The sequence below is a fragment of the Candidatus Diapherotrites archaeon genome (genome assembly GCA_040755695.1).
Classification (GTDB): domain Archaea; phylum Iainarchaeota; class Iainarchaeia; order Iainarchaeales; family 1-14-0-10-31-34; genus JBFMAK01.
The window spans coordinates 219,629-269,766 of the sequence record JBFMAK010000002.1 but is presented as its reverse complement, the minus strand read 5'-3'; the positions used below and the strand labels follow the sequence as shown (position 1 = coordinate 269,766).

The 50,138-nt window shown below is 38.3% G+C and carries 54 protein-coding genes, 3 tRNA genes, 1 other RNA gene and 1 pseudogene (1 of these 59 cut by a window edge); 28 read left to right on the top strand and 31 right to left on the bottom strand.

Annotation, left to right across the window (positions count from 1 at the left end):
• The first annotated feature begins 43 nt into the window (after positions 1 to 43).
• Together AB1467_05050 and AB1467_05045 are read left to right on the top strand one after the other, a co-directional pair.
• Positions 44 to 3,502: a hypothetical protein gene (locus AB1467_05050; GenBank protein MEW6295630.1), complete on the top strand. Its 3,459-nt coding sequence runs from the start codon at positions 44 to 46 to the stop codon at positions 3,500 to 3,502.
• 4 nt (positions 3,503 to 3,506) lie between these two features.
• Positions 3,507 to 3,731 carry a hypothetical protein gene (locus AB1467_05045; protein MEW6295629.1) on the top strand — a complete coding sequence of 75 codons (225 nt, stop codon included), beginning with the start codon at positions 3,507 to 3,509 and terminating at the stop codon, positions 3,729 to 3,731.
• A gap of 71 nt (positions 3,732 to 3,802) precedes the next feature.
• Here AB1467_05045 and rtcA read toward each other — a convergent pair whose 3' ends face one another.
• A complete protein-coding gene (gene rtcA, locus AB1467_05040; protein ID MEW6295628.1) occupies positions 3,803 to 4,861 on the bottom strand; it encodes an RNA 3'-terminal phosphate cyclase in 1,059 nt (352 codons plus the stop codon).
• A 128-nt stretch (positions 4,862 to 4,989) separates the two neighbouring features.
• Between rtcA and AB1467_05035 the strand changes: the two genes are divergently transcribed.
• From AB1467_05035 to AB1467_05025, 3 genes are read left to right on the top strand one after another with little or no spacing between them, the layout of a single operon-like run.
• A complete protein-coding gene (locus AB1467_05035) occupies positions 4,990 to 5,895 on the top strand; it encodes an NAD(P)-dependent oxidoreductase (protein ID MEW6295627.1) in 906 nt (301 codons plus the stop codon).
• A 43-nt stretch (positions 5,896 to 5,938) separates the two neighbouring features.
• Entirely contained in the window at positions 5,939 to 6,217 is a 279-nt protein-coding gene (locus AB1467_05030) for a hypothetical protein (GenBank protein ID MEW6295626.1), read from the top strand.
• Positions 6,204 to 6,605, top strand: coding sequence for a PIN domain-containing protein (locus AB1467_05025; GenBank protein MEW6295625.1), 402 nt, complete (start codon positions 6,204 to 6,206; stop codon positions 6,603 to 6,605). Before AB1467_05030 ends, AB1467_05025 begins: the two co-directional genes overlap by 14 nt.
• A 4-nt stretch (positions 6,606 to 6,609) precedes the next feature.
• Here the strand turns inward: AB1467_05025 and AB1467_05020 are convergent, their stop codons facing one another.
• From AB1467_05020 to AB1467_05010, 3 genes are read right to left on the bottom strand one after another with little or no spacing between them, the layout of a single operon-like run.
• Positions 6,610 to 7,401: a geranylgeranylglyceryl/heptaprenylglyceryl phosphate synthase gene (locus AB1467_05020; protein MEW6295624.1), complete on the bottom strand. Its 792-nt coding sequence runs from the start codon at positions 7,399 to 7,401 to the stop codon at positions 6,610 to 6,612.
• 57 nt (positions 7,402 to 7,458) lie between these two features.
• Positions 7,459 to 8,118, bottom strand: a complete 660-nt coding sequence (locus AB1467_05015; GenBank protein MEW6295623.1) for an MBL fold metallo-hydrolase — start codon at positions 8,116 to 8,118, stop codon at positions 7,459 to 7,461.
• A 10-nt stretch (positions 8,119 to 8,128) separates the two neighbouring features.
• Positions 8,129 to 9,082, bottom strand: a complete 954-nt coding sequence (locus tag AB1467_05010; protein MEW6295622.1) for a hypothetical protein — start codon at positions 9,080 to 9,082, stop codon at positions 8,129 to 8,131.
• Between the two features lie 103 nt (positions 9,083 to 9,185).
• On the opposite strand from AB1467_05010, the gene AB1467_05005 reads away from it, so the two are divergent.
• From AB1467_05005 to AB1467_04995, 3 genes are all read left to right on the top strand, one after another.
• Positions 9,186 to 9,827 carry a pyrimidine 5'-nucleotidase gene (locus AB1467_05005; protein MEW6295621.1) on the top strand — a complete coding sequence of 214 codons (642 nt, stop codon included), beginning with the start codon at positions 9,186 to 9,188 and terminating at the stop codon, positions 9,825 to 9,827.
• Between the two features lie 60 nt (positions 9,828 to 9,887).
• Positions 9,888 to 11,237 (top strand): DUF2240 family protein, encoded by a 1,350-nt coding sequence (locus AB1467_05000; GenBank protein ID MEW6295620.1) that lies wholly within the window; start codon positions 9,888 to 9,890, stop codon positions 11,235 to 11,237.
• A gap of 79 nt (positions 11,238 to 11,316) precedes the next feature.
• A complete protein-coding gene (locus tag AB1467_04995; GenBank protein ID MEW6295619.1) occupies positions 11,317 to 11,601 on the top strand; it encodes a DUF4389 domain-containing protein in 285 nt (94 codons plus the stop codon).
• 42 nt (positions 11,602 to 11,643) lie between these two features.
• Here AB1467_04995 and tdh read toward each other — a convergent pair whose 3' ends face one another.
• The gene (gene tdh / locus AB1467_04990) at positions 11,644 to 12,693 is read right to left on the bottom strand and encodes an L-threonine 3-dehydrogenase (GenBank protein MEW6295618.1); all 1,050 of its coding nucleotides are present in this window, start codon (positions 12,691 to 12,693) and stop codon (positions 11,644 to 11,646) included.
• A 144-nt stretch (positions 12,694 to 12,837) separates the two neighbouring features.
• On the opposite strand from tdh, the gene AB1467_04985 reads away from it, so the two are divergent.
• The 3 genes from AB1467_04985 to radA all read left to right on the top strand — a co-directional run bounded on the left by AB1467_04985 (position 12,838) and on the right by radA (position 18,573).
• On the top strand, positions 12,838 to 14,025 hold the full coding sequence (locus AB1467_04985; GenBank protein ID MEW6295617.1) for a glycine C-acetyltransferase: 1,188 nt from the start codon (positions 12,838 to 12,840) through the stop codon (positions 14,023 to 14,025).
• Positions 14,026 to 14,120: 95 nt separating this feature from the next.
• On the top strand, positions 14,121 to 15,302 hold the full coding sequence (locus AB1467_04980; protein ID MEW6295616.1) for a S8 family serine peptidase: 1,182 nt from the start codon (positions 14,121 to 14,123) through the stop codon (positions 15,300 to 15,302).
• A gap of 91 nt (positions 15,303 to 15,393) precedes the next feature.
• Positions 15,394 to 18,573, top strand: a complete 3,180-nt coding sequence (gene radA / locus AB1467_04975) for a DNA repair and recombination protein RadA (protein MEW6295615.1) — start codon at positions 15,394 to 15,396, stop codon at positions 18,571 to 18,573.
• On the opposite strand, the gene AB1467_04970 is transcribed toward radA, so the two are convergent.
• The 3 genes from AB1467_04970 to AB1467_04960 are packed head-to-tail and all read right to left on the bottom strand — an operon-like array spanning position 18,539 to position 21,120.
• Positions 18,539 to 19,324: a rhomboid family intramembrane serine protease gene (locus AB1467_04970; protein MEW6295614.1), complete on the bottom strand. Its 786-nt coding sequence runs from the start codon at positions 19,322 to 19,324 to the stop codon at positions 18,539 to 18,541. The two genes, radA and AB1467_04970, sit on opposite strands and share 35 nt — an antisense overlap.
• A 41-nt stretch (positions 19,325 to 19,365) precedes the next feature.
• Positions 19,366 to 20,469 carry a tRNA guanosine(34) transglycosylase Tgt gene (gene tgt / locus AB1467_04965; protein MEW6295613.1) on the bottom strand — a complete coding sequence of 368 codons (1,104 nt, stop codon included), beginning with the start codon at positions 20,467 to 20,469 and terminating at the stop codon, positions 19,366 to 19,368.
• 6 nt (positions 20,470 to 20,475) lie between these two features.
• Complete coding sequence (locus AB1467_04960; protein ID MEW6295612.1) at positions 20,476 to 21,120, bottom strand: thioredoxin domain-containing protein; 645 nt, start codon at positions 21,118 to 21,120, stop codon at positions 20,476 to 20,478.
• A 138-nt stretch (positions 21,121 to 21,258) separates the two neighbouring features.
• Here AB1467_04960 and AB1467_04955 point away from each other — a divergent pair, with 138 nt between their 5' ends.
• The 5 genes from AB1467_04955 to AB1467_04935 all read left to right on the top strand — a co-directional run bounded on the left by AB1467_04955 (position 21,259) and on the right by AB1467_04935 (position 24,297).
• Positions 21,259 to 22,470, top strand: a complete 1,212-nt coding sequence (locus AB1467_04955) for a hypothetical protein (protein MEW6295611.1) — start codon at positions 21,259 to 21,261, stop codon at positions 22,468 to 22,470.
• Entirely contained in the window at positions 22,467 to 22,976 is a 510-nt protein-coding gene (locus AB1467_04950) for a hypothetical protein (GenBank protein ID MEW6295610.1), read from the top strand. Before AB1467_04955 ends, AB1467_04950 begins: the two co-directional genes overlap by 4 nt.
• Positions 22,977 to 22,999: 23 nt before the next feature.
• Positions 23,000 to 23,274: signal recognition particle sRNA (gene ffs / locus AB1467_04945), an RNA gene on the top strand.
• 134 nt (positions 23,275 to 23,408) lie between these two features.
• Positions 23,409 to 23,762: a hypothetical protein gene (locus tag AB1467_04940; GenBank protein MEW6295609.1), complete on the top strand. Its 354-nt coding sequence runs from the start codon at positions 23,409 to 23,411 to the stop codon at positions 23,760 to 23,762.
• Positions 23,763 to 23,904: 142 nt separating this feature from the next.
• Positions 23,905 to 24,297: a DUF296 domain-containing protein gene (locus AB1467_04935; protein MEW6295608.1), complete on the top strand. Its 393-nt coding sequence runs from the start codon at positions 23,905 to 23,907 to the stop codon at positions 24,295 to 24,297.
• Positions 24,298 to 24,313: 16 nt separating this feature from the next.
• Here AB1467_04935 and AB1467_04930 read toward each other — a convergent pair whose 3' ends face one another.
• Together AB1467_04930 and tpiA are read right to left on the bottom strand one after the other, a co-directional pair.
• Positions 24,314 to 25,510: a bifunctional 3,4-dihydroxy-2-butanone-4-phosphate synthase/GTP cyclohydrolase II gene (locus tag AB1467_04930; GenBank protein MEW6295607.1), complete on the bottom strand. Its 1,197-nt coding sequence runs from the start codon at positions 25,508 to 25,510 to the stop codon at positions 24,314 to 24,316.
• A gap of 26 nt (positions 25,511 to 25,536) precedes the next feature.
• Positions 25,537 to 26,205, bottom strand: a complete 669-nt coding sequence (gene tpiA, locus AB1467_04925) for a triose-phosphate isomerase (protein MEW6295606.1) — start codon at positions 26,203 to 26,205, stop codon at positions 25,537 to 25,539.
• Between the two features lie 65 nt (positions 26,206 to 26,270).
• Between tpiA and AB1467_04920 the strand changes: the two genes are divergently transcribed.
• The 3 genes from AB1467_04920 to lysS all read left to right on the top strand — a co-directional run bounded on the left by AB1467_04920 (position 26,271) and on the right by lysS (position 30,492).
• A complete protein-coding gene (locus AB1467_04920) occupies positions 26,271 to 28,163 on the top strand; it encodes a RelA/SpoT family protein (protein MEW6295605.1) in 1,893 nt (630 codons plus the stop codon).
• Positions 28,164 to 28,234: 71 nt separating this feature from the next.
• Complete coding sequence (locus AB1467_04915; GenBank protein ID MEW6295604.1) at positions 28,235 to 28,978, top strand: ATPase domain-containing protein; 744 nt, start codon at positions 28,235 to 28,237, stop codon at positions 28,976 to 28,978.
• A gap of 32 nt (positions 28,979 to 29,010) precedes the next feature.
• Complete coding sequence (lysS, locus tag AB1467_04910; GenBank protein MEW6295603.1) at positions 29,011 to 30,492, top strand: lysine--tRNA ligase; 1,482 nt, start codon at positions 29,011 to 29,013, stop codon at positions 30,490 to 30,492.
• Position 30,493: 1 nt separating this feature from the next.
• On the opposite strand, the gene AB1467_04905 is transcribed toward lysS, so the two are convergent.
• From AB1467_04905 to AB1467_04880, 6 genes are read right to left on the bottom strand one after another with little or no spacing between them, the layout of a single operon-like run.
• Positions 30,494 to 30,781 carry a hypothetical protein gene (locus tag AB1467_04905; protein MEW6295602.1) on the bottom strand — a complete coding sequence of 96 codons (288 nt, stop codon included), beginning with the start codon at positions 30,779 to 30,781 and terminating at the stop codon, positions 30,494 to 30,496.
• A 44-nt stretch (positions 30,782 to 30,825) separates the two neighbouring features.
• A complete protein-coding gene (gene guaA / locus AB1467_04900; protein MEW6295601.1) occupies positions 30,826 to 32,361 on the bottom strand; it encodes a glutamine-hydrolyzing GMP synthase in 1,536 nt (511 codons plus the stop codon).
• Between the two features lie 11 nt (positions 32,362 to 32,372).
• Positions 32,373 to 32,822, bottom strand: coding sequence for a phosphoribosyltransferase (locus AB1467_04895; GenBank protein ID MEW6295600.1), 450 nt, complete (start codon positions 32,820 to 32,822; stop codon positions 32,373 to 32,375).
• Between the two features lie 7 nt (positions 32,823 to 32,829).
• Positions 32,830 to 34,101, bottom strand: coding sequence for a phosphoribosylamine--glycine ligase (gene purD, locus AB1467_04890; protein MEW6295599.1), 1,272 nt, complete (start codon positions 34,099 to 34,101; stop codon positions 32,830 to 32,832).
• Positions 34,098 to 35,537 (bottom strand): amidophosphoribosyltransferase, encoded by a 1,440-nt coding sequence (purF, locus tag AB1467_04885; GenBank protein ID MEW6295598.1) that lies wholly within the window; start codon positions 35,535 to 35,537, stop codon positions 34,098 to 34,100. Before purF ends, purD begins: the two co-directional genes overlap by 4 nt.
• A 49-nt stretch (positions 35,538 to 35,586) precedes the next feature.
• Positions 35,587 to 36,870 (bottom strand): adenylosuccinate synthase, encoded by a 1,284-nt coding sequence (locus tag AB1467_04880; GenBank protein MEW6295597.1) that lies wholly within the window; start codon positions 36,868 to 36,870, stop codon positions 35,587 to 35,589.
• A gap of 59 nt (positions 36,871 to 36,929) precedes the next feature.
• On the opposite strand from AB1467_04880, the gene AB1467_04875 reads away from it, so the two are divergent.
• A complete protein-coding gene (locus AB1467_04875; protein ID MEW6295596.1) occupies positions 36,930 to 37,403 on the top strand; it encodes a GNAT family N-acetyltransferase in 474 nt (157 codons plus the stop codon).
• A 2-nt stretch (positions 37,404 to 37,405) separates the two neighbouring features.
• On the opposite strand, the gene AB1467_04870 is transcribed toward AB1467_04875, so the two are convergent.
• From AB1467_04870 to serS, 7 genes and pseudogenes are all read right to left on the bottom strand, one after another.
• Positions 37,406 to 37,537: transfer RNA gene (locus AB1467_04870), tRNA-Phe, on the bottom strand.
• A 45-nt stretch (positions 37,538 to 37,582) separates the two neighbouring features.
• On the bottom strand, positions 37,583 to 38,215 hold the full coding sequence (locus AB1467_04865; GenBank protein MEW6295595.1) for an LAGLIDADG family homing endonuclease: 633 nt from the start codon (positions 38,213 to 38,215) through the stop codon (positions 37,583 to 37,585).
• Positions 38,216 to 38,280: 65 nt separating this feature from the next.
• A complete protein-coding gene (locus tag AB1467_04860; GenBank protein ID MEW6295594.1) occupies positions 38,281 to 38,403 on the bottom strand; it encodes a hypothetical protein in 123 nt (40 codons plus the stop codon).
• A 15-nt stretch (positions 38,404 to 38,418) separates the two neighbouring features.
• A complete protein-coding gene (locus AB1467_04855) occupies positions 38,419 to 38,727 on the bottom strand; it encodes an NUDIX domain-containing protein (protein MEW6295593.1) in 309 nt (102 codons plus the stop codon).
• A 22-nt stretch (positions 38,728 to 38,749) separates the two neighbouring features.
• Positions 38,750 to 38,860, bottom strand: a tRNA-Lys gene (locus tag AB1467_04850).
• A gap of 742 nt (positions 38,861 to 39,602) precedes the next feature.
• A pseudogene (locus tag AB1467_04845) lies at positions 39,603 to 39,710 on the bottom strand (helix-turn-helix domain-containing protein).
• Between the two features lie 59 nt (positions 39,711 to 39,769).
• Positions 39,770 to 41,104, bottom strand: coding sequence for a serine--tRNA ligase (gene serS / locus AB1467_04840; protein MEW6295592.1), 1,335 nt, complete (start codon positions 41,102 to 41,104; stop codon positions 39,770 to 39,772).
• Between the two features lie 49 nt (positions 41,105 to 41,153).
• On the opposite strand from serS, the gene AB1467_04835 reads away from it, so the two are divergent.
• The 4 genes from AB1467_04835 to AB1467_04820 all read left to right on the top strand — a co-directional run bounded on the left by AB1467_04835 (position 41,154) and on the right by AB1467_04820 (position 43,470).
• Positions 41,154 to 41,690: a tRNA (cytidine(56)-2'-O)-methyltransferase gene (locus tag AB1467_04835; protein MEW6295591.1), complete on the top strand. Its 537-nt coding sequence runs from the start codon at positions 41,154 to 41,156 to the stop codon at positions 41,688 to 41,690.
• A 53-nt stretch (positions 41,691 to 41,743) separates the two neighbouring features.
• Entirely contained in the window at positions 41,744 to 42,277 is a 534-nt protein-coding gene (locus AB1467_04830) for a hypothetical protein (protein MEW6295590.1), read from the top strand.
• A 160-nt stretch (positions 42,278 to 42,437) separates the two neighbouring features.
• A tRNA-Met gene (locus tag AB1467_04825) sits at positions 42,438 to 42,532 on the top strand.
• 512 nt (positions 42,533 to 43,044) lie between these two features.
• Positions 43,045 to 43,470, top strand: coding sequence for a hypothetical protein (locus AB1467_04820; GenBank protein MEW6295589.1), 426 nt, complete (start codon positions 43,045 to 43,047; stop codon positions 43,468 to 43,470).
• Here the strand turns inward: AB1467_04820 and AB1467_04815 are convergent.
• The 3 genes from AB1467_04815 to xerA all read right to left on the bottom strand — a co-directional run bounded on the left by AB1467_04815 (position 43,445) and on the right by xerA (position 45,539).
• The gene (locus AB1467_04815; protein ID MEW6295588.1) at positions 43,445 to 44,038 is read right to left on the bottom strand and encodes a hypothetical protein; all 594 of its coding nucleotides are present in this window, start codon (positions 44,036 to 44,038) and stop codon (positions 43,445 to 43,447) included. The two genes, AB1467_04820 and AB1467_04815, sit on opposite strands and share 26 nt — an antisense overlap.
• A 105-nt stretch (positions 44,039 to 44,143) precedes the next feature.
• The gene (locus AB1467_04810) at positions 44,144 to 44,461 is read right to left on the bottom strand and encodes a PRC-barrel domain-containing protein (protein ID MEW6295587.1); all 318 of its coding nucleotides are present in this window, start codon (positions 44,459 to 44,461) and stop codon (positions 44,144 to 44,146) included.
• Between the two features lie 229 nt (positions 44,462 to 44,690).
• A complete protein-coding gene (gene xerA / locus AB1467_04805; GenBank protein ID MEW6295586.1) occupies positions 44,691 to 45,539 on the bottom strand; it encodes a site-specific tyrosine recombinase/integron integrase in 849 nt (282 codons plus the stop codon).
• Between the two features lie 95 nt (positions 45,540 to 45,634).
• On the opposite strand from xerA, the gene AB1467_04800 reads away from it, so the two are divergent.
• Positions 45,635 to 46,006, top strand: a complete 372-nt coding sequence (locus AB1467_04800) for a DUF296 domain-containing protein (GenBank protein MEW6295585.1) — start codon at positions 45,635 to 45,637, stop codon at positions 46,004 to 46,006.
• A 231-nt stretch (positions 46,007 to 46,237) separates the two neighbouring features.
• Here the strand turns inward: AB1467_04800 and AB1467_04795 are convergent, their stop codons facing one another.
• The 3 genes from AB1467_04795 to AB1467_04785 form a co-directional block, all read right to left on the bottom strand.
• Positions 46,238 to 46,666: a hypothetical protein gene (locus AB1467_04795; protein ID MEW6295584.1), complete on the bottom strand. Its 429-nt coding sequence runs from the start codon at positions 46,664 to 46,666 to the stop codon at positions 46,238 to 46,240.
• A gap of 28 nt (positions 46,667 to 46,694) precedes the next feature.
• Entirely contained in the window at positions 46,695 to 46,949 is a 255-nt protein-coding gene (locus AB1467_04790) for a DUF131 domain-containing protein (GenBank protein ID MEW6295583.1), read from the bottom strand.
• A gap of 97 nt (positions 46,950 to 47,046) precedes the next feature.
• Complete coding sequence (locus AB1467_04785; protein ID MEW6295582.1) at positions 47,047 to 47,211, bottom strand: hypothetical protein; 165 nt, start codon at positions 47,209 to 47,211, stop codon at positions 47,047 to 47,049.
• Positions 47,212 to 47,365: 154 nt separating this feature from the next.
• Here AB1467_04785 and AB1467_04780 point away from each other — a divergent pair, with 154 nt between their 5' ends.
• Positions 47,366 to 47,557: a hypothetical protein gene (locus AB1467_04780; protein ID MEW6295581.1), complete on the top strand. Its 192-nt coding sequence runs from the start codon at positions 47,366 to 47,368 to the stop codon at positions 47,555 to 47,557.
• A 13-nt stretch (positions 47,558 to 47,570) separates the two neighbouring features.
• On the opposite strand, the gene AB1467_04775 is transcribed toward AB1467_04780, so the two are convergent.
• Positions 47,571 to 47,936 carry a hypothetical protein gene (locus tag AB1467_04775; protein MEW6295580.1) on the bottom strand — a complete coding sequence of 122 codons (366 nt, stop codon included), beginning with the start codon at positions 47,934 to 47,936 and terminating at the stop codon, positions 47,571 to 47,573.
• A gap of 108 nt (positions 47,937 to 48,044) precedes the next feature.
• Here AB1467_04775 and AB1467_04770 point away from each other — a divergent pair, with 108 nt between their 5' ends.
• Together AB1467_04770 and AB1467_04765 are read left to right on the top strand one after the other, a co-directional pair.
• Entirely contained in the window at positions 48,045 to 48,524 is a 480-nt protein-coding gene (locus AB1467_04770) for a hypothetical protein (GenBank protein MEW6295579.1), read from the top strand.
• A 3-nt stretch (positions 48,525 to 48,527) separates the two neighbouring features.
• Positions 48,528 to 49,349, top strand: a complete 822-nt coding sequence (locus AB1467_04765; GenBank protein ID MEW6295578.1) for a D-aminoacyl-tRNA deacylase — start codon at positions 48,528 to 48,530, stop codon at positions 49,347 to 49,349.
• A gap of 21 nt (positions 49,350 to 49,370) precedes the next feature.
• On the opposite strand, the gene AB1467_04760 is transcribed toward AB1467_04765, so the two are convergent.
• Positions 49,371 to 50,138, bottom strand: the 3' portion of a protein-coding gene (locus AB1467_04760) for a Fic family protein (protein MEW6295577.1). The gene runs 72 nt beyond the window's last position; only the last 768 of its 840 coding nucleotides appear in the window; the start codon falls outside the window, past its right edge; it ends in the stop codon at positions 49,371 to 49,373.

The window sequence follows — 50,138 nt, the reverse complement described above, 5'->3', positions numbered from 1 at the left end:
ATTGTTAGGAAAAATATTTATATAAGTAATGCATTCTATTTAATTGGTTGAATTAAAAATGTTATTTTCAGGAAGGGCATGGGGGTTAATAGCTTCTGTTTTCTTTTTAATTTTTTTAATTAATTATGTTTCAGCTGAAGATGTATGCGGAGACGGAAGTTGTACTGGGGCTGAAACATGCAGCACGTGCTCTCAAGACTGCGGGCAATGCGCGCCCATATGTGGTAATGGTCAGTGCGAGTCAGGTGAAACTTCTTTAACATGTCTTACAGACTGCCCTGCTCCAGCTTGTGCTCAAGGATATATTCCGCCTGCAGGATGTAATTGTGGTGGCAGCATATATAGTTCTGGATACTGCTGCAATGGAATATGGCAGTCAAATGACTGCTCACAACCTTGTGCAGAAGGAGGAATCCCTTCAAGCGGTTGCATGTGCGGAGGAGCAATGTACTACTCAGGATGGTGCTGCAGTGGAGTTTACAAGAGCACAGACTGCAGTCAACAGACATACTGCCCTTACAATTCACCAATAACCTACTCATGCACTTGCGGAAGCGGAACATATAGTTCTGGATACTGCTGCAATGGAATATGGCAGTCAAATGATTGTACAACACAAAACTACTGCCCTCAAGGACCAATAATATATTCCTGTTCGTGCGGTGGATCAACTTACAGTACAGGATACTGCTGCAATAACGTATGGCAGTCAACAGCATGCACAATGCAGTGCAGTTCCAATCAATTATGGAACTGCTATAATCAAACAGACTGCAAAAACGCAGGAGGAAACTGGTGCAACAACTACTGCCAAACTTCAACGTGTCCAACGTGTAGTAAAGAACAGCCATGGAACTGTTATACTCAAACAGAGTGTACTAACGCTGGAGGCTATTGGTGTAATACCTGGTGCCAAAGTACAACCTGTCCTCCCTCTGGTTATTGTGGCAATGGGGTTTGCGAGGGAACAGAAACAGCGCAAGACTGTCCTAACGACTGCGGTCAAAAACAGTCTTGTAGTGCTTTAGGGGGAATTATTTGCCCTGAAAACATGACGTGTCCTGGAACAGTTCTGCCTGCTTATGATTCAAGTAAATGCTGTAATACTCAATGTGCTACATACCAAAAAGCGTGCGCTTATGGTTCAGTTCCACCAGAAGGCTGTAATTGCAGTGGAGCAATGTATTATTCAGGATACTGCTGTAATAATATTTATCAGACAACGCCTTGCGGGGAAGTTTCTAAATGCGGTAACTGGACATGTGAGAGCTGGTATGGCGAAACCTATCAGTCATGCCCTTCGGACTGTAAGCCTGCTGCCTGCGGTGACGGAAGATGCGATTACATGTACGGAGAATATGAGGTGTCCTGCCCTCAAGACTGCGGCTCAAAATGCCCCAACGGAATATGTGAGGGAGCAGAGACTTATATTACCTGCCATGATGACTGTAAGCCTCCAATTCAAGTAAAGTGTGGGGATGGAGTCTGCGATTATGGTATGTGGGAAAATTCTACAAGCTGCCCGCAGGATTGTTTTAGCCAGACAAGGTGTGGTAACGGAATATGCGAGTATCCTGAAACAAGCACTAGCTGTCATGATGATTGTAAGCCTATTACTTACTGCGGTGACGCAAGATGCGATTATGGTTTTGGGGAGAATGAATTTAATTGCGAAAAAGACTGCCCTAAAAATTTTATTTCTGTTTGTGGTAATAAAATGTGTGAATATGGAGAAGATCCAACGAAATGTTCTGTTGACTGCATACAAGGAAAGTGCGGCGATAATTACTGCAATTTTGGGGAGGACCCTAACACTTGTGCTAGCGATTGCGGTGCAATAATAAGGCTGCCTGTGCTGCCAGTGTGCCCTCCACAGGAAGTAATAAATCAAGTCTTAGAAAAATGCAAATTGTATGGAATGCAGTCATACACGAGGATGACTCCTGATGGATGCAATATTGCTGAATGTGCTCCTTCTTCTGGGCCTGTTCCAGTTACCCCGGCTGAATGCAAGAGCTATACAGACCCTGTTACTGGAATGGAAAGAACTGAATGCTGGGCTCAAACGCAATGCGGGCCTGAGCCACCTGAAATAAAACAGCACTGCATTGAACAGAATGGAACTCCAAGGCTTTCAAGAGATTCTAGGGGCTGCGAAATAACAATTTGTGAGTATGGGGCTTTCGGCAAAGAAACTCAGCCAAGGTTAATTTCTGAAGAAAGCTGTCTTGCGCCTATGGAAATAGACAAGTTTGCAAGAGAATGCAGGGGGAAAGTTTTAATTGAGGTCGCAGGTAATGGCTGCAGATATCCTAGATGCGAGGGAGAACGCGTTGGAATAACTGAAACCCTTTGCCCTGCATTTAATTTGGATTCAATAAGGAAGATTGAAGGAGACTGTGCTGCAAGAGGGGGCAGAATGTACAAAATGTTTGACGAAAAGCTTTGCCCTACGCCTAAATGCGTTGAACCAGGGCAAGAGGAAACAATGTGCGAGGATGTGCCAGAAGAAGCCCACGCTAAATGTTCAAATGATGGGGGGCAATTGGTTGTAAAGAAAGATGAGAAAAATTGCGTTGTATTTGTTGACTGCGTCACGCAACAAAAAGAAAAATATGAATATGATAGAATTGAGGAATTGCCTGAAACAACAGAATTAATTGCTATGGCATTCAACCTTGAAAAATTGATGGTGGAATTTGATAAATTGCAGAAGAAAGCAGAAAAAATAGCAGAATATTATAATTCTGTGGGAGACAGTGCTGCTGCAGAAAAATTCACTAAGGTTGCTTCAATGTTTGGCTCAGCAAAGGATAGAATAGAAGAAATAAAGGATAAAATGAGGGAAATTGCAGGAAAAGAGGAAGAGCCAACAAAGAAAGATATTATAGAATTAAAACTTGATATAAAAGAAATTAAGAAAATATTAAAGAACGTACTATTTGTAATGCTTGGGGTCTCCAAAAAAGAAAAGACAGAAGAAGGAAAGCTTGCAAAAGGTGAAGACTGCGGGGGAGACAGTGCCTGTTTCATGAAAAATTTCAAGGTCTGCAATAAAGCACAAATAGTTAGCAGTGAAGGCGGAGGAAATAAAATTATTGGAGAAATCAAGGGATTGGATAACGAGGCTTGTTCTTATCAGATAAGGCTTGAACTTGAAGACAAAAAATACGTAATGAACTGCAAAGAAAAAGACTATGCCTTTGCTGAATTCACGCCTCAAAGATTCAGGGATACTTGCACTGGAGATGTAGAAGAATTCCTTGGAGTAATGGAAACTAAAGAAACTAAGCCCCAAGCACAAATAGGCCCAACAGAGGAACCAATAGAAAAAGTTGAGCCAATAGAACCTGAAGTGGCTTCAACAATGGGTTGCAGGTCAACCACAATGGACGGGCAGCCGGTTTATACCTGCCCGCAAAATAATATTATTAAAGTTGAGGTTAAGAAGAAGAATCCGTGGGTTGGGATGATTGTTGGTGTAAGGCAATGGAGGAAGTGATTAAATGAATAAGACAACATTAATTTTGCTTGTTTCAGCGATAGCACTTTTAATTGTGTTGGCTGGATGCACTCAACAGCAAGGAGGGGCTCCATCAACAGGAGAGGCTGCTGAAAAGATTACCTCAAAAGAAGGAGCAACAGATGCCTTAGTTGAAATTGGAACTGACACTCAAGCAATTGGAGATAGCTTAAAAGAATTAGATGACCAATTATCAGGCAAGAGCTAGTGGAAGCCTTACTCCCTTTTTTATTTTTCTATTTTATTTTTTGCGCCACTGCTTTTTTTAAAAGCGATGTTTTAATTTCTCTTCATTCCTGTTCCTTGCACGCAGATTTCTGCGGGCTCATTCAATTTTCCTTTTACCTCGAATTTTACGTCCAAGAATTTTTGTGTTACATGAATGTTTGTGAGGCAGTGTTGTGTTAGCTTTGAGCATTCTATTGTGCTGAATCCTTCTGCTAAGGCCATAAAGGGAATTAATTGGTCTGCTAAGAATTGGTCTACTGGCTTCTTTGATTCAATTTCTTGGAGAAGGGATTGCGCTGCTTGCCCTCCAATTTTTTCTGCTGGCTTGTTTTTTTCGCTTAAGGAGCAGGCGCCCATTCTGGCTCCATCGGAAAAAACTACAATTAGTGTTATCCCTGAGCCTTCGCTTTCGCCTGTCTCCCTAAAGTCTATTACCTCCTCTATATCACAGTCCAGTTTTTCTGAAAGCAATTTTTTTGCTGAGCTCGCTTGTGTTAAGGCAGCCTCCTTTGGAAGATTTGAGGAATGGGAAACAATTTTAATGTACTGCAATTCTTTCTGTTCGGCCAAGTACAATGGCTTTAAAGGAAGCTTTGATTTGAGTGAAGAAAAGGTTACAAGGCCCCTGCCTTTGGGGTAATAGCCCCTCTTCTTTAATTCCAAATTGAATTTTGCCCCCATCTGGTTCAGTGTGGGCAGTAAAACTTCCTTCATGTAATCAAAAGGGGGGCTCCATGCAACATCTGTGCCTCCGAAAATTCTGAGGTTTAATGGGGTTTTAGAGAAAAGAGAGGGAAGCATTATTCCCTGAAGGAGCAGTGTGATAGAGCCTGCTGTGCCAATGTTCACGCTGTAATTGCCTCCAATAATTTTTTTGGGGTAAAATATGATTTTTGTTGACTTGAGTTCAAGGCCTCTTGTTTTTGCATTGCAGATTTTTGCAAGGGTTTGCACGCCCGTAAGGTGCTGCGCCTGGAGACCAGGATTAGGCCTGTTCTTTCTTATATTGAATATAGAGCAAGGCTTCTGTGTTACAGCAGAGAGCGCCAAGGCTGTCCTTAAAACCTGGCCTCCTGCCCTTCCGTCAAGTTCAGTAACTTTTAATGGCATGAAAATAATTCTAATGCAATAGAATTAAAATTAAATTATTAAATTAACAAAAATTGACAATTAAAAACAATTAAATGAAATAAAATTATTAAGAAGGATGCACTTCAATTTAATTGAGGTTCAAAAAAATGAAAATTTTGGTGACTGGAAGCCAAGGCTTCATAGGAAAAGAATTGGTTAAGGAATTAAAGCAAAGGAATTACGAGGTTAAGGAATTTGATCTGGGGTCGGGGCAGGACTTATTGAACGAAAAGCAGGTGAGGGAAGCAGTGAAAGGCAGTGGGGTGGTAATCCATTTGGCTGCAATTATTTCGGATGAATTCCCTAAAGATAAATTCTTTTCTGTGAATGTTAAAGGAACAGAGAACCTGCTTGAGGCAAGCGCAAAAGAGAACATAAGAAAGTTCATATTCGTAAGCAGTGTTGGAGTTTATGGGCCAGTAAAAGAAAGGGCAGATGAGAAAAGCGAATTAAGGCCCCAGACCAATTACGAGAAATCAAAACTCGAAGCAGAAGCCCTTGTGAACAGTTATCAGGAAATCTTTCCTGTCACAATTTTAAGGCCAGCACTTGTTCTAGGCCCTAATGTCTACTGGAAGCAGATAATTCATTTCATTAAAAAGGAATTCCCTTTAATCGGTGAAGGAAAGAATAAGTTCCAGGTAATCTACTACAGGGATTTAGTGCAGGCAATAGTATTCTGCCTCAGGGAAGAAAGAACAGAAAATGAGGTGTTCAATGTAGCAGAAGAAAACCCCAAGACATTAAGGGAAATAATTGAATTAATCAGAAAGGAGCTTGAAATGAAGGGAAAAATAAAAACAATCCCTGAATGGCTTGGAACAATAATGGCTTGCTTCTACATAACCACTAATTTGTTTAGCAAAAAAAAGGGCTTGCTCATCCCTGCGCACATCAGGCGGCTCACAAAAGAAAGGTTTTATGATTCAGGCAAACTCATGAAATTAGGCTGGAAGCCAAAGTACGGAACAGAAGAGGCTTTAAGGGAGACAATAAAAGAATTGCAAGCATAAGGTTTTTTAAAGACTTTTGGCTATAAGTACATATGGTATTATTATGGAGACTTTGAAGGTTCAATTGGATAGAAAAAAGGCTGAGTTGTTCAGGATGAATGCAATGAAGACTTATGGTTATTCTAAAGGGGCCATAAGCAGGGCTTTGAATGATGCTATTGATAAATGGCTCGAAAGATTACAATTTAAAGGTACAAAAAAAAGAAAATATAAAGTAGATGAACTTGTTGGATTGATTAAGGATATTAAAATGGATTCTGTTGAAGCCCAACATGAAGCTCTAAAAATTCTTTTGAAGAGTGGAAGAAATGTACATAATTGATTCAAATATTTTCTTTGAAGTTTTGCTTAAAAGAGAACACTGGAGTGAAAGTAAGGCTTTGCTTGAAAAAATCTATTCAAAGGAATTGAAAGCGGCCATTACATCCTTTTCCATTCATTCAATAGAAATTTTTATGATTTACAACAAAAAATTCAAAGAAGCAATAGAATTTATAAAAAAACTGAGTTTGTTTGAATTAATTGTTTATAACACTTCTTTTGAAGATGAGATTGAAGCAATAAAGCTTGTTGAAAAAGGCATTCTTGATTTTGATGATGCACTTCAATATGTAACTGCAAAAAAATTAAAAACAAAAGCAATTGTTAGCTATAACAAACATTTTGATTCAACAGACTTGAAAAGAATTACTCCTAAAGAACTTATTTGACTTATTATTTTCTTTCTCTTCCGCCTTTGAGGGCTGCCTGGGCTATTGAAGTAAAAATCTTTTTTGCTTTTGCTCCGTCGCCTTTTGTTCTCTCAAGTGCTGCGCCCACGTGCACTATTGAAGCTCCAGCTTTGATTGTATCGTAAGCGAATTTTGGTGTACGAACACCGCCTGCAACTATTAGGGGAACGTCAATTAATTCTGCTGTATACTTCACCATCTCTTTTGGTGCTGGAGCAGGAGCGCCGCCTCCTGACTCAAGGATTATTGCATGTGCCCCCATGTACTGGCCTGCCAGTGCAGTAATGCCTGCAAGGTAAGGCATGTTTCTTGGGACAAGTTTTGCCCTTCCAACCCATCCTACTGCCCTTCCAGGCTCTACTATAATGTAGGAAGTAGGAATTGGCTCTACACCAATCTTTTTTAATGGAAGAGAGGAAGCTGTCTGGGCCCCGGAAATATAGTACGGGTCAAGGGAATTAAGCATTGACATAAAGTATATTGCGTCAGCGTGCTTTGAGATTGTGGCAATGTTTCCTGGAAAGAGTATTACTGGCAGACCTGAGTCCTCTTTAATTGAAATAATTGTCTTGTCAAGAATTTCCCCTTGCGCTCCAACAGAGCCTCCTACTGCTACTGCTGCTATGCCGCAGTCTGCGCCAATTCTTGAAAGTTTTCCTGCTATCTCAGGGCTCTGGTTTGGAGGGTCAATAACAAGGAACACTAAACCCTTTTTTTCCTCTATCAATGAAAGTATTTTTCTATAAGTTTTTCCGAAATGCTTTTCTTCCTTCAATTTGTTTCCCCCCATAATTTTTTGGATTGTAAAGGCTTAAAAAGCATGAGCGAAAAATCAAATTAATAAATTAATTGCATTCTCTAAGTTCTTTTTGTTTTCTTCTGCTCCTTCAAGGATTTCTCCGTGCCCGGGAAGAAGGAATTCTATTTTCAGCTTGGACAATTTTTTGAGTGACTCAACCAATTCCTCTTTATTTCCCCCAATCAAATCACTCCTCCCTACAGCGCCATTGAATACTGTGTCGCCTGAAAAGAGGGCCTTGAGTCCAGGCTCATAAAAGCATAAGCCCCCCTTTGTGTGGCCAGGAGTTGAAATCACCTTGAGCTTGAAGGGCTTTAATTTTATTTCTTGGCCGCCCTTCAAAAAAGAGGAAACCTCGGGAAAATAATTGCTTGCAAAAAGCTCTGACGCAGTATAATAGTAATCTTTTCCGTTCAATTTCTCTGCTTCCTCTTTGCTCGCTAGAATTTCTGCTTTGGGAAAAAGCATATCTGCTTGAAAGTGGTCGCAGTGTGCGTGAGTGTGGAATATGAAGTTAATGTCTTCAAGCTGCAGCCCTGCCTGTAAAATGAAGTCTTTTATTGCAATGGAATTCTTCTCCAGACCTGAATCAACCAAAGCATTCTTTTCTCCTTTCAAGAGAAAGCAGTTGCTGCTCTCTCCTGTTGAAATCAAAGCGTAAAGGCCTTTGGCAATTTGGTTTGTTTCGCTCAATCAAAGCACCTTATTTTTTTAATTTTAATTTCCTCTCAATATCTTTTTTTATTCCTTCTTCTGTCATTATCAGGTCTACTGGAATAAATTTAACGCCTGCCCTGTCATACATTCTTGCTCTTTTATATGCCGTGTCCATCTTCAAACCTAATAAGTTAATCGTATTGTAAATTTCCTTTCTTTCAAAGTATTCTTTTGGGGTTTCTATGCGGAAAGTTTTTCCTGATTTCATGCTGGTGATTAATGCTTGGGCGTTTCCTCGGCTTATGCCTGGTGTCAAATAGAGTGTTTCTTCAAGCAGGCCTGAATCACTTATTTTTTTTAGGGCTGCATCGGGCCATATCTTAATTCCTTGTTTTGCTGCCTCAGTGCTGAACTGCGTTGGAGTCAAGACATCCTTTTTCCATTCAATCAGGAATTCTGCTGTCTGCATTGGCAGCAGGATCATTTTTTTCCCTTTAACTTGTTTTTCAATGAAAGGAATTCTTTTCTCTTTAATCAATTTTCTGACTGTGCCAAGGTTTATTCTTGATGCCTTAATTTGTTCAAATAATTCTTTTTGTTTTTCAGAGTAGATTTTAACTGTCGGTATTTTGCGCCTCTCAAAAAACTTTAATGGAATGAATTCTCTTCTGAGGTTAAATTCATTCAATTTTTTCTTTAGTTGGATTGCAGTAATTTTTCTGAATCTTTTTTCCCCGAATCCTTCACTTTTCAAGAATTTTACTGCTGTGCCTTTTGTTATTGAGCCCCCGAGTTCTCGAAAAGCTTCTATTGTTTTTTTAGTAGAAAATAATGGAGTTCCTAAAAATTCTTTTCCCTCCTGCTGCCACCATTCTTTTACTGGTGTGCCGCGCCTTTGCTTTATTCTCTCTTCTGGCGGGAGCTTGAAGTAATCCAGTGCTTTTCTTCTTAATTGCCTTTGCCTTTCAAGTACGGCTTTGGGGGTTCTTCTTGAATGCATACATTATAATTGGGCAAGTGAAGCGTTTAAAATACTTTCAATCCAGTGGATTGAAAATTTTCAAGCATAGCTTGAAATATTTTTTTGTTTAAGAATTGTTTTCATGCAGTCAATTGTTTTTGACTTGGATGAAACCCTTTACCCTAAAGGCATAGGACTCCTGGGAAAGATTAATGAAAGGATTGTGGTTTACATTCAAGGGAAGCTTAATTGCCCCAAGGAAGAAGCTGAAAAGGCCAGAGTACAGTTATACCAAGAGTACGGCAGCACTGTAACCGGGTTGATGAAAAAGAATTTGGTTGACCCTCTAGATTACTTTTCTTTTATAACCAATATTGACATTGATGTGAATAAATTACTGCATGAAAACCTTGAACTTAAAAGAATTCTTGATTCAATTGAGTGCAGGAAATACATTTTCACTAATGCAATTGAAAGCCATGCATTCAATGTGATCAATGCCTTGGGGCTTAAAGGCTGTTTTGATGGCGTTTACGGGCAGGAGTTCCTTGAGTTTGGGGGAAAACAGAACCATTCCTCCTTCAAAAAATTCATTTCTGCTACAGGAATTGAGCCTGAAAAGAGTGCTATGGTTGATGACGAAAAGAAAAGCCTTGTTATAGCAAAAGATTTTGGAATGAAGACAGTTTTTGTTGGGGGCAAAGCAGAAGAATTTGATTTCTGCATTAATAGAATTGAGGGAATTAAAGAAGTGTGGGGCAAACTCAATGGAATGAATACATAACTTGCCTTTGCATTAAAAATTTTTTGGTTATTTTCTTTTTTTGTGAGAGGAAAGTGAAGTATGGCTGACTCAACTGCATCAAAGCAAAGCTTAGTTGAAAGGATTGTTTCTTCTACTAGGAAGAGCGAAAATGAAGTAATTGAATTGATTGAGAAGAAAAAGGAAAAGTTTTCAGGTCTGCTTTCAGATGAAGGAGCAGCATTCATTGTTGCAAAGGAGTTGGGATTGCAGGTTGGAGTGCCTTCTTTTTCGCCTGAGAAGCTCAGGGTTTCAGAGCTTGAAACAGGAATGAGTAATTTTGAGCTTGTTGTGAGAGTGCTTAATGTTTTCTGCCCGAGGGAATTCACCAAAGACAGCAGGAAAGGCTTTATGTGCAATCTGCTTGTAGCAGATGATTCAGGCAGCATAAGGCTTACTTTATGGCATGATTTTGTGAAGAAGCTGGAGGAATTGAATATTAAGAGGAACAGTGCGCTGAGATTGAAGGGCTGCTATGTAACTGAATTCAATAATTTCAAGCAATTGAATTTGGGTTCAAATGGTTCAATCGAGTTAGTGCAGGAGAAAGAATTGAAAGAGGGGTTGCCTGAAGAGAAGCATTTGCATTTGAAGGTCTCGGAATTAAAGGAAGGATTGAATGAAGTGGACGTAATTGCAAGGATTACAAAAATTTTTCCCGCAAAGTCTTTTGATTCAAATGAAAGGCAGGGGAATTTAACTGCTTTTGAGTTGGGCGATGACTCAGGAATTGTAAGGGCTGTTGCCTGGAATGAATTGGCAAAAGAGTTAGGAAAATTTGCTGCGGGGGACATTGTGAGGATTGAGGGTGCCTACACCAAGGCAGGATTGAATGGAACTGAACTGCACTTGGGCTGGAAGGCAAGGATAACAAAGGAAAAGGATTTAAGTGCAGCAATCCCTGCATTGAATGAATTGCTTGGAATTCAAGTGAAATCCAAGGCATTGAATGAATTGGGTGAAGGCGATAGGGACATTGAAGTTAAAGGAAAAATAATTGCATTAAATAAAGGCAATCTGATGTTCAGGGTCTGCCCTAAATGCAATGCAAAGCTTGAGAGAATTGATGAAAAGGATTTTACTGAAGGCCTTTTTTGTTCTCGTTGCGGAATGGAAGTCTCTGAGCCTGATTTTACTCCTGTTGTTTCATTTGAATTGGATGACGGCACTTCCTCCATCAGGGTACTTGCATTCGGTGCAACAGCAGAGAAATTCCTTGAGCTGAAAAAAGAGGAATTAAAGAAAAAGCTTGAGCAGACTACAGCTGAAGGCGTAATAGAGGAATTAGCTCAGAAGATTGAGGGCAGAGAGGCAGTGGTATTAGGCAACGTGAAATTGAATCCTAAGAACAATGAGCTGGAGCTGACTGCAAGGAACATTATTTTAACCTGATTTGGCGATTCATTTAAATATTTCTTATTGCCTTAATTTAATTGAATTATTTTTTTAATTTAAAAGGGGGTAAAAAAAGATGGCTGATTTTCCGGCAAAGCTTTCAATCAATTACGAGGAAAACGGGAGCAGGGTTGAATTGATTGTGAGAATAATTTATGGGATTATCCTTGCAATTATTGCTGGCATCTGGGGGATTTTTGTCTGCATTGCAGTAGTAGTCCAATGGTTTCATATTCTTTTCACTGGAAGAAAAAACAAGGACTTATGGGAGTTCACTGCTTCATACTTCAGGTTTTACATGAGGTTTTTTGCTTACTGCCACATTCTTACAGACCAGAGGCCTCCGATTTCAGGGGAATAATTTTTTTTCTTTATTTTTTTATTTTCTTTTCTTGGGATAACATCAGGGGAACATGACTACTTTCCCTGAGTTGCCTGAGAGCATTGCCTGCATTCCTTGCTCAAATTCATTCAATTTTATTTTGTGGGTAATGATGGGGCTTATGTCTATTAATTTGTTTTTCAGCAGAGAGGCTGTCTTGTACCAGGTATTGAACATCAGCCTTCCATTGATTCCATGGACTTTTGCTGCCTTGAATACTACCGCTGAACTTAAATCCAATTCTATTTCCTTTGAGGGAATGCCTAAAATTGATGCTTCCCCTCCAGGCCTTAATGCCTTGAATCCTTGTTCTATTGCTTGCTGGCTTCCGGACATTTCAAGGAATACATCTGCCCCTTTTCCTTCTGTTATATCCATTACTTCTTTTATTACATCTACTTCTCTTGCGTTTAATGCATAATCTGCCTTCATTTTTTTTGCCAATTCAAGCCTGTAAGGAACCAGGTCTACTGCAATTACTTTTGCTGCGCCTGCAGCCTTTGCCACTTGAATTGAGCACAATCCAATAGGACCGCAGCCCATTATGAGGACTGTGTTTCCAATTAATTCCACTGCAAGGGCAGTGTGAATTGCATTTCCCAATGGCTCTTGCATTGAGGCAATTTCTAATGGAATCTTTGGGTCATTCACCCAAGCGTTTGCTGCAGGGATTACAGCGTATTCGGCAAAGCAACCTTGAGTGTCCACGCCTAAAATTCTGACGTTCTCGCAGATGTGGGCGTTTCCTGTCTTGCACTGGAAGCATTTGCCGCACGCAATATGTGTTTCGGCTGAAACATAGTTCCCTACTTTTACTTCAGATGTGGAGAAAACATGTTTTCCTATTTCTATTACTTCCCCTGTGAATTCGTGACCGAAGATTAATGGAGGCTTTATTCTGTTCTGGCTCCATTTGTCCCATTTATAGATGTGAACATCAGTGCCGCAGATTGAGGTTGCCTTTACTTTAACTAGTATTTCATGGGGCTTTATTTTTGGTATTGCAACTTCTGTTGTTATTGCCCCTTCCCTTGGCTTGTCTTTCATTATAGCTAGCATTTTTTCTTTCATTTAATTGCCCCTCCTTCTTTATTTTTTGTTTGCAAGGATTATTAAAAAGAAAAGAAATAAAAGAAAAATCTATCGTCAATGAACGATTGAAGGCCATTTTATTTCTTTCGGCGCATAATTGTAATTTAATTGGAGGTAATTTTAATGCCGAATGCAGATGAATTCTTCAGGCAGTGCGTGAATGAATTAAAGGAAAAGAATCTGGATTGGAAGATCAGGGTTCTTGGAAGCCCTTCAAGTGCAAGAGGCATAATTGACGGAAAAAATGCAATTATTTTATGCTCTAACAATTATTTGGGTCTTTCAAATCATCCTAAACTGAAGAAGGCTGCAGTTCAGGCAGTAAAAAAATACGGTGCTGGCTCTGGCTCTGTTAGGACTATTGCAGGCACAATGGACTTGCATGTTCAATTAGAAAAAAAGATTGCTGAATTCAAGCATTCAGAGGCAGCACTCTTCTTCCAGACAGGCTTTGCTACGAATGCCGGGCTGATTCCTGCATTAGCAGGAGAAGGCGACCTAATTATAAGCGATGAATTGAACCACGGCAGCATTATTGACGGGGTAAGGCTCAGCAAAGCCGAAAGGGCTGTATTCAAACACAAGAACACAGAAGAATTAAAGAAGGTTCTGGATGAAAGCCAGGCAAAAAATTACAAGAAAACTTTAATTATAACTGACGGTGTTTTTTCCATGGATGGAGATATTGCCCCAATGAAAGACATAGTGAAATTGGCTGAAGAATTTAATGCAATAACCTATGTTGATGACGCGCACGGTGAAGGGGTATTAGGAGACCACGGGAGAGGCATTGCAAGCCATTTTAATTTGGAGGGAAAGATTGATGTTGAAATGGGCACCTTCAGCAAAGCTTTTGGTGTAGTAGGAGGCTATGTTTCAGGCTCAAAGAGCTTGTGCGAATTCGCTTTGAATAAGAGCAGGACCTTCCTGCTTTCAGGCTCTCATCCTCCTGCAGTTGTCGCTGCATGCATTGCTTCCCTCGAGCTTCTTGAGGGAACTGACAGGTATGTGAAGAAGCTGTGGGAAAACACCAGATACTTCAAAAAGAAATTAAAGAAATTGGGATTTGATACAGGCGAGAGCGAAACCCCCATTACCCCAGTAATGCTTGGCGATTCAACTTTAGCGCAAAATTTCGCAAGAGAATTATTTGATGAAGGCATCTTCACCATTCCAATTGTTTATCCAATGGTAGCACAGGGAAAGGCAAGAATCAGGACAATGGTTACTGCAGCGCACAAGAAAGAGGACTTGAATGAAGCGCTTGAAGCATTCGAGAAAGTAGGAAAAAGATTGAGTGTCTTGAAGTAGCCCAATAAAACATTTATAAACTTATACATAACCTATTTCTTTTTATTTTGTTTAACACCTAATTATTATTAGTACATTTATTTGGAGGTAGTAAATTGAATAGCAAAATTTTATTTGCACTACTTTTCTCTTTAATTTTAGCTGTGAGCGTTTCAGCTGAAACCCAGAGAGCTTATTTTAAAGTCAAAGACTTGGCTGGATTCAATTCAATTGCTTCTTATGCAAGGCATTCTTTCCCTAGCGGCAATATCTCAATCGAAGCTCCAAGCGAGGCAATAGACGGATTAAAGCATAACCCACACCTTGAATTCATTGGCTATGCGAACAAGTGGTACATTGAAGGAAGCCCGGCAGGCGAATTAGGCGCAGTAGGGGGCATTAAAGGAAAGCCCGGCACAAGACCTTGCGTTCTTTCAGATTACGGCCTTCCTCAGGTATGGTACGGAGTAAAGCAAGTCTATAATAATTTCAATATTACAAGCACTTCAGGCGGCGCAGGAGTGAACGTTGCTGTTTTGGACACTGGAGCAATAAAGCATTTTGACCTTGCGAGCAATATTAAAGTATGCCTTGACGCTACAGGAAGAGGAATAAAGAACGGTTGCACTGACAGAGACGGCCACGGAACTCATGTGGCAGGCATAATTGCAGCAAATTCTGGTTCTGACGGAAAAGGAATTTACGGTGTGGCCCCTCAATCTAATCTATGGATCTACAAAGTGTGCGGAACTTACTGCTGGAGCGATGACGTCGCAAGAGCAATAAATGATGCTACAGCGAGAGGCACTAATGTCATAAGCATGAGCTTTGGCGGAACAGGCCTTGCTGCAGACGAAAAAGCAGCATTAGACAATGCTTATGCCCACGGAGTCCTCTTGGTCGCAGCAGCAGGAAATGCAGGCCCAGCATACAATACAATTGAATATCCTGGAGCTTATGACAAGGTAATGGCAGTTGCAGCAATAGATGACCAGTATGCAACAGCAAACTTTTCAAGCAGAGGAATAAATGACGGGGACTACATTATAGAGGAAAGAGAGGTTGAAGTTGCTGCCGGCGGAGTGAACATACTCTCAACTTACAAGGACGGCTGCTATGCCTATTATTGGGGCACAAGCCAAGCAACACCCCATGTTTCAGGTTTAGCAGCAAAACTCTGGCAGGGCTCAGGCACAACAACAAGAACTTACTTGCAGAATAGAGCAATGCTCTGGGACTTGGATGTTCTTGGGGACGACCCAGCAACAGGATTCGGCCTTCCAACAGTTCTAAACTAAATCCAAAAATTTTTGAAGGGAATTTTTTTCCCTTTCTATTTTTCTTTTTTTCACCGGCATTCTGCTTCCAATAATATTTAAAATCAATTGAATGATTCTATTTATTGAGCGCAGGCTAAAGTGCTTCTGCCAGCTCAGGCACTCGCACGAAAAAGTCTGGCGCATTGGAGGAGTTTATATGAGCGATAAAAGCGATAAAGAGAAAGAATCAAAGGAACCCAAAGATAAAGAAAAGAAGCCTAAGACTATTTCTGATTTGCCCGGAATAGGCCAGCAGAGCGCAGAAAAATTGATGGGCGCAGGCTACAGGAGCCTAGAGTCAATTGCTGTTGCTTCGCCTGCAGAATTAATGGAGGTAGCAGGATTGGGTGAAATTACTGCACAGAAGGCAATCAATGCTGCGCGCGAGAGCCTTGAAATGGGCTATGAGACAGCAGACAAGCTTGCAGAGAGAAGGAAATTAATTGGAAAAATTACTACTAGCTCAAAAGAGGTTGACTCTCTTATAGGCGGCGGAATTGAAACTGGAAGCATAACTGAAGTGTACGGAAAATATGCAAGCGCTAAGTGTGTTTCAAAGGACACTAATTTGTTTTACTTTAATCCGGATATTTCTCATTTGAAAACAATAGAAGAAGTTTACAATGAATATGCAATAAATGAAAAAAAAATTGAAGAAGGATTTATTGCGGATTTAAAGAAGCCAATCAAAGTAATAGGTATTGATAAAAATGGAAATATTATTCAAACAAATGCCTCGCATTTGTATAGGCAGTTTTCAAAAGAATTGCTTGAATTCAAAACTGAACACGGGATAGAAGTCAGGCTGACAGAACAGCACCCCTTACTTACGCTGAACGAGACCGGCATTCAATGGAAGTCAACCGGATTGTTGAAAGAAGGGGATTTTATTGGAAGTCCTTCCAAAATTGATTTTAACAGAAAGAAAAAGTTGAGTAGGATAGTTAAATTAAGCAAAAACAAAATCAAATGGGAAAAAATAATTAGCGTAAAAAAAATTGAATACAACGATTGGGTTTACGATTTAATTGTGCCAGAAACACACAGTTTTATTGGAGGAAACAAGCCAGTCTTTTTGCATAATACTCAAGTGTGCTTTCAGACAGCCGTTACGGTTCAACTACCTAAAGAGAAAGGGGGATTGAATGGTAATTGTTTATGGATTGACTCAGAGAACAGTTTACCCTATGATGAAAAAGTTCTTATTTTTAGGGATTCGTACCAATTTGTAAAAATTGGTGACCTTGTCGAAGAGCATCTAAATAAAAGCAATGGACTATACTACTTTGGCACTACTGTTTCAACCTCTGATAACCCAGATAATGTGGAGGTTGTGAGTTTTGATCCGCACAATTATAAAACACAGTTGTTCAAGATAACTGGTTTTATTAAGCATGCTCCACAAGAAATTTTTGAAGTTCTGCTAAAGAGCGGCAGAAAGGTTAAAGTAACAAAAGACCATAACTTTTTTGGTTTAAATCCTTTGGGTGGACTTAAGGAAATTAAGACAAGCGAGCTTTCAAATGGTTCTTTTGTCGCAGTGCCTTCGAAACTGCCGCAAACTGGTAGCTCATTTGAGCTACACTTAGACGAATTGTTAGGGGATTTTACAAGTGAAAAATTTTATGTGAGGGGGAGGGGAATAAAAGAAGCGATTAAAAAAGTATCCAAACCTTTAAGGGGAATTGCTGAAGAAAGCGGTTTCAGAAGAGCGGAAGTTGACAACTGGAAAAAAAGAGAACTGTTACCGCTGAAAATATTCAACAAAATAAAACACGGCATAGACATTAAAAGAGATATGCTTCGCATTGGTGGATGGAGCAGGCGTAACACGCTTCCTCTTGACCTCAAAGTGGATAAAACTGTTTTAAGGTTCTTAGCAGCATATATTGCAGAAGGTTGTATAACTCAAATAAATAATGCAGTAAGAATTGCAACAACAAGCAATGAAATCAAAAAATACCTGAATGCATTTTGTAATGAACATAAACTAAAGTTGCGATTGTCAAAAACAGTTCCAGAGTATGCGATTACATCAAAAACATTAATGTACTTGTTATTTGCCCTCAAATGTGGTGAAAATGCTTACAAAAAAAATATTCCTGGGTTTGTATTAAACTTCCCGGAAGCATTAAAAAAGGATTTTTTGGGGGTATACGTTAAATGTGATGGTTCGACAAACAAGATTGGACATATCGATTGTGAAACAGTTAGCGAAGACCTTGCTAACAGCGTCTTATATGCAACTACAAGTATGGGCATCCCTTCAAGAAACTACACAATTACACGGCAGTATAAAGGAAAAGACCATATTTCCTTTAATGTTGGCTGGTCAAAGAATATTGACAAAGAAGCTTTTTTGAACCATATCCCAAACAACAACAATGCCATCGGTAGCACGATAAAGAGGGTTAGAGAGAATTTGGGTTTAACAATGAAGGCAGTATGCGAAGAGGCAGGGCTCAAACAAGAAACCCTGCTTTGGGAGTTAGAAAGTGGTAGAACTAATAAAATAACAAGACAAAAACTTAGAAGAGTAATAAATGCTATAAAACGATTGAAGAAGACAAACGAATTTGACTGCCTCTTTTCTTTAATGAGCGGAAATGTTTGGTTTGATGAAGTCAAAGACATTAAAAGAGTCGGATTTGAACAAACATACGATATTGAAGTAATGCCTAACAATAGGGAAATCCAAAATTTCGTTGCTGGTAAAGGGGGTATTTTCTTGCATAACAGTTTTCGCCCTGAGAGGATCATTGCTATTGCAAAGCACTTGAAGTTGGATTCAGAAAAAGTTCTGAAGAACATTTATGTTGCAAGAGCCTTTAATTCAGATCATCAAATGCTTTTGGCTGAAAAGGCCCCAGACTTACTAAAAGAAAAAAATATCAAGCTCATAATTGTGGATTCACTCACCTCTCAGTTCAGGGCTGAATTCATTGGGAGAGGACAGCTTTCTGACAGGCAGCAGAAATTGAACAAGCACATGCACACCTTAATGAGAATGGCTGAAATGAATAATATTGCAGTCCTTGTAACAAACCAGGTAATGCAGAACCCTGGAATATTGTTTGGCGATCCTACAACGCCAATTGGCGGAGAAATAGTTTCGCACAATTCAAAGACAAGGATTTACCTCAGGAAAAGCAAGGAAGACAAGAGGGTTGCAAAATTGGTTGATTCCCCTTCACTGCCTGACGGGGAAGCATTATTTAGGGTAACAGAGAATGGAATTGAGGACGTCTAATCCATAAAACTATTTCTTTTATTTTTTCTTTTAGTTTTTTTCTTTGGAATGCATACAAGTAAATTATGCCTGCTATTGCGCCGAAGGCATGGCTTAATGGATTGGTTTTTGTTTCTATCTGGAATTGTTCGCCTTGCTCAAATTGCTTTTTTTCAATTACCACCTTTTGTAATTGCCTGTTCAAATCAACGGCCTTGTTTGTATCCTTTTTTTCTACTGCCTTATTGAGGTCAACTGAAATCTGCTCTTCTTTCTGCACTATTACTTTTTTCTCTGCGGAGAGAAGGTTCTGAGAGAAAGGAATTAATGCAAGCAGGAGCATTACTGCAATAATTATTATTCCTATTATTGTATGCTTTGGCTTGAGGAGAAGGGAAGAGGTAAGCAGGCCGCTTATGCCAATGCTTGCGCCCATTAATCCTGTGTCAGGCGCATAAAGGGCAAAAAGTATTGCCCCAAGGAATCCTGAAAAAAAGAATAATGCAATCAAGTGCTTTGAGCCTGTCACCTGCTCCAAGATTAAAGCGAATAGCGCAAGAGAAAAAATGTTCACGAACAAGTGAAATAAGCCAATATGAATGAACATGTAGGATAAAATATTTAGTGGCTGCTCAAAGTTGAATGAAAGGGCAAACAAGTCCTGCATTGGAATAAAGTATTTTCCTTTAGAGAAATAAAAGAACAAAACGAATAGAAGCAATGCAAGGAATGATGAAGCAATGAACTTTATTTTTAATTTCTGTTTTTTCATTTTTGAGTCAATTACAATTAGGGGTTTTAGAGTTAATAAATTTATGTTTCCCTGAATTTTTTGAGTGTTTCTGAAGCGAATTTTTTGAATTCTCCTTCCATTATTGCAGTCCTTGCATTTTTCATTAGGTTTTGCACGAAGAAGAGGTTATGGTGGGAGGCATAGCGCATTGCATTCTGCTCTCCAACCCTGAAAAGGTGGTGAATGAAGGAAGTGCTATACTCTCTGCACACAAAGCATTCGCATTCTTCATCCAAGGGCTTTTTTTGCAGGGAGTGCTCCTTCTTTTTTATGTCAATTTTTCCTTTTGAGGTAAAGATTGTCCCGTGCCTTGCCATTCGCGTTGGAAAGCAGGAGTCAAAGAGGTCTATGCCCAAAGAAATGCATTCAATTAATTCTTTAGGGCTTCCGACACCCATTAGATAAACAGGCTTTTCTTTTGGAATTAAGGGGATAGAGAACTTTATTGTTTCAAGCATTTCATTTTTTGGCTCTCCAATGCATAACCCCCCCAAAGCTATGCCGTCAAAATCTAATTCAATTATTTCCTGCAGGCTTTTCTGCCTGAGTTTTTTGTTCCTGCCGCCCTGGCTTATGCCTAACAGTAATTGCTTTTTGTTTTTGTGTTCTGCCTTGCATCTCTTTGCCCATTCTGTTGTCCTTTCAGCTGATTCCTTGAGCCTTGCGAGAGGGGCATCGTGCAATGGCACGTCATCAAGGCACATTGCTGCATCTGAATTCAATTCTTCTTGTATTTGGATTGCTTTTTCTGGAGTGATGAAGCGCCTGCTTCCGTCAAAAGGGCTTTTGAATTCTACTCCTTTCTCTTTTGGCTTTGGCTGGAACTCTTTTTCTATTATCTGGAAGCCTCCGGAATCAGTGAAAATGCTTTTAGGCCATTTAATGAATTCGTGGAGCCCACCAAATTTTTTTATTGTGCTTAATCCGGGTTTGAGGTATAAAAGGAAGGAATTGCATATTATTGCGTTTGCCCCAAATTCAAGGAGTTCTTTTTGGCTTACGTACTTTGCTGTGCCTTTGGTTTCAACAGGCATGAAGGAAGGCAGTTCAATTTTTCCGTGGGCAGTTTTTAGTTCGGAATAACGGGCTTTGGTTTTAGGGTCCTCAAAAATAATTTTAAGCATAAAAATTTATTGCAATACATTTTCTATTTCGCTTTTCAATTGAGTCCAGTTGTCAAGCTTCTTTCCGTTCACGAAATATGTTGGTGTGCCTTGCACGCTCCTCTTTTCGCCTTCAGCTTTATCTGCATTAACATATTTGTCTTTTACCCCGCTTTCAATGCATGCCTTGAACGATTCCTCGTTTAATTTCAGTTGGCTTGCAAAGTTCAGCAGATTTTCCTTGCTTAGGTTCTGCTGGTTTTTGAATAAGAGTTCGTACATTTCCCAGAACTTGTTTTGGTCTAAGGCGCACTCTGAGGCTACTGCTGCGGGGAATGCATTAGGGTGCAGTGAATTCAATGGAAAGTGCTTGTACTCGAATTTTATTTTGTCCTTGAATTCCTCTATTACCGGGCTGTTTAGAATGAATGCTTGACCGCAGGCAGGGCACTGAAAGTCAGAGAATTCTTCAACTAAAACCTTTGCATTGGGGTTGCCGTAATAAGGCCTTGCAGGATGCTTGTCTTCGTAGGCAGGCTTATTGAAAAAGGCAAGGTAGGCAACCAGCGCAATTATTATTACTATAATTATCCCGCCAATTATGCTCCAGGGAATTTTTGTTTGTCCTTTCTCCCTTTTTATTTCCTTTTTCTTTTCTTTTAATTTAGTCATTTAACTATTTTTTTCCCAGGAAGATTTTTATTCTTTCCCTATCTTTATGCCTTGGTTTTACCTTTCCCTTTATATATTTTTTCAGTGGGAAATATAGGTAATTGGAGTCTTTTTGTATTCCTTGAAAAGGTTTTTTTGATGTCTAAAAAAAGGCATAAAAGGGGATTTGAGCAGGAAAAGCCTAAAGAGGAAGCAGGCAAAAAAGAGGAAAAGGAAGGTGCTCAAACCAAAGGCATTCTTATTGCTGCAATAATTTTTTCTGCTGTCCTCCTTATTGTTGGGGCTTACATGCTTATACAAGTGAATAATGCAATTAATTCTATTGGAAGTATTCCTAACAATCCTCCTGTGCTTGAGCCGGGCAACCAGAATAATGTAATACAAGAAAAGCCTGAAATTGAGGTAATACAGCTGGCTGCTTCCTCTTGCGCTGAATGCCCGAAGCTTGACTCTTTTGTGAATGCTTTAAAGCAGCTGGATGTTAATGTTACAAAAGATACCTTGTTTGAATTCGATTCCACTAAAGGAGAGCAATTGGTGAAAGACTTCAATATAACGAGAGTTCCAACGGTAATAATTTCAGGCGGCATAGATGACGCAAACATTGTTTCACTGCTTCAGGATTACGGAGAAAAAGTTAATGGAAGCTTTGTTGTAAGGAATGCGGGCATCCCATACTTTGACTTAAAGGACTTAAAAGTGAAAGGAATTGTCGACGCAACAATATTGAGAAAGGAATCCTGCACTGAATGCTTTGACATGAATGCAACATTCATAGAATTATTGAAAAGCAGTGGGGTGTATTTCAGGAATGTTAACTTTGTTGATTCTAATTCAAGTGAAGGCCTCTCTCTCACATCAAATTATTCTTTTAAGACCCTGCCTGTAATGATTCTCTCGCCTGAACTCAAGGAATATTCCTCTTTAATCCAGAACTGGAGCAATGTGGGCTTTGTTGACGGAAATGGTTTCTATGTTTTGGACAAGATTTTCCCGCCTTACTATGACCTGAATTCCAATTCAGTGGAAGGCCTTGTTGAGGTGACTTACCTTGTCGACGAAAAATGCACTGATTGCTACAGCCCTAAAGAAGTTCACGGGCCAATACTGGAAAGGCTTCTGGTCAAGGTTTCCAAAGAGACATTTATTGACGTGAATTCAACGCAGGGAAAGGAATTGATTGCAAAATATAAAATCAAGGAAATTCCAACAATGATTCTGTCGCCTGAAGCGAAGTATTATGATTCATTGAATGGCGTGTGGGATACTGTGGGCTCAATTGAGGCAGACGGATTTTATGTTTTTAGGGATGTGAACTCATTAAGCGTTAAATTTGTTAGTCTTAAATGATTTTTATGGTATTCTGCATTATTGCCATGGTCATATTTGGATTCTTAGGGTTATTTTTGGCAAAATACAGAGGCTACGCAAAAGAATCATTCAATTGCGTTTTCCGCATGGCAACCTTAAGGAAATGCAACACCTCTTTCGACAAAAAAATGCAGATGAAGATTTCAGGCGGCCTTGCAAAAAGGAATAAAGCCTTGGGAAGATTTGTGTACAAGAACTTCTCTGTAATTTCCTGGATTTTTGTTATAATAATGTTTGCAAGCCTTGCTTATTCTTTGTACGGGTTGTATAACCTTGCTGTCCTTGGCACTTGCGACCCCAAAAACCCTGAGAACTGCATTTTTGCAGACCAACCAAAATGCGGGAGCATTCATTGTGACATAAACAGTTGCTATTGCAGTGAACAAGAAATTGGATGCAGTGAAGACAATAATTTTGCTGCCTGTGACGGCAACTGCGACTGCAATGTAGGGGCGTGCCCTGGAGCACTTTCAGCTAATAAATAAAAAGCCTTTCATTCAATAATTTTTTGTGGGCTAGATTGGAGGGTCAGCGGTCCTCTGTAGCCTGAAATCCGCTTCATGCAGGGATCTAAAAGCTTGGCTGAGGATTGCGCTCAAGCTTTAAGCCCTTGTTTTAATCCATGACCTTCTGCCCCATGAGATTAAAGTATGGAGTGAACCCGCCAGGTTTGGAAGAAAGCAACGGTGGCTTTATAATTTAATGCTTTTGGGTTAACGGAAGCAAGAAAAAAGCAAGAAAGCTTTAAAGCTATCAGCCGATTCGATTCCAGGCAGCCCACACTTTTTTTAAGCCTGAATTAAACAGGAAAGTTCGTTGATTGGTGAAAGGAAAAGGCAAAACATTAAATTCAGTTTGCTCTTACTACTTAATGTTTTTTGTTATTTTTAGATTAAAATTAAAGGGGGGAAAAGCTAATGGATTTGCAAGAGATAGGAAGCTATGCATTCATTTTAGGAGTAATAATTGCAGTTCTGGCAGGGATAGGTGGCTACTTTTTTCCGTTCGGCGCAGATATAGGCTACTGGATTGTCATAGTGCTTGTCATTCTGGGAATAATAGTTGGCCTGCTTAACATTACAGAGAAAGAGACAGTCACATTCCTTGTGGCAACAATTGCTTTGATGGCTACAAGCGCTATCGGCTGGCAGTACATCCCTAAGATTGGCATAATAATAGCACAGATACTTTCATACATCGGCGTTTTCGTGGCTCCAGCAGCAGTAATTGTTTCATTGCTTGCAATAAAGAAAATTGCTTCAGTGAAGTAATTTCAAGCTTTGCTTGAAATTTTTCAAAGCTTACTTTGAAATAATTTTAATTTAATTTTTTATTTTTCTATTTCTTTTTTTTATTTTTCTGACATCATTTTAAATTATTTTTTGTTATATTAATTGCACTAAGGCTTCCTTTATGATGGGGGAACAGCTTCAATCGCAATTCTTCAGAGAAAAGAGCTCAATACAGCACCTTACTATTGTCTTGAGCGAGGGAGAAGACATTCTTTCTTCCTTAAAGCAGGCTCTCCTTGAAAACAAGATTCACCAGTGCAAGGTAATTGAGTGCAATGGAATAATAAAGGAGGGTTTCATGAACTGTTTCTGGAAGAATTCATATAAAGCAAAAAATCTTAAGGGCATTCCTGTAAGCAAGGCTTCAGGCAAATTCTCTTTGGGTCCAGAGGTATGCATTGGAGACCTTCATGTTTCTGTTTTGATAGGAAACCAGTTATGGCAGGGCACTCTGGTAGAGGGAACAGCAAAAGAAAACTTCTCCCTGAAAGTTGAATTCATTAAATTCGAGTGAATTTCATAAAAAATGTTTATAGTTTGTGGCCTAGTTTTTCTTTTTTTGTTTTAAGGTATTTCCTGTTGTATTTTGTTGGTTTTGATCGCAAGGGAATTATTTGTGTTACTTTAAGGCCGTATCCTTCCAAGCCAATTATTTTTTGGGGGTTGTTGGTGATAAGCCTTATTGAACTTAAACCTAATTTTGAGAGCACTTGAGCTCCAAAGCCGTATTCTCTTAAGTCTGCTTTGAATCCTAGTTTTTTGTTTGCTTCCACTGTGTCAAGGCCTTTGTCTTGCAGGGCGTAAGCATTCAGTTTGTTGAGCAATCCAATTCCCCTGCCTTCGTGGTGCTCTATGTAAAGTATTACACCAAGACCTTCTCTTTGAATCATTTTCATTGCATTGTCTAATTGGAAGCCGCAGTCGCATCTGAGTGAATGGAATGTTTCACCAGTAATGCAGCCGCTGTGGGCTCTCACCAAAACATTCTTTTTCCCCTTTACTTTGCCTTTGATTAATGCAATATATTCCTCGCCATAAATTTTGTCTTTGAAGGCAATTATCTTGAATTCACCAAATTTTGTTGGAAGTAAGGCTTCAGTTATTTTTTCTACAAGGCTCTCGAAACTCATTCTGTATTCAATCAAGTCTTTTATTGTGCCTATTTTTAAGCCGAATTTTTCCTTGAATTCCATTAGTTCTGGAACTCTGGCCATCTCTCCGTTTTCTTTCATTATCTCGCAGATTACAGCACAGGGCTTTAGGCCGGCTGCTCTCATTAAATCAATTGCTGCTTCTGTATGGCCTGCCCTCTGGAGGGTGCCCCCTTCAACTGCAATCAAGGGGAAAATGTGGCCGGGTTCAACCAATTCTTTTGGGTTGCTTGAATTGCATAAAACTTTTATTGTCTTATTCCTGTCAAAGGCACTTATGCCTGTGGTAATGCCTTTTCTTGCATCAACAGATACAGTGAAATTGCTTCCAAACCTGTTTGTACTTTCTTTGGTCATTTTTTTTAGTTTGAGTTTTTCAGCCTTCTCTTTTGTAATTGGGGTGCAGATTAAGCCTCTGCAGTGCCTTGCAAGGAAATTTATTTTTTCTGGGTTACTGTGCTGGGACGCAAAAATTAGGTCTCCTTCATTTTCTCTGTCTTTATCGTCAACAAGTATTATCATTTTGCCTTTTTTCAAGTCTCCAATAATTTCTTTAATTGAATTGAATTGGTACATTTAAAAAAACCTTAAAAATTTGTGTTTTACTGCATTCCTTCAAGCATTTCTTTTATTGCAGTCTTCTGGTTTGGTGCTTTCACTATGCCTGAAGAGACAAAAACGCCCTTGCAGCCCAATTCTATTGCTTTTTCTACATCTTCTTTTTTCTTTATGCCTGCGCCTGCAATCACTGGAATCTTTTTTATTTTATGAATAGCTTTAATTGAATTGGTGATCAGAGAAGGCTTTGCTGTGGAGACAGAGACCTTCCCCCCAATGAGTTTGGGGGGCTCGATTGCAATTAAATCCGGATTCATTGAAGCAATCTTTTCTGCTCTTGAAATGCTTTCAGCGCAAGCCATTACAATTAACCCTGATTCTTTTGCTCTATCAATGCATTTCTTGAGCTCTTTGTCCGAAAGCTTGTGTTCTGCGTGATTCAATACTGTTCCAATTGCTCCTGCCTCTCTTACTGCTTCGGGGAGAATGAATCCTGTGCTGGCGCCAAAAGAGATTAGGTCAGTGTGCTGTGAAAATGCTGGCAGGGAGACTTTTGAGGCAATCATCCTTATGTCTGCTGTCTGTGCGACAAGTACAATTGTTTTATTGAATTTTTTTGATTGGGTTTCTGCAATCCCCGCAAGCTTTAATGCCTTGCTTCCAGTGCCCTCTCGGTAGGTTTTGAAGTTTATGAAAAGAATTGGTTGTTTCATTTGATTTAATTTTAAATGTAAAAAGCCTTAAAATCATTTGCAATTAATAGTTTATTAGGGGTTAAGTGGAAGTCAAACAGTATTCTATTGATGACATTATTTCCAAGACAATTGAATTAAAGCCAAAGGCAGATGCCTCCATAATAAGGAAGGCCCACGGTTTTGCTGAAAGGCTTTATGCTGGAGAAAAGAATCTTGCAGGGCAGGATTTCTCGCAGCATTTGCTTAACACTGCTTTTATTGTCTCTGAATTAGGATTATACGAAGAATCAGTTGCTGCTGCCCTCCTTCATAATGTAATCTATAAAGGAAAAATGAACCAAACTGAACTCCAAAGAGAATTCGGTTCAGGGCTGGAAGAGCTTATTGAGGGATTCACAAAAATCAATTCCCTTATTGACAAAAACAAAAACAAAATTGATTACAATACCTTAAGCAAGTTAGTGCTTGCAACAGCAAAAGACATCAGGGTGCTTATAATAAAGATTGCTGACAGGCTTGATAGCCTGCGCTCAATTGAATACCTGGAAGAAAAAGAAAGAGAAGACGCAGCAAAAGAAACCCAGAACATTTATGTTCCAATCTGCCATAAGTTAGGGCTCACTGACATTAAATGGGAGTTGGAAGACTTAAGCTTTAAGGGATTGGACAAAAAAAATTACAATAAAATAAAAGAATTAGTGAAGGAAAAAAGGCCTGCAAGAGAAAGGAAACTGAAAAACATAATAAAAGAAATAGAGGAACAATTAAGAAAACAAAGGATTAGGGCTTCAATTATTGGCAGAGTGAAAAGCTTTTACAGCATCTACCAGAAAATGTCAAAAAAAGGAAAAAGCTTTGATGAAATCTATGACCTGCTTGCAGTAAGAATCATCTGCAATTCAATAAAAGACTGCTATATCGTCTTAGGATTAATTCACTCAACCTTTGAGCCTTTGCCTGACAGTTTTGATGACTATATTGCAAAGCCAAAGCCTAATGGCTACCAGTCAATCCATTCAATAGTAAAAAATAATGGAGGGCAAGTCTTTGAGGTTCAGATAAGGACAAGGGAAATGCATTCAATGGCAGAACAAGGCACTCCATCCCACTGGATTTACAAGGAAGAAGCAAAAGACAAGGACTTCGATAGAAAGCTTGTATGGGGAAGACAGTTGATGGAATGGCTGCACTCTAGCGGCAGGGCAAAAGAATTAATGGATTCAATGAGGCTAGGCTTTGAGGCAGACAAGGTTTTTGTTTTAACCCCAAAATCAGAGGTTGTGGAGCTCCCGAAGAATTCAACCCCAATAGATTTTGCTTTCGCCATACATTCAGGTTTAGGGGAAAGGATTGTGAGGGCAAAAGTAAACCAAAAAATTGTTCCATTGAATTACACGCTGCAGGACGGGGACACTGTGGAAGTGATTGCCTCAAAGAAGCCTACTGCAAAAAGGAACTGGCTTAATTACAGCGTTACACAAAAAGCCAAAAGCAAGATAATGCAGTTGCTCAAGCTTGAGCCTTTGGCTGAAAGAAAGAAAAAGGAATTAAAATTGCCCAAAAAAATGGTTGAGGCAATAAGGATAAGCAAGTGCTGTAATCCATTGCCTGGGAATGAGATAATCGCATTTCAGACAACAAAGAGAAAGATCAGCGTGCATAAGAAAGACTGCATTAACGTTGCCGGATTAAGAAAAAAAATGAATGAAATAAAAATTGACTGGAATTATGTTCCAGAAAAGGAATGCCAGTCAGAAATAAAGATAAGGGCAGTTGACAGGCCAGACCTCTTGATTGACTTATTGAATGCAATAAAAAAATTTGGGTTAAAGATTATTTCAACAAGCACAAGCACTGAGCCAAACAATGAAATCGAATGCTCTTTTCAAATAATATTCAGGAATTCAAAAGATGCAGAGAAATTAATTCAAAAAATTTACTCTATAAAAGGGGTAAAAAAAATAAAAAGGAGCTGAAAAAAGAGCAAAATTTATATTATGTAAGAGCATAATATTATCATTGAAATTAAAACAAGAGAGTGAAAAAAATGAACAGGATCAAATCTGGGGTAATAGGACTAGATGAATTGATTGGCGGAGGCTTCCCTGAAGGGAGGACAATTCTTGTCACTGGAGCCTGCGGCACAGGAAAAACAATTTTCTGCATGCAGTTCATTCACGAGGGCGCAGCAAAATATAATGAGCCTGGAATTTACGTTACTATGGATGAAAGGCCTAATTTGATCAGGGAAGATGTAATGCAGTTCGGCTGGGACTTAAGGAAGTTAGAAGAAAAAAATTTAGTTCACATAATTGACGGCAGCGTTGCAAGGATAGGCATGCCCTCAGAAGAGGAATTCAGCCTTCCAATGACAGGCTTTGACTTGGACAAACTGCTTTTGGAGATAATGAGGGTGACAAAAAGGATTGGAGCAAAAAGGGTTGTAATAGACTCCATTCCTGCTTTGGGATTCAATTTCAATGACGAGAACGAAGTAAGAAAAGCAATACTCAAATTAAGTTACATGCTGATGAGAATAGGTGTAACCTCACTGCTCACTTCAGAAGTGCAGGAAGGAGCAAACCGCTTTGGCAGGTACGAGGTAGAAGAATACGTTGTGGACGGAGTAATAGTATTGCATTATTCTGGAATTGGCGGGGGCGGCACAAACAGGACATTGCACATAAGAAAACTTAGGGCCACAAAGCATTCAGAGGACTTGCATCCTTTAACCATTACAGCCAAAGGAATTAAGGTCCACCCATTGGAAGAAGTGTACAAGGAAGGCTGAGCTTTTTATTTCTTTTTTCCATAATATTGTTTATGCAGGAAAATATAAGCGACTTAAGGAAAAGCAAGGAAAGAAACCTTCAGGCAGTAATTGAATTAGGCTTCAATCCCTATGAGTATGAATACGAGAAAAACTCTTTTACCTCGGAAGTGCATGAAAAGCACGGCTCAATAAAGGCGGGAAAAGAATTAAAGAAGCCCTCTTACAAAATTGCAGGCAGAATTATTTCATTAAGAAGCTTTGGGAAACTTGCTTTTGGAGACCTTATAGACGAAAAAGGAAAAATACAGTTCTGCGCTCGAGAAGGAGTGCTAGCAGAAAAAGAAATGAAATTGTTCAAGCACCTGGATATAGGAGACATAATTGGGATTGAAGGCACAGTATTCAAGACAAAGAAAGGCGAGCTGACAATACTCGCAAAAAAACTGAATCTGCTCACAAAATCGATTGAGGTTCTGCCAGAGAAATGGCATGGCCTCCAAGACAAGGAGCTAAGGTACAGACAGAGATATGTCGACCTTATCGTGAACAGGGAAGTGAAAGAAACCTTCATTAAAAGAAACCTTATTGTTCAATCAATAAGAGAATTTCTGAATAAGGAAGGATACACTGAAGTTGAAACCCCAATACTCCAGCCAATCTACGGCGGCGCAAGGGCAAGGCCTTTTGAGTCACTGCTGAACGAATTAAAGATTAAGGTTTACATGAGGATTTCAAATGAACTCTACCTAAAAAGGCTTATTGTTGGAGGCTATGAAAAAATATTTGAGTTCTCTAAAGACTTCAGGAACGAAGGAATTGACAGAACCCACAACCCTGAATTCCTGCAAATGGAAACAATGTGGGCTTTCGCTGATTATACCGAAAACATGAGGGTATGCGAGGAAATGATTTCTTTCACTGCAAAAAAGCTTTTAGGCAAAACGAGGATTGAGCACGAAGGGAAAAGCATTGAATTGAAGGCCCCATGGAATAAAATTACCTTCACTGAAGCAGTCAAAAAATATGCTGGAATTGACTGGGAGAAAATCAATTCACTGGAAGAAGCAAAAGAAAAAGCTTCAGCGCTCGGGATTGAAACAGCAAAATTTGAGGGCATCGGAGAAACTGCAATGAAAATCTTCGAGGAAAAAGTCCAGCCTCAGTTGGTTCAGCCGACAATTATTTATGATTATCCTAAAGAGGTTTTTGGCCTTGCAAAAACAAAGAGGGGCAATGAAAGGCTCGCTGAAGCCTTTGAGCCAATAGTTGACGGCATAGAATTAGGTCTTTCTTATTCTGAAGAAAACAATCCTGAAAAGCTGAAAGAGTACTGGAGGAAAGCAGAAGACTTCTTTAAAGGAGGAGACTTTGAGGCTGAGAGAATGGATTTGGATTTCCTGCGCGCACTAGAGTACGGCATGCCCCCAGTCTCAGGCTTAGGGCTTGGAATTGATCGTTTAACAATGCTCTTAACAAATTCTGCCTCAATAAGGGACGTAATCTTATTCCCCTTCATGAGGCCAGAGAAATAAATTAATCATACTCTTTTATTTTTGTTTTTCTTTTCAATTTCCCAAATTTATCGTATTCTTTTGTTTTTTTAATATTAGTTCGCACATTTCCTTTCTTCTCTATTCCAAATAATTTTCTTACTCCCTCTTTATCCCAAACTTTTGTTTTAGTAATATTACCACGCAAAAAAGGAAAGCCTTTTCCTGTTTTAGTAAATTCTCCTGTTTTTGAATTCCAAGTGATTTTGTCATGTATCCCAGCTATTGCTTTTCCCATCGTTTTCAAGCTTAATCTCTTCTTTATTGGCACTTGAAATCACCTCAAATTATTAGGGGATTAGGTTATTAATAAATTTATTCGTATTCTATTGTTGCAGGAGGCTTTTGGGTTACATCGTAAAGAACTCTGTTCACGCCTTTGACTTCGTTCACTATCCTGCTGGAAATCTTTTCCAGTGCATCTAAAGGGATTTTGCTCCAGTCTGCTGTCATGCCGTCAACAGAATTCACTGCCCTCAAGGAAACAATGTAATTGTATGTTCTTTCATCCCCCATTACTCCAACGCTTTTTGCTGGCAATAGGACAGCAAAAGCCTGCCATATCTTGTCATACAAATTCTGCTTTTTTAATTCTTCAATGAATATGTGGTCAACTTCCCTGAGCAAATCCAGTTTCTCTTTTGTTATTTCTCCTAAAACTCTTACTCCTAAGCCGGGGCCTGGAAAGGGGTGCCTGAACAGGAATTCTCTTGGGATTTTTAATTGCAAGCCTATTTCCCTTACTTCGTCCTTGTATAGTTCTTTGAGCGGCTCAAATACTGTAAGTTTCATTTTTTCTGGGAGCATCAGGTTGTGATGGCTTTTGATTTTTGCTGCAATCCTTGAGGCAACAGCTGACTCAATCCTGTCAGGGTAAATTGTTCCTTGAATGAGGAAGTCTATTTTCCCAAATCTTTTCTCTAATTCTAACGCCTTTCTCTCAAAGACTTCAATGAATTTCCTTCCAATGATTTTTCTCTTCTCTTCAGGGTCCTCAACGCCTTTTAATGCTTCAAGGAATTCTTTTTCTGCGTCAACCAAAAAGAAGTGCTTGAATTTCAGCTTCTTTTCATACAAGTTTTTTACGTATTCAACCTCGTTTTTTCTTAGAAGACCATTGTCTACAGAAAAGCAGAACAAATTGTCTTTTATTGCGTTGTTTGCAATTGTTGCTGCCACAAGGGAGTCAACGCCTCCAGAGACGGCAATCAATGCTTTCCTGTTTCCAATCTCTTTTCTTGTTTTTTCAATTAAATTTTTTGCAATCCCTGTAAGGTTCCAGTCTTTCCCTGCCTTGCATATCCTGAAAGCGAAATTTTTAAGGATGATTTTCCCGTTGGGCGTATGATGCACTTCAGGGTGGAATTGAAGGCTGTAAATGTTTTTGCTTTCATTGCACATTGCGCTTACAGGGCAGTTTGCTGTTGAGGCAATTGCACTGAAGCCCTCTGGCACTTTGATTACTGTATCTCCATGTGAGAGCCATACAACCTGCTTTTTTGCAAGGCCTTTGAATATTTTTCCCTCTTTTAATTCAATTATTTCCCTGCCGTACTCTTTTGCTTTTCCTTTCCTGACCTTGCCCTTGAATTCTTTTGCAATTAACTGGTGGCCGTAGCAGATGCCTAGAATTGGAATCCCAAAATAGAAGATTTTTTTGTTGCAGTACAAATATTTTGCTTCATTGACGCTTTTCGGGCCGCCTGAGAGAATTATTCCAGCAGGGCTTGCTTGTTGGATTCTTCTTATGGGGGAACTGAAAGGCATTATTTCTGCTCTCACGCCCAACTCCCTTATTTTTCTTGCAATAAGGTGGGTGTATTGAGAGCCAAAGTCTAACACTACAATCATATATAACCAATTCACTCCCAGGGATATTGAACCCATTTCTCTGCTTTTTCAACAAAATAATCCGGAACAATTATTGAGGAATGCTTGAAGTGGATTACTGCTGTCTTTATTTCCTTTGGATTAAAAAAAGCCAGGTAGTCTTTTATTAGTTTCAGGGTTTCGCCTGAATCTGCTATTTCATCCACCAACAAAATTTTTTTTCCTGTGAGGTCTACGTTCAAGCCCAAAATTATTCTTACCTCCCTTGTCCTCTTGTTTCCCTTGCGGCAATATTTTGCCCTGAGGCAGTAGACATCATTGCATTTCAGTTCAGTTGAAAGAATCCTTACCGGAATTAGGCCTCCCCTGATCATTCCCACAAGCACGTCAGGCTTGAATTCTGACTCCCTGATTTTTTTTGATAATTGCTTGCATAAGGGAATAATTTCGTCCCAGGAAACAATCAATTTTTCTTTCTTCATTTTTTTGTCATCTCAATCCTTTTACTCCAATGTCTGTCCTGTAATGCATTCCATCAAAATCAATCAATTTTATTGCTTGGTATGCCTTTTCCCTTGCCTCTTTTAGGTCTGAGCCAATCCCTGTCACCCCCAATACCCTGCCTCCGTTTGTGAGGAATTCTTTTTCTTCAATTTTTGTGCCTGCATGGAATACATTCACTCCAGAAACTGTGTGCACTGAATCAAGACCTAAAATCTTTTTTCCTTTCTCATAGCTTTCAGGATAGCCTTTGGAGGAAAGAACAACACAACAGGCTGAATTATTGCTCCAATTCAATTCTACTTCATTCAGCCTTTCTTCTACAACCGCATTCATTATTTCAGCCAAGTCTGTTTCAAGCAACGGAAGGATCGCCTGGGTTTCTGGATCCCCAAACCTTACATTGAATTCCAGCAGCATTGACTCCCCCTCCCTTATCATGATCCCAGCATAGAGAACACCCTTATATTTTATGCCTTCCTCTTTAAGGCCTTCTATTGCTGGCCTGAAAATTTGGCGGATTAATTTTTCTTTCATTTTTTCTGCTACAATTGGCGCAGGAGCATGAGCGCCCATGCCGCCAGTGTTTGGGCCTTTATCGTTGTCAAAAATTTTTTTATGGTCTTGGCTCGAAAGCATTAATTTTATGTCTTTTCCGTCAGTGAAGGCAAGCACTGAAGCTTCCTCTCCTGTCAATTCTTCTTCTATTACAATCTTTTCTCCTGCTTCGCCGAAAATTTTTTTCTCCATTATGTCTTTCACTGCTTTTATTGCCTCTTTTTTTGAGCTGCACACTATTACGCCTTTTCCTGCTGCAAGGCCGTCTGCCTTTATTACAAGGCTCTTGTAAGGATACTCGTTAATGAAGTCTATTGCCTCATCCGAGTCGCGAAAGACATCAAATGCTGCTGTGGGAATCCTTTTGTTTGACATGAGCCTTTTAGCAAAAGACTTGCTTGACTCAATCTGCGTTGCCTCTTTTGTTGGTCCAAAGATCTTCAAGCCTTCTTTTTCGAATTCGTTCACAACGCCTTCAGATAAAGGCTGTTCAGGGCCCACAACAGTAAGGTCAACACTTTTTTCTTTGCAGAAGGAAATCAATTCATTAAAATTTTTTAATTGAACATTTTCGCATTTTTGTTCTATTGCTGTTCCGCCATTCCCTGGGCAACAATAAATTCTTTCCGCTGAGCTACTTTGGGAAAGCTTCCATGCAAGGGCATGTTCTCTTCCGCCTGATCCAATTAAAATAATCTTCATTTTGAGGCCTCCTTTATTTTTTCTCTTTCTTTTGTTCTTGACTGCTCTATCTCTTTTATTGTTTCCTGGGAAACCTTTACAGGGTAATTGCCGTTAAGGCAAGCGCAGCATAATTCTTTTGTTCCAATTGCCTTCTTAAGGCCTTCGATTGTATTGTAAAGCAGGTAATCTGCTTCAATGAACTTCCTTATTTCTTCAACACTCTTGTTTGAGGCAATGAGCTCTGATTTTAAAGGCATGTCTATTCCGTAAAAGCAAGGGCACTTTATCGGAGGGCAGGTTGAAAGAAAATATACCCTTTCTGCTCCTGCATCTTTCAGGAGCCCCACAATTTTTTTTGAGGTTGTACCTCGAACAATGCTGTCATCAACAAGGATTATTTTTTTGCCTTTTATTTCTGAAATAATGGGATTTAATTTCAGTTTGACGCTGTCCTCCCTTTTTGACTGTGAACCCATAATGAATGTCCTGCCTATATACCTGTTCTTTATCAGGCCTTCCCTGCAGGGAAGCCTTAATTCTTCTGCCAGAATTGTCGCAGCACTCCTTGCAGTGTCAGGGACAGGAACAACCAAATCAGCTTCAATTCCTGTCAGCTTCCAAAGCGAGGCCAATTCCCTTCCCAATTCCTTTCTTGCCTCATAGACATCCTTTTTCTCTAGTTTTGATTCAGGCCTTGCAAAATAAACCCATTCGAACATGCAGTGAGAGGGCTCTTCATTTGAAAGAGTCTTTGAATGGACCTTAAGGAAATTGTCAATGAATACTGCCTCGCCTGGCTTGAGATTTCTTTCAACCTCAAAACCGCACGGCGTTAAAGCAATGCTCTCCGAAGCAAAAGCAAAACCATTTTCTTTGTTTTTTTTCTTGAGAAGCACTAAAGGTTTTATTGCGTGCGGGTCCCTGAAAGCTAAAAGACCTTTCCCTCCAATCAATGCAACAACAGAATAAGCTCCTTTAACCTTGGAGAAGACTTTCGAGACAGCAGAAAAAATGTCTTCAACTGAAGGGTCAGGGATAAACATCAAGGCTTCTGCAAACACGTTGAGTATTGCCTCAACATCACATGTTGAATGCAGGCACTTCTTCTTTAAATCAAATTCTTTCCTTAACTCAAAATAATTGGTTATGTTCCCGTTGTGAACAATCCCAATCCTGTGGGGGAAAGAAAAATAGAAAGGCTGCGCGTCAGTCCTGAAGTCAGAGCCAATTGTAGGGTACCTTGTATGACCTATTGCAATGTTAGCACTCAAATTTTTTAAGTCATCTTCAGAAAAAATTTGCTCTACCAGCCCCTTCTCTTTTTTTACCTTAAGGGTTCCATTGTAGGAGAGGATTCCAGCACTGTCCTGGCCCCTGTGCTGTAATCCAACCAAGCCAAAATAAAGTTCAGGCAATACATCCTTTTCAGAAATAATGCCTATAATGCCACACATAAACCCACCAAAGATAAAGAAAATATGTGGAAAAGAGTTTTAATACCTTTTATCTGACAATTGTATCATTTCTCTCAGAGCCATAAGAAATAATTTTGATTGGAACACTCAATTTTTCTTCAATGAAATTCAGATAATTTTTTGCTTCCTCAGGCAGTCCAACAAAACCTTTTTTTCTTGCAGAAAGCTTTTCCTTTTCACCCAAAACAAAACCTTCAAATTCTACATAATTAGGTTTTGTTTTTTCAAGCATCGCAGTATAGGGGGGAAACTCCTCTATTTTGCCGGCATTAAATGAATAGGACTCTGCAACCATTAATTTTTCCATTCCATTCAATACATCAAGCTTTGTTATTGCTATTTCATCAAAGCCGCTCAGCCTCGAGCTGTAACGCAACAAGGGCAAATCAATCCATCCAACCCTTCTCTGTCTCCCTGTCGTTGTCCCATACTCAAGCCCTTTCTCTATCAAGTGCTCTGCTTTTTCCCCGAATAATTCTGTGGGAAAAGGCCCTTCGCCCACCCTTGTAGTATAAGCTTTCACAACCCCAATAATTCTATTAATTTTTTTGGGACTCAAGCCAATTCCAGTGCAGGCTCCTCCTGCTATTGGGTGAGAGGCAGTAACATAAGGGTAAGTTCCAAAAGAATTGTCAAGCATTGTTCCCTGCGCGCCCTCAATCAGAACATTCTTATTTTCTCTCAGCGCCTTATTAACTTCAATTGACACATCCCCTGCATATTTCTTTAATTGCTGGCCCAAAGAATTGAATTCTTCAAACAACTCGCTTTCAGTGAAGGGAAGCTCTTGACCAAAAACTTTACCAAAAAACTCAGAGTAGAAAAAATAGTTTGCTGCAATTGTTTCCTTCAGCTTCTTTTCTTCAATCAAGTCAGAAAACCTTATGCCTGACCTGAAAGCCTTATCTGCATAGCACGGCCCAATGCCCCTGCCTGTAGTACCAATCTTTTTTTCTTTCAGTGAAGAGTCCTTTGCTGAATCCATCATGCAATGATAGGGCATTATAATTTGCGTCCTGAAATCAATGCACAGGTTCGGCTCAAATCCCTGTTCCCTTAAGGCCTCAATCTCTTTCACTATCACCTTCGGGTCCAGTACAACGCCTGCCCCAATCAGGGACCTCTTGTTCCTTATTACACCTGAAGGAAGCAAGTGCAATTTGAATGTCTTGCTTTCCACAACTACTGTATGACCAGCATTATTGCCTCCCTGATACCTTACAACAAAATCAGCTTCCCCTGCAAGAAAGTCAATTATCTTCCCTTTTCCTTCGTCGCCCCACTGCGACCCAACAACAAGAGTGCTCGGAATACTAACCCTTCCATAATAAGTTGAGAAAAATTTTTAAAGCTGATCTGCCTTTTTAAAATATGAGGTACTATTTATTCTCAAATTTAAAAAGGCCTAAAAATAAAACTTCTAATTATATTTATAAAGTTGCAAAAGGCGCTGATAAAAGATCTGAATTTGGAAGAAGAACAAGGCATTTGATGAAGCTTCCAAAAACAACCTTAATAAAAAAATTGAAAGCCATAAATTACGATGTTCTCTTAGCTGAAATAAAAGGGAAAATAATTGGGCATACGGCATTTCAAAGGCACGGCAATTCTTTGCATGTTTTTTCTGTTTATGTATCAGAAAAATATCGTGGTAGAGGCTATGCCCTAAAAATAATAGAAAATTTTATTCAGAAAGCAAAGTCCGTTAAAAACATAAATTGGGTTAAGATAAGAGCAGTAAAACACGAAGCAATAAAAGAAATAATTCAAAATCTAAAATTAAAAGAAAAGGAATTAGGAATAAAAATTGTTGATGAAAGAGAAGGCTGGATTAAAATAAAATAAAATGGTGGGAAGAGCGGGATTTGAACCCGCGACACCACGGTCTCTGCCCAATCCTGAGCTTCAGCTTCACATAAACCAAACCAAAATAATGACTTGAGTCTATCGTGTGCTCTCCCGAACTGAGCTACCTTCCCGTATAATAAAAATATTGGCTGTGAAATCAATATAAAGTTTATTATTCAAAGGGCATTCAAGGCTTTATTTAGTTTATATGGATTTGAAAAACCTATTTCTTTAAGCCATTTTTCAAGGTTTTTCCTGCCATTTAAAGGAATTTTATAAGCAGGATAACGCGACACCTTTGATTTGTAGCCCCATATTTTTGCCACTTTAAATCCTTGTTTGTTCAAAATATTCCTTAATTGACTGGCTAAAAATCTGCTTGTTGTAGTTATTTCAATAGAAGGATAATTTGGTGAACCGGGTTTATTTGCAGTGAAAACTGAACCATCAGTATCAGCAATTCCCCTAATAGTGTGCCTCAACAACCCCCAATCAGAAGCAATTACGTCAGGTATTTTAACTTTGTAACATTTGCCTAAATTGAAAGGCAAACTAAATTTTTTAATAAGTCTCTCTACGACCTCTTTAGAGTAAAATCTTAATCTTAGCCCGCCAGCCCTCTTTCTTATTTGTGGAGATTTATTCCATGTTTTTTTGATAAGATTAGAGAGATAACCAAAATATTTTTTATCTGTTTGAATATTGCCCGTAACCCCAACATAATATTTAGGGCCTTTTTTGTGGATGTGACCATCACCGATTATAGCACCTATAAGTTCACATTCAGAAGCATTAATTTCTTCATTCATTATATAATTAACATTTTTTCTCTTTTTAAAAGAAGCCGCAAGCACATTTCCCTTGAATTTTTTTATTAATGCTTGTAGACCTGTTTGGCAGTATAGTTCTTTAAAATCTTTTCAGTTGGAAAAAAAATTGGCTTGGGGATATTGTTTAAAGGAAACCATTTCCATTCAGTTATTTCATCTGGCTCCATTACTTTGGGTTCACCCTAAAAGTCTTCACAAAGCAATCCAATGGTTATGAAGTGCGCATCTGTTACCCTGTCGTTTGTAATGCTTACAATCCTTAATTTTTTCTTGTTCAATTTAATTCCTGTTTCTTCCAAGACTTCCCTATATGCACCTTCCTCAAAGCTTTCCCCGAAATCAAGCTTTCCCCCGGGCATTGTCCAAGTGCCTTCTCCGTGCAGCAGGCTGTCAGCCTTTTCTGGGTCAAGATGCCTTTTACCCAAAAGCACTTTATTGTTTTTCAGAATCATTACGCCAATGCCTACCCTAACACCTTTCTGCTGCTCCATTTTTCCACTCATTATAATTTATCGAGCCCGCCGGGATTCGAACCCGGGACCCTTGGCTTACATGTGAAAGAAAACAAAAATAATGCTTGCCTTTCCTAAAAGGCCAATGCTCTGCCAACTGAGCTACGGGCCCAATTATGGGATTTAATAAATTGGGTCAATATGTTATTTTTAAATTTACCTTTATTGTATCCCCTGGAAACTTTACCTAAAGTAAAACCTATTCTAGAAGAAAAGTTAATGTAATTGTTTTTATTCCTGCGTATACTTAAATAGTAAACTTCGTGTGATTTTGTTTTACGGCAGCTTACTTCAAAAGAATTGTGCAATTCAATCAAATCATTAATCATCTTTTCACTCTTAGAGCTCGCGCTCAATTCTCCGTCATAACAAATAGCCCCTTCGTCATCCCAAAAAGCTTTTAGAAAAGCAGCTTTTATTTTTTTGTTTGCATTCATAATTTGGAATGGAACACCAATATTTTCTTTAGTGCTGAACGAGTTAGAATATTGTTTAAGGAAGCTCCAAGTTTTTTTCGAGTAAAATTGTACACCAAAATATTTTGTTTTCCTGTAAAAAACTCTTATCTTTGCTGGATTTAATCCAAACAATTTGAACATCAATCTCTTGAAATTTCTTATTAATCCAAATGAATAGTTGGTGTAATCAATCCTGTACTTTGAGTTAACTGGTTTCTGGACGCTTCCATCAAAAAATAAGTGCCCTAAAATAGTTGCTAACTCTTCATTTAATTCTGGTTTCTTTATTTCCTTTTCAACAGCATATTTTTCTGAAAATCTTTTTTTGTTTAATTCTTCATTTTCTATTAATTTGACCAATTTTTCTGTGGGAAGTTTGATTTTCCTGGCGTACTTATAAACAGTGGCACTGCTAAGGTTCAAATACCTTGCAATCTTTTTGTACGCAAGGCCCTCTCTTCTTAATTTAACTATTTCACCAATTCTGTTTTCAGATAAAAGCATATAATAAAAATAGATTTTTTCTGTTTAAAAACAAGAACTGAAGTAGAATGCCTGTGAAATCATTTTTTCCTTGCTTTCTTTTTAGCTTTTCCTTTCATGGGCTTTGCTTTTTTCTCTGAGGGGATTTCCTTGATTCCGTTCATGTAAGGCTGCAGGACTTTAGGCACTTTTATTGTGCCTTTCTCTGTCTGGAAGTTTTCAATTATTGCCCTGAGAGCCCTCCCTGTGGCTATTGCAGTGGAATTTAATGTGTGCACATACTCCTTGTCCATTGAATTCTTTTTCCTATACTTTACATTCAGCCTGACTGCCTGATAGGAAGTGCAATTGCTTCCTGAATGAACCTCAAAATATTTCTTCTCTCTTGGGCTCCAGGCCTCAATATCATATTTTTTTGCTGCAACAATCCCAATATCCCCAGTGCAGACAGCAACAACCCTGCAAGGCAATCTGAGTTTTTGAAACAAGGATTCGGCATTTGAAATCAATTCATTAAAATATTTCCGGCTTTCCTCAGGCCTGCAGAATACTACCTGTTCAACCTTGTTGAACTGATGCACCCTGAAAAGGCCTCTCTCATCCAGGCCGTGCTTTCCAACCTCCTTCCTGAAGCAGGCGCTCAAGCCAACATACTTCAAGGGCAATTCTTCTTCTGGGAGGATTTCATTCATGTGCATTGAAATAATTGGGTGCTCTGCAGTTGCAATCAAATACTTGTCTTCATTCTCAATTTTGTACATTACGTTCTCAAAGTCATCCAAAGAAGTAACCCCTTCATAAGGCTTTCTTTTTATTAAGAATGGCGGCAGAATCAAGGAATAACCCTTCTTCACCAAAAAATCTATTGCATATCGCTGCAAAGCCAATTCCATTAAGGCCAATTCGTTTTTCAGGATGTAAAAGCCAGTTCCAGAAATCTTTACTGCCCTCTCATAATCAGCAAGATTTTTTTCTGCTGTAAGCAAGCCGTGGTGCTTTAATTCAAAAGAGAACTTCTTTATTGAACCAAAGCTCTTTATCTCCTTGTTGTCGTTTTCATCTTTCCCAAAAGGAACATCTTCCTCAAGCAGGTTAGGCAATTTCATCAAGGCAGAATGATTCTTTTCCTCCAATTCATTTAATTCTGCTTCTGCTTTCTTGATTTTTTCAGGGAGCTCTTTTGCCTCCTGCTTTAATGCACTAATATCCTTTTTCTGCTGTATTGCTTCAGTTATCTTCCTTGAAATCTCATTCCTCTGCCTTCTGAGCTCTTCCACGTCTTGAAGTATAGAGCGCCACTTCATGTCTGATTCAACTAATTCGTCAAGCATTTTGAGGTATTCTGGATTCTGCCTTTTCCCTAAATTCTTTTTTACGAATTCGGGATTTTCCCTAACCAATCTTATGTCAAGCATTAGATTCACTCGTTATTAATAAAAATTGAAAAGCAAACAATAAAATTATATGGTAAAAGAAGTTGCAGTTTTAAGACTTGGGCACAGGATTGAGAGAGACAAAAGGGTTTCAAGCCACTGCGCCCTTGTTGCAAGGGCTTTAGGGGCAAGAGAAATAATTTTTTCAGGCGAAGAAGACAAGAAATTAATTGAAAGCATAAAAGATGTTGTAAATAGGTGGGGCGGCAAATTCAAGGTTTCCTATTCAAGAAGGCATGAAAAGGAAGCAGAAGAATACAAAAAGAAGAAATTCAAAATAGTTCATTTGACAATGTACGGGCTTGCAATCCAGAAAGAAATCAAAAAAATAAGAAAACACCAAAAAATTATGGTAATTGTTGGGGCAGAAAAGGTGCCAAAGCAATTCTACAAATTAAGCGACTACAATGTCTCAGTCTCAAGCCAGCCCCACTCAGAGATAGCCGCCCTTGCGGTTTTCCTGCATGAATTGTTCAAAGGAAAGGAACTGGAGAAAAAATTTTCAAAGCCAAAGATTTCAATAAAGCCAAGCATAAAAGGCAAAGAATTCATAAAATACAAAAAATAGGGAATAAAAACAAAAGAATACTATTTATATAATTAATTAGATAGAAGATAATTATGAAAAAAAGCAAAATGCTCGAGCTAAGCCTCACAAAGGAATTTCTTGAGAATATTGCTGGAAAAGAAGCAATAAAGCTCGTAGGATTTTGCAAAAACAAAAACAAAGGCTTCACAGACGAGGAGGTTGCAAAAAAACTCAATGTAAAAATAACAGAGGTAAGGGCAATACTCAACAGGCTCCATTACAGAGGGGTTGCCTGCTACCAGAAAACAAAAAACGAACAGACCGGCTGGTACTCTTACACCTGGGAGATAAAACCCAAAAGGATAGCAGAGCTAATACTTGAATCACAGACAGAAGAGATAGACAAATTAGAGAAAAAAGTGGATTTTGAAAAAGACTATGTGTTCTTTTCATGCAAAGAGAAATGCGATAATGTTCCATTCGAGGTTGCAGTGCAATACCAATTCAAATGCCCAAGATGCGGGAAAAAACTGAATTCAATCGACAACAAGAAAAGATTAAAGGAAATGAAGAACCAAATAGAATTAATAACAAAAGAATTAAAGCAGCTGCAGAAAAACATCTGAAAAAACACATCATGTTGGACAAGGTTTTGTGCCAAAAGAACAAGAAAACTAAAGAAGAAATAAAGAAAATATACTGAAATAATATTAAAACAATTCAAGAAATCAATAAAAAAAATAAAGTATGAATAAAACAAAAAAAGGAGGTTAAAACTGCTTTAAAAGCGGGGTGGGGCAGCCAGGAGTGCCCGTCGGGCTCATAAAAAAATTTATTATTGAGCAACCCGAAGGTCAAAGGTTCAAATCCTTTCCCCGCTATATCTGCCTTTTCAAAAGGATTCCTCAGCTTTAAAAAAAGCCCGAAATAGGCACTTAAACATAAAAGCGGGCAAAGCAAAACATAAAATAAAGTAAATATATATAACAATCTATTTTTTTAAGTCTGCAAAAAAAATGTCGGTCTATGACGCACATCAGAAACTACAAAGGCTAACTTTTAGTAATAGCGTGTTGCCGTAAAAATCCGCGTCAAAAAAACTGTCATGGTGAAGTTTCAAACCCTTATTTAAAACACTTACTTTTGGCGCAATATTTATGAGCCTCATGCTAACTCTTTAGTTCCGCTAATAATATGCTTCTAGAACTTAATGAAAACTGTATAAAAATAGTACCTAAAAACAGTACAAAATAGCTATGTAAATATTATAATGAATAATCATTAATGTAAAATATTTAGGTAATTACTATAAATAATATAATTTATCATTAGTTTTGCTTTCATCTTTTTTTGAGATAAATTTAAATAGAAGTAATGATATTATTATTCTTGTATGGGAATTTTTGATTTTTTTTCAAGGCTGTTCGGCCGAAAGGAGAAGAAGGTTTCTTATACAGCAGAGAAGATATACGAAGTAGAAGAAAAGAAAACCAAAAAAGAGCATATAATCTCTTTGTGGGATTACCTCAAAATAATTGAAAATACCCAAGCATTCCATATTCTAAGTGTTTTGGGTTTTAATGAATGGGTTTCAATGGATGAAATAAAGAGGCGGGTTGAGGAAGTATTCAAAGTAAACTACAAGAATGACAGGAGCCTTTACCCTTACATAAAAACACTTGTCGATATGGGGTTCCTCGAGGCAATAAGTGCCGGGGGAAAAAGACGGTGGAGGAAGAAGGATTTAATAGTAAAGATTGAGTTAGAAAGCGAAGGGAAAAAAGAAAAAGAAGTTATTCCTTTAAAGAACTATAAATAGAATAAAATTGTTTTAGCTTTGGCGATTTGTTGTAAACTTGTTTGAACCAGTAAGAGTTTATTATTTTTTGTGCTGCTTCAATAACATTTTTTTGGTGGGTTTGGTTCAGTTTTTCTCCTGCTATGACAGAGTTCTTCATTTTTTCTAGCTCTGAGTGCAGTTGGGAGAATTCATTCGACGGAGTTGTAATATAAGTTCTGTCAACCCAGTCCTCCAAAGCCTTGACAACATGCTCTTCCTCTAGGTCTTTTTCATTCAAATAGTATACTGCCTTCCAGTCTCCTTTGGTGATCCAAGCATGGGCCGGATTCCTCCCTGTCTTGAAAAAATTAATTAGCTCCTGGAATTGATTTGGCTGTATTATTACACAGTTTTTTCCCTGCTTTATGTAAGGGCTTTTTGAAAGAACGCCGTGCCTCATATAATTGTAGGTTTTTCCGTTTGATTTGGTTACTGTCTGGGAATAGCCATATAAAGCGCGGAATAGTTTTTGGTAATTGTAAGAAGAATGTTTTATGTTAGAAGGGATAATGAACTTATATTGAATGAAATATCCTTTTACAGACACCCTCTTCACTTCCAGTAATAATAAATTATTGGGCTTATGTATATAAAATATTATTGTTTAATTAGATAAAACTGATTAAAAACTAAAAACAAATGGTAAGACACATTATCTCCTGTGTCTTATATATTGGGAATGCCTTGGCATTACTGTTTGGGCTACTTCTTCTTTCTCTTCTTCCATTGGAATCTTTGCTGTAGTAACTAGGATTATGTCTTTTGTTGACTTGACGTTTCTGTAGGGAATGCTTTTTTCGCTTATTATTTTCTTTGCTTCCTGCTTTGATTTTACCTTTAGTGGCTCTGTGGTAATTGTCTCAATTCTGCCTTTCTCTAGGTTGATTATTAAGTCAAATACCTTGCCCTTGTACTCTGCTGTATCAGTGTAGATGTCCATCCCAAATAGTTTGGATAGTCTGACAGTCATTCTTTCACCTCAAAAAAATAAAATACAATTAATAGATAAAACGTTTAAGTATATAAATTTATTGCTAAAAAAGCCCAAAAACGAGTAAAATACATAACGCATAATCCTTTGGAGAGAACTTGGTGACAATTTAGCCCATTATTTTATCAGAAATATATATCTTCTACATAACATTTTTTTCTTACAATAACAAGGAATAGTGGAAGTGTGGGGTGTGCTTTGCTCCCTTTCATGTGCTATTTTTCAATTTATCAAGGGGATTTATTGTTTTTTTAAGTTCTGCAGTAGAAATGGTTGTGTATATTTGTGTTGTGGACAAATTTTCATGCCCTAAAAGCTCTTGGATCTTCCTTATATTTTCCCCAGATTCAAGGAGGTGCGTTGCAAAGCTATGGCGCATTGTATGAGCAGTAACCCTTTTAGTTATTCCTGCCTTTTGAGCTGCCTTTCTCACAATTCTTTCTATTGTAGTTGTGGTAATAGGTTTGCCGTTCTTTTTTGAGAAGACAAATTCTGATTTTACATTTTTCTTATTTAAGTATTTGTTAAGCTCCTTGACCCAGTAATCAGAGAGAATTATTGTTCTGTCCTTGTTTCCTTTTCCCCCCCTAACCTTGGCAATTTTTTGTTCCAAATCAAGATCATTTAATTTAATGTTAGCGCATTCACTCACTCTTGTGCCTGTGCTGTAAAGGAACTGCACCACAAGCCGGTTCCTGCCCCTCTTAGTAGCCCCAATTAATTTTTTTACTTCTTCAACAGAAAGAACTGAGGGAAGCTTCTTCTCTTTCCTTGGCATCTTTATTTCATCCATTATCTTGAGGTGCAGGTAATTGTGATAGAAATATTTTAGTGAAGAATAAATAAGGGAAATGGAGGCATTGCTTAAATTATCCTTCTCCTTTTTTTTCGCGATAAAGGAAATTATATCTTCTTTTGCAGTCTGTTCTGGCGCTTTATTTAAAAAAGAAAGGAATTCTTCTACATAATTTAAGTACATTTTAATTGTCCTTTTAGAATAGCCTGCCACTATTAGCTCCTGCCTGAACTTCTCTATTGCACCCTTTATTTCTTCCATGTTATATTAATTAATTTATTTCTTTATATTTTTTTGGTTTTTCCAGCCAATAAGTATATATTTTGGTTTAATTATAATTATTTCAAGGGGATTTAATGGTTGAATTAGGGAAGATCACAATCCTTTCAATTGTGTATGATGACGGCGATGAAATTTTAAGCGGCTTCAAAAAAGCCCTGTCAGAGAACAATGTCCAGAAATGCAGGATTATTTCCGTTGAGGGAAAGATAAAGGCCTTTGATATTAATATCTTTGTTGGAGGCGCTTTTACGCCAAGGCATTTGGATGAAGAATACAGGCTTACCTCTATTCATGGAGTCTTTTTTGAGAAAGGCAATTTGGGTTATAAGGGGGAGATGACTGTTTCCCTAGCTGGAGACGGCCACAAAATGCTTGGCGGGGACTTAATTCAAGCAAAAGCCTCAGGGACTGTGACAATAAAAGCCGAAGTTCTTGAAAGCAAATAAATACTTCTACATAACAATAATTTCTATAAGAGCTCTCTACGAATTCCTTTCAATTTTCCTAATTTTTGGGCTTTTCCCAGCAAAATAATCCTTAAATCCTTCAGGATGTCGTATAATAACCATTATACGTCAAAATCCCTTAGGGAATTTCAGCCAAAAACGCATTTTCTGTTTCTGCGCGTTTTAAAGGCATTTTTGGGCTTTCTGAAAATGGCTTAAAAGAAAAGCAAGTTATGTATAAGTTAAATAAATTTTGTGCTCTGTAAAATGATCTTTCACCCATAAATGTTTTGTTGTCTCGTATTTCCATTTAGGCCCTAAAAGATAATTTACTTTAAACTTCATATAAGTTGCGTCAAGCTTTTCAGCAGAAACTTTTCCTTTTAGGCCCGGGAAAGGATCAGTAAAAAAACGATAAATTATCTTATTAGAATGCACTTTAACTGAAACCTTTAAACCCACACTATTGTCCCTTGCCTTTACAACTCTGACAAAATCACTTAGGTTTCCTTTTCTGAAACCGCTTTGGTCATAAGTTTTCTTTAAGCCAAATGTTATTATCTTTTCAAATATCTTCAGTGCCTTCTTAACCCTGAATTCTTTTTTTAACACCAAAAACAAGTTTTCGTATAATCCAAAAAAAGCTTTGTTGTAGTTCACAAACACCCCTTAGTTATGTAGAATTATCCTATTTTTTCATGAAGAAGCTGAGCATTACCCAGAGTATGGCCCCAATTATTATGAGTGCTATTATTGCGTAGCCCATTTTTCTGCTTGTTGCTGCCCCTACAAGAGGGATTGGCCCGAGCATTATTACGCCTGCGCCTTCTACTTTCCCTTGCTGGCTTACTGCGCCTAAGGCTGTTCCGATGAATATTAATGCAATTCCTATGAGCAGAAGGATTATTCCTGTGCCCATTGCTGCCTGGCTTAAGTCGAACATATCTTTATGTAAGCATAGAAAAATTGAAAAGCTTAAGGAGAATTAAAGGAAAACAGGAGAAAAAAAGTAAAAAGAGAAAGGGAATTGGATGAAAGAATTAATTGGTTTTGATTTCTGTTTCTGGTTTCTTTTTCTTTTTTGTGTTGAAGTTTGCGAATGGCCTGAATTTTGTTTTGGTCCATGCCGTGGGCTGCTTTTTTCTCATTGCAAACTCTTCCTGCAGTAACTTTAACCTCATTTCCTCTGTTACTTCCACAGCCATCTCAAATCAACTCCATTAATTTTTTTTTAGCAATAAAAAATTAGCTGAAATCGTTTCCTACATTAATATTAGTGTTATTTATTGTCTTTTAAAGGGATGCCTTGCAGAAAGCCTTTTAAAAGTTTTTTTTTCTTAATTTAATTGTGATAAAGAAATGCGCTCTCTTAGGAAACAAGTTGAAGGCAAGGTCATAAGCAAGCCCGAGGACAAGACGTGGAAGGAATGGTATGAGAAGCTGTCCCCAAAAGAGCACGAAGAGTATTTATCCAAATTAGGCTTAAGCAAATCCGAATTGGAAGAATTCCACAAGGAAATGAAAAAAGAGAAATTAGTAATACAAGAATAATCTTTCCCTGATTCTATTTCACTGTCAGCTCTAAATCCTTCTTGTATTCTTTTGCAACGTACTTCTGTTCTTTCCCCTCATTCATGTATTCTGCAACCTTTATCCTGATCTGGTGTTCGCCTTCATCAGTCAAAGTTTTGGGGTAAATGTCAAAGTAATATGTTTTTGTCTTCCTTGCCCCTATTTCCTCAAATTTTCTCTGTTCTATTCCCTTTAATCCTGCTTTATCGAACGCAAGGCTTCTTGGAAGAAGGATTTCCATTGTCAGGAGCTTTGCTTTATTGTATTTGTTTGCAAGCTCTACAGTCAATTGCACTGGCTTTCTCTCCCTTAAATCCAGCCTGAAAGGAAAGAAGTGTGAATTAATCAGTATTGTCATAATTATTTTATTGCACAAAAATTCTTTTAAATAGGAGCAATATTTAATAATAACTTTGGAGAAAATTTTATTGGAAAAGGAAAAACTCTTTTTTCAAGGTTTTATTGAATGAAACGGACTGAATTGCCTGAATCAGAGCTTGTGAGGAAGACTTTTACTTTGAGGGTAATGGACCTTCCCCCAAACATCAAGCTCACTAAGCGTTCCCTTCTCAGGTGGTTTGCCCTCTCTTTTGGTCTGCTCTCAGAGAAAGAGTCCAGGACAACTGTTTTAGATGTTTTGGATTCGTTGTTTTATTTGGCTTTGGCAAAGAAAATTGAACCTTCAACCCTTGATGTGCAGAAGCATATTAAGGATAAAACCGGAAAGCTTGTCTCAGAAAAACTGATCAGGTATCATTTGAACAGGCTTAAGGACTTGGATCTTTTGCTCAGGAAAAAGCAGAGGTATTCCTTTAACCCTTGCCCTACTGCTGAGAGGACTGACCTCAAGGCTTCATTCAATCATTACGTCTCCAAGCCTATTTCAAAGAACCTATCAGATTTGGAGGATGTCTTTCTTCAATTATCTCAAACTTATAAAAAATAAGAAATGGATAATATGGCGATTTCAATTATTGTCTCTAAAACTGATTTGGCAGGCCTTAATATTTATTCCTGCCTCAAAGAAAATTTTTCTTTTAAGGAAACTCCAAGAATTTTTGATTCAAACCCAGTTCTTTCTTATAAAAACTTTGATTTGGTTTTGATTGAAAGGGAACAGGTTTTCGCTGATTACGTTGATTCTCTTTCTTCAGACTTATTTATTTTTGCTTCCAAGCACCGCTCTGAACAAGGCAAACCCTGTCTAACAGTCCATCCCATAGGCAATTTTGGAAAAGCTGAATTGGGGGGAAAAGATTTCGAATTAGTTCCAGCAAACGCTTCGGTAATGAAGTCTCTGCTTTTAGAATTAAGCAAGAAAAAAGAAGAGAAGAAATTATCTGATTATGAAGTCTGCTTAGAGTGCAGTCATCACGGGCCTTTCCTCTCAAAGCCAACTTTGTTCATTGAATTGGGTTCTTCTCCAGAGCAATGGAAGGACAAGAAAGCAGCTGAAGCAATAGCAGAAACAATTATTTCTTCTTCTGTTCCAGCAAAGAATTCTATTGTATCCCTTGGAATTGGTGGGCCACACTATGCCCCAAACTTCACTAAACTGGAGTTGAATTCCAATTACGCTTTCTCTCACATTATCCCAAAGTATTTCCTGCAGAATTTTTCTCTTGAAGTATTAAATAAAATGATTTCTTCCACTATTAAGCCAGTTCAAGAAATAGTTCTGGACGCAAAAGGCCTTGCTCAAGAAAAGCAGAAGATTATTTCAATTCTAAAAAAGCAAAGCATTCCTTTCAAGACAACAAAAGAATTATAAGTTATGTAGAACTCAGTATTTTTATATGTATTTTATGTAAATTTTGAAGAATTTTTCAAATGTTTTTTTGTATTTTTCCAATAAAAATCTTTCTAAATTTGTGGTATAACCATTATCATAGTCTTCTAAGCATTTTAGGTATGCTATTCTTTGGCTTTTTCTTATTATTAATGGTGCATAACCATTTTTCACCAATATTACATTGATTATGAATCTGCCCACCCTGCCGTTTCCGTCTTCAAATGGATGAATTCTTTCAAATTTTCCGTGAAAATGTGCTGCTTTTTTCAGTGGATGCATTTTGTTTTCATTGTTATACCATTTAATAAGCTTTTTCATTTCTTCAGAGACTTTTTCCGGGGTGGTTGTTTCAATTTTTCTTCCAACCAAAAAATTTGGAATTTTTTTGTAACCTGTTGAAGTATCCATGTCTTTTACTAGTATTTTGTGCATTTTTATTATGTCTTTTTCATTTACATCAAACTTTTTTTTGAGTATTAAGTCTACAACTTTTCTTGAGTTTCTTGTTTCATAGATTTCTCTAAGATCTTTTCCTTTTATTATTTTTTTTTCGAATAAAACAACTGCAACGTCTTTTAAGGTTAAAGAATTTCCTTCAAGGGCATTTGATTCGTAAGTAAAATTTGCCGTAAACCTGTCGAACAAGTCTTGCAATTGCTTTTTTGTTAGCTTTGAAATTATTTTTTTATACTCAATTTTTGTTTTTTCAACTTTTGCAATTTGTTCATTGGTAAAAACACTATCGGTTTTAAATTGTTCAATCGCCTT

Bases quoted from the DNA above. Each gene is read 5' to 3' on its own strand.
- serS (MEW6295592.1), bottom strand. From the start codon at position 41,104: ATGCTTGACATAAGATTGGTTAGGGAAAATCCCGAATTCGTAAAAAAG.
- AB1467_04955 (MEW6295611.1), top strand. From the start codon at position 21,259: ATGTCTAAAAAAAGGCATAAAAGGGGATTTGAGCAGGAAAAGCCTAAA.
- AB1467_05000 (MEW6295620.1), top strand. From the start codon at position 9,888: ATGGCTGACTCAACTGCATCAAAGCAAAGCTTAGTTGAAAGGATTGTT.
- AB1467_04800 (MEW6295585.1), top strand. From the start codon at position 45,635: ATGGTTGAATTAGGGAAGATCACAATCCTTTCAATTGTGTATGATGAC.
- AB1467_04765 (MEW6295578.1), top strand. From the start codon at position 48,528: ATGGATAATATGGCGATTTCAATTATTGTCTCTAAAACTGATTTGGCA.
- AB1467_05030 (MEW6295626.1), top strand. From the start codon at position 5,939: ATGGAGACTTTGAAGGTTCAATTGGATAGAAAAAAGGCTGAGTTGTTC.
- AB1467_04835 (MEW6295591.1), top strand. From the start codon at position 41,154: ATGGTAAAAGAAGTTGCAGTTTTAAGACTTGGGCACAGGATTGAGAGA.
- AB1467_04785 (MEW6295582.1), bottom strand. From the start codon at position 47,211: ATGGCTGTGGAAGTAACAGAGGAAATGAGGTTAAAGTTACTGCAGGAA.
- AB1467_04820 (MEW6295589.1), top strand. From the start codon at position 43,045: ATGGGAATTTTTGATTTTTTTTCAAGGCTGTTCGGCCGAAAGGAGAAG.
- AB1467_04950 (MEW6295610.1), top strand. From the start codon at position 22,467: ATGATTTTTATGGTATTCTGCATTATTGCCATGGTCATATTTGGATTC.
- AB1467_04930 (MEW6295607.1), bottom strand. From the start codon at position 25,510: ATGTACCAATTCAATTCAATTAAAGAAATTATTGGAGACTTGAAAAAA.
- guaA (MEW6295601.1), bottom strand. From the start codon at position 32,361: ATGATTGTAGTGTTAGACTTTGGCTCTCAATACACCCACCTTATTGCA.
- AB1467_04875 (MEW6295596.1), top strand. From the start codon at position 36,930: ATGAGGTACTATTTATTCTCAAATTTAAAAAGGCCTAAAAATAAAACT.
- tdh (MEW6295618.1), bottom strand. From the start codon at position 12,693: ATGAAAGAAAAAATGCTAGCTATAATGAAAGACAAGCCAAGGGAAGGG.
- AB1467_04810 (MEW6295587.1), bottom strand. From the start codon at position 44,461: ATGACTGTCAGACTATCCAAACTATTTGGGATGGACATCTACACTGAT.
- AB1467_04895 (MEW6295600.1), bottom strand. From the start codon at position 32,822: ATGAAGAAAGAAAAATTGATTGTTTCCTGGGACGAAATTATTCCCTTA.
- AB1467_05005 (MEW6295621.1), top strand. From the start codon at position 9,186: ATGCAGTCAATTGTTTTTGACTTGGATGAAACCCTTTACCCTAAAGGC.
- lysS (MEW6295603.1), top strand. From the start codon at position 29,011: ATGCAGGAAAATATAAGCGACTTAAGGAAAAGCAAGGAAAGAAACCTT.
- tpiA (MEW6295606.1), bottom strand. From the start codon at position 26,205: ATGAAACAACCAATTCTTTTCATAAACTTCAAAACCTACCGAGAGGGC.
- AB1467_05025 (MEW6295625.1), top strand. From the start codon at position 6,204: ATGTACATAATTGATTCAAATATTTTCTTTGAAGTTTTGCTTAAAAGA.
- AB1467_04855 (MEW6295593.1), bottom strand. From the start codon at position 38,727: ATGGAGCAGCAGAAAGGTGTTAGGGTAGGCATTGGCGTAATGATTCTG.
- AB1467_04830 (MEW6295590.1), top strand. From the start codon at position 41,744: ATGAAAAAAAGCAAAATGCTCGAGCTAAGCCTCACAAAGGAATTTCTT.
- rtcA (MEW6295628.1), bottom strand. From the start codon at position 4,861: ATGCCATTAAAAGTTACTGAACTTGACGGAAGGGCAGGAGGCCAGGTT.
- AB1467_04790 (MEW6295583.1), bottom strand. From the start codon at position 46,949: ATGTTCGACTTAAGCCAGGCAGCAATGGGCACAGGAATAATCCTTCTG.
- AB1467_04775 (MEW6295580.1), bottom strand. From the start codon at position 47,936: ATGACAATACTGATTAATTCACACTTCTTTCCTTTCAGGCTGGATTTA.
- xerA (MEW6295586.1), bottom strand. From the start codon at position 45,539: ATGGAAGAAATAAAGGGTGCAATAGAGAAGTTCAGGCAGGAGCTAATA.
- purF (MEW6295598.1), bottom strand. From the start codon at position 35,537: ATGTGTGGCATTATAGGCATTATTTCTGAAAAGGATGTATTGCCTGAA.
- AB1467_05035 (MEW6295627.1), top strand. From the start codon at position 4,990: ATGAAAATTTTGGTGACTGGAAGCCAAGGCTTCATAGGAAAAGAATTG.
- AB1467_04860 (MEW6295594.1), bottom strand. From the start codon at position 38,403: ATGGAGCCAGATGAAATAACTGAATGGAAATGGTTTCCTTTAAACAAT.
- AB1467_04770 (MEW6295579.1), top strand. From the start codon at position 48,045: ATGAAACGGACTGAATTGCCTGAATCAGAGCTTGTGAGGAAGACTTTT.
- AB1467_04940 (MEW6295609.1), top strand. From the start codon at position 23,409: ATGGATTTGCAAGAGATAGGAAGCTATGCATTCATTTTAGGAGTAATA.
- AB1467_05010 (MEW6295622.1), bottom strand. From the start codon at position 9,082: ATGCATTCAAGAAGAACCCCCAAAGCCGTACTTGAAAGGCAAAGGCAA.
- AB1467_04995 (MEW6295619.1), top strand. From the start codon at position 11,317: ATGGCTGATTTTCCGGCAAAGCTTTCAATCAATTACGAGGAAAACGGG.
- AB1467_04960 (MEW6295612.1), bottom strand. From the start codon at position 21,120: ATGACTAAATTAAAAGAAAAGAAAAAGGAAATAAAAAGGGAGAAAGGA.
- AB1467_04985 (MEW6295617.1), top strand. From the start codon at position 12,838: ATGCCGAATGCAGATGAATTCTTCAGGCAGTGCGTGAATGAATTAAAG.
- purD (MEW6295599.1), bottom strand. From the start codon at position 34,101: ATGAAGATTATTTTAATTGGATCAGGCGGAAGAGAACATGCCCTTGCA.
- AB1467_04915 (MEW6295604.1), top strand. From the start codon at position 28,235: ATGAACAGGATCAAATCTGGGGTAATAGGACTAGATGAATTGATTGGC.
- AB1467_04865 (MEW6295595.1), bottom strand. From the start codon at position 38,215: ATGAATGAAGAAATTAATGCTTCTGAATGTGAACTTATAGGTGCTATA.
- AB1467_04780 (MEW6295581.1), top strand. From the start codon at position 47,366: ATGCGCTCTCTTAGGAAACAAGTTGAAGGCAAGGTCATAAGCAAGCCC.
- AB1467_04970 (MEW6295614.1), bottom strand. From the start codon at position 19,324: ATGAAAAAACAGAAATTAAAAATAAAGTTCATTGCTTCATCATTCCTT.
- tgt (MEW6295613.1), bottom strand. From the start codon at position 20,469: ATGCTTAAAATTATTTTTGAGGACCCTAAAACCAAAGCCCGTTATTCC.
- AB1467_04935 (MEW6295608.1), top strand. From the start codon at position 23,905: ATGATGGGGGAACAGCTTCAATCGCAATTCTTCAGAGAAAAGAGCTCA.
- radA (MEW6295615.1), top strand. From the start codon at position 15,394: ATGATTCTATTTATTGAGCGCAGGCTAAAGTGCTTCTGCCAGCTCAGG.
- AB1467_05045 (MEW6295629.1), top strand. From the start codon at position 3,507: ATGAATAAGACAACATTAATTTTGCTTGTTTCAGCGATAGCACTTTTA.